The sequence below is a fragment of the Corynebacterium sp. UMB4614 genome (assembly GCF_030217065.1).
Lineage (GTDB): Bacteria > Actinomycetota > Actinomycetes > Mycobacteriales > Mycobacteriaceae > Corynebacterium.
The window spans coordinates 1-57671 of sequence record NZ_JASONC010000012.1; the positions used below are offsets into that span (position 1 = coordinate 1).

Consider the following 57671-nt stretch of genomic DNA (forward strand, 5'->3'; position numbering starts at 1 on the left):
ACTTCGTGCTCTCAATGGAAACTGCTCCCCACTAGTCGGTAACTGATTTCTCAGTCCAACTAATGGGGAGCAGTTCATAAGTACCGAAGGCCGGGGATTCACCGTGTGCCCAGCGCTTTAGGTCAGGCCAGCAGGCCGTGGAATTTCACCGAAAACTCGCGACGGCACTCGCGGCATTGCCAGGAATTATCCGTTTCCGTGGTCGGAAACAGATTCTCCCCCATGCAGTAGGGGCAAAAGTTCACGGTCACACGCCGACCGTTGCTGTGCCCGGACTTCCGAACCCTTCCCCCCAGCGCTAGAGCCAGAGGTCTTCGAGCAGTTGGACAGCAAAGCCATCCTGCCGGGCGCGGAAGCGGCTAAGGATACGGCGGTTCGCCCCGTTATCCCCCAGCCCCAAGGCTCGAGAAATCACAGAGCGCAGGGCTTCATCATCGCCTTCCGGATCCTCACCCACGTGTTCAGCGAGCGCGGCTAACCCCTCGGCTCCCTGCTGTGGCCGGGCGCGCTCCAGGGAGAAGTATTCGCCCTCGTGGAAGTCCAGCCAAACCCGCTCTCCCTCACCGATCCCCTGATGCTCCAGCAAACGTCGAATGGTTCCCAGGGTGTTACTGGTTGGCCCCCAGGTCACTCGCTGCGTACCAATCTCACTGGGCAGTTCGGCCGACTCGTTATATTTCAACCCCAGCATATGGATCACTCCGCCGGGAACCCCACTGCCGGAGCCACGGAGGTGGTCACTGGTTACGGTGATCAGCAACTTCCACCTGCCATCACGCCAATACATGCCGCGAGAGTCCTCCGGCGTGGAGGTCTTTTCCGGTGCCGCCGAACGCCACTTGACGATTCCATCAACCAGCTCGAACTGGCCGGTTGATGCATAGGTCCGCACCGAATTTTCCGCGACGTCAAATTTGGCGGGGAGTTCTGTCAGCAAGGCGGTCAGCGGGACCCCCTCATCTCCCGCGTCAGTCGCGGCGACGAGACGGCGCTCAATAAGTTTCGCCAGCGTGCTGTATTCCTCATACCCCCACTCCGGCAGCGCCCACTTAGTCGCACTGACCCTCACGATCCCCTCGGAAGCGTTCAAGGAATTCGCCAAGGAACGATTCGTCCTCCCCTGTCCAATCGCCTCATACAACGAATCGAGATCTTGCGGCTCGCCACGGATGGAGAGAACCCCCGCCCCAAGAGCAGGGAGCGAACGAGTTTGGGTGAGCACGTGCCCCTCGAACAATCGATACCCACAGTCATCGAGCCAGTCACGCAGGTCAGCGGGGCTTAGTGCCGTGCGCTCCTCCACCCAGTCCAACGGAACCACCCCATAGTCATCGCTGCCCTGCTTGAGTAGATTTTCGGTCCGCTCCCGAGCCCCCTTCAGAGATGGGAAGCACACCCAGTCCTCCTCAATTGCGAAGGAATCATCTACCGCATCGATAATCTCCGCGAGGCGTAGGCCCCAACCGGGAACCTCATCTCGCAGCTCTGGGAGCTGCTCGACGATCCCACCGATGCGCGCCACCGGGAAAGCATGGGCTGCCATCGCCTCCCGAAGCTCAGCCACTGCCCCGCGATTGGCCAGCTCCTCCAGGCGACTCGCGAGCGGGCTCTGTAGCTGACGTACGCGTTCACGGGTCAAGCCCAATTCTTGACCGAGCGTATCCAGGGTGGCCGGCGAGGTAGTGCCCAGCCTCTTCCGGGCGATGAGCTGCTCACGTGTGTCCAAACCGGCATAAAAATCCGCCAGCGCGGAAGACGCTGTCCCCCGCACCAGGAGTTTCACCTGCTGATAGTCCCCCTCCGGGTCGGTTAGCTGAGCCAAAACGTCGGCAGCTCGGCCACTGAGCATCCCGTTGGCCGAGTCGGGTAGCAGAGCCTTATCCAGGCCGCGGTGTTGATTAGCGATCAGCCCCAGGGCATCCTGCGCAACATTCAGTGCTGCCATCAGCGACTCGCGACTGGGCTCCTCGTAAAAGACTTCCGACGCGGAATCAGAGCTTCCCGAGTAGAAATCATCCATATAAGCGCTGTCTTCCTCCGGGGTATAGTCCGGTGTCTCGACCTCGGGCGGAATAGTCACCGTTGCTTCGGGAGTTATCCGCTCCTCCTCATCACTGATGCCCGCCAGCAGCACAGAAAACTCCTGCTCGGCCAGGATTGGAATTTCATAGCGCCGCGCCTTCTTCGCCTTGCTGCTCAAGGAGTCCACGTCGGCGGCAACCAACACCCGAGTGTTCTTCGTCAAGGACCCCGGAATGAGCCCGTGCTCTCGGATCTCTTTCTCCCACTCGGATCGGGGCCTGTTCATCTCCCCGGTCAAGGTCACCCGGTCACCCGGACGCAGTTCCAACGGCTGGGTCTCCTCAGTAGTGGCCTGCTCCTGTTCGTAATGAGCCGCCTCTGCTGCCTCGCGAGTCAACGGCACAGCCGAATTGGCGGTCAACTGGCTCAGCGGGCGGGCGTCGATGGTGATAGACGCAGCCCCGGGGAGCGTCACTCCGTTCCGAAGGAAGTATTGGAAAAGCGCCGCGGTGGCCTCGGCATCCGCCAGGGCGGTGTGAGCGCCCCGGTTGGTGATCCCCACGCGGCTGAGTACGTCCCCCAGTTTGCTGGGCATGCCGGGGAAAAGCCGCTTAGAAAGCTCCATGGTGCAGACATACCCGGGGAGGGTTTCCTCCGGAGCCAGGCCCGCGCGGGCCAATTCCTGCGAGAGCATCCGGGCGTCGAAGCGCGCGTTGTGAGCGACCAGCACTCGGCCGTCTAGGAGGCCGAAGAGCTCCCGCGCAATCTGGGTGAAAGCCGGCGCGTCTTTCACGTGTCGGCCGTAGACCCCATGGATCGAACTATTGGGAATATCGCGGTCCGGGTTGATCAGACTGGACCAGCTGCCCTCCACCTCACCGCTAGCAGAAAGTAGAACGACCCCGATTTCCAGCACGCGGTGGGCGGTACTGAAACCGGTGGTCTCGACGTCGAGAACGGCAAATCCTGGGCTTCCGAGCTCCTGCATGTCGCTTATCCTACTGTGAGCTGCGTCCCGGCTAGCCGTATTCCACACGCCGGCCGAGCAGGGAATACCCGATCAGGCCAGCAGGCCGTGGAATTTCACCGAAAACTCACGACGGCACTCGCGGCATTGCCAGGAATTATCCGTTTCCGTGGTCGGAAACAGGTTCTCCCCCATGCAGTAGGGGCAGAAGTTCACGGTCGCACGCCGGCCATTGCTGTGCCCGGACTTCCCACCGATCGCCTGGTTCACCGGTGGCAACGAATCAGTATCGGGAACGCTCATCGCAGGGCCTCCTCCTCAGCGCGGGCGACCCAGGAGCTGAACTCCTCGCCGTCCTCGCGCTGCTCCTTGAAGTTCTCAACGACACGGACCACGTAGTCGCCGACGTCCTCGGAGAACACGTTGTTGCCGCGCAGCTTGCGGCCGAAGCCCGGCTTCAGACCAACCTTTCCGCCCAGGTGCACCTGGAAGCCCTCGACGCGGTTGCCGTCCTCATCGGTCAGCACCTTGCCGGATAGACCGATATCCGCGACCTGGGAACGGGCGCAGGAGTTCGGGCAGCCGTTCAGGGAGATCTTCAGCGGGACGTCGAGGTCGCCGACCCGCTCCTCCAGCTCGTCGACCAGCTGGATGGCGCGCTGCTTCGTCACGACGTGCGCGAGCTTGCAGAACTCCAGGCCGGTACAGCTGATGATGTCGCGGCGGAAGGCCGAAGGCTTTGCGGACAGCCCCTCCTTCTCCAGCTCGGCAGCAAGCTTGTCCGCATTCTCCGGGGTCAGGTCCAGGAAGAGCAGCTCCTTATCGGGGGTCGTGCGCAGCCGCGTGGAGCCATAGGACTCGGCGAGCTCCGCGAGACGCTGTAGCTGGGCGCCGTCGGTGTGTCCCACCGTGGGCTTGACCCCCAGGTAGACCTTGCCGTCCCGCTGCTCGTGGATACCGATGTGGTCGCGGTAGCCGGGGTACTCGCCCGGGTCCGGACCGTCGACGAGCTTGCGGCCGAGGTAGTCCTCCTCCAGCACCTTGCGGAACTTCTCGATACCCCAGTCGGCGACGAGGAACTTCAGGCGCGCGCGGTTGCGGACCTTGCGGTAGCCATAGTCGCGGAAGATGCGGACCACGCCGGCCCACACCTCCGGGACCTCGTCCAGGGGCACCCAGGCTCCGAGGCGCTGGGAGAGCATCGGGTTGGTGGACAGCCCGCCACCGACCCAGACGTCGAAGCCGGGGCCGTGCTCCGGGTGGTTCGAGCCGATAAACGCCAGGTCCTGGATCTCGTGGGTGACGTCCTGGCGGGAGTTACCGCTAATCGCGGACTTGAACTTGCGTGGCAGGTTGTCGAACTCGCCGCTGGTAAGTAGTTCTTCCTTGATGGTGTGAATGGCCGGGGTGGCATCGATAATCTCGTCGGCAGCGATACCGGCGACCGGGGAGCCCAGGATGACGCGGGGGACGTCACCGCAACCGAAGTTGGTGTCCAGCCCAACGGATTCGAGCTTGTCCCAGATAGTCGGGACGTCCTCGATGCGGATCCAGTGCAGCTGGACGTTTTGGCGGTCGGTGAAGTCCGCGGTATCGCGGGCGTAGTCGCTAGAAATCTCGCCGATGACGCGCAGTTGCTCGCTGCTGACGAGGCCGCCGTCGAGGCGGATGCGCATCATGAAGTAGTTATCCTGCAGCTCCTCGGTGCTGAGCGTGGAGGTAGCCACACCGTCGAGGCCAGGGCGGCGCTGGGTATAAAGACCGACCCACTTGAAGCGGGGCGCGAGGTCCTCCTTCGGGATGGAGTCGAAGCCCTGCTTCGCGTAGGTCCCGCGAATGCGGTCAATGACGCCGAGGCCGGCGTCTTCTTGCTTAATCTTCTCGTCGTCGTTGAGCGGAGTAGTGCCGTCGACGAGCCACTGGCCTTGCGGCCGGGGCTTACGTTTCGGCCTCGGTCGGGTGGTGGTAGTTGCAGTCATGGTGAATTTCTCCAGTTAATCGTGCGTTGTGGCGGTCTTGCCTGGATCCGCAGCGCGGGCTGCAGATCAACCTACACTAGACAGACCGTGCGGTCTATAACTGGACACACTAAACCCCTGAGACAGGAAGTTGCAAGCAATTTCAGCAAAGCCAATTGCGTAAAATAGACAATGCTGTCTACACTCTGTTGTGATCCACCCCCTAGAACCTCGCAATCCCATCGCGGTGGGATTAGCTTGGTGGGTGAAGAATATGCACTTAGAACCAACGATTGGACCCTGAATAAAAGTGTCAGACGCAGCAAAGACCACTCGTCCGCTCCGCATCGCGGTCATCGGCTCCGGCCCGGCCGGCATTTATGCATCCAACGCCCTCGCCAAAGCCACCATCCCGGAGGGCAGCGGCGACACCACCTTCGACGGCGTGAGCGTGGACATCTTCGAGCGCATGCCAGCCCCATTCGGGCTCATTCGTTACGGCGTCGCACCCGACCACCCCCGCATCAAGGGCATTATCCGCTCCCTGCACCGCGTCCTCGACCAGCCTCAGATCCGCCTGTTCGGCAACGTCAACATCGGCGAGGACGTCACCCTCGAGGAACTGAAGCAGCACTACGACTCCGTCATCTACGCCACCGGCGCAACCAAGGACCGCGACCTCAACCTACCGGGCGCAGAAGCCACCCACGGCGGCGCTGAATTCGTCGGCTTCTACGACGCCAACCCGAAGTTCTCCGAGGACTGGAAGCTGGACGCCGAGTCCGTCGCCGTCATCGGCGTGGGCAACGTCGGCCTCGACGTCGCCCGCGTCCTGGCAAAGACCGGTGACGAGCTGCTCACCACCGAAATCCCGGACAACGTCTACGAGTCCCTGAAGAAGAACCAGGCCAAGGAGGTCCACCTCTTCGGCCGCCGCGGCCCCGCACAGGCGAAGTTCACCCCGCTGGAGCTGAAGGAGCTCAGCTACTCCGATAACATCCAGGTCATCGTCGACCCGGAGGACATCCAGTACGACGCCGCTTCCGAGGAGGCCCGCCGCGGCTCCAAGATCACCGACATGGTCTGCTCTTTGCTGGAGCAGTACGCCATCGCCGACCCAGGCGAGGAGCCACACCGCGTCTACATCCACTTCTTTGAATCTCCGAAGGAGATCAAGACGGACGAGCAGGGCAATGTCACCGCTCTGATCACCGAGCGCACGAAGCTCAACGGCGACGGCTCCGTCTCCCCCACCGGCGAGACCCGCGAGTGGCCAGTCGGCGCGGTCTACCGCACCGTCGGCTACAAGTCCGACCAGCAGGCCGACCTGCCGTGGGACGAGAAGGAGAACGTCCTGCCGAACGTCGGCGGCCGCGTCCTCGCCGAAGGCCCAACCGCAGACGGCATCGCGGGCGTGCCGGGCAGCGCTGACCCGGAGGCGGAGAAGCGCGAGACCCTGCCAGGCGTGTACGCCACCGGCTGGATCCGCCGCGGCCCCGTCGGCCTGATCGGTAACACCAAGGGTGACGCCAACGAGGCCGTCGACAACCTGCTGACCGACGTCGCAAAGGGCATCGGCTTCCAGCCAGCAAAGCCGGAGCTGGAGAGCGTTGAGGAGCTGCTGCGCTCCAAGAACATCTCCTGGACCGACTGGGAGGGCTGGTACGCCCTGGATAAGCACGAGCGCGAACTCGGCGAGGCCGAGGGCCGCGAGCGCAAGAAGGTCCGCGAGTGGGACGAGATGCACCACCACTCCAAGTACACCGGGGAGTAAGCATCCCCTGGTCGGAGCGGCAGCAAAGGCCACGCCGACCGCACCCCCACGCACACGGGGAGAGCCCAGGCCCAGTAGTTAGCAAAAACTAACATTCCTACTGCAAAGGCACAGCTCTACCCCCGTATTGCGTGGGGGTTTCTTTTCCCTCTCAGAGCCCTTGTGGCTTAGGTAACATGCGATTCATGACTCTGGAAAACGACGCCGTAGAAGAAGCACCAAAGGTCTACATCACCGGGCGAACCCTACTGTCCATGCCCGCGTACCAGGTCCACGCCCTCTACAAACTGCGGGTGGACGTCTTCGTTAATGAGCAGCGCGCCGCGTTCCCGGAGATCGACGACCAGGACGCACTGCCCGAGACCCACCACCTGCTGGCCTACGTCCACCCCGGCAGCGGCCCGGACTACCCATGGGGCACTGCCGACCCCGGCTCCCCCATGCGGCTCGTGGGCACCGTGCGCGTCTTCGGCCCGCCGGAGGAACAGCACATCGGCCGCCTCTGCGTCCACCCGGACCTGCGCGGCTACGGGATCGCGCACAACCTCTTCGCGCGCTCCCTGGAGGTCGTCCGCGAGCGCGCCGCAGCCCTGGATCCCACGACCCAGAAGTCGATCGTGAAGATCGAGGCGCAGAGCCACTCAGTGCCCTTCTACGAGGGCTACGGTTTCGCTACCGTGGGCGAGCCCTTCGACGTCGAGGGCATCGACCACGTGGAGATGCAGCTCGAGCTCGACTAGCCGGCGGCTAGCACTCCCCGCAGGTCACCGCCGGGTCGGCCGCGCAGTCCTCGCACAGCAGGATCTGTTCGCGGCACTCGGAGTTCTCGCAGTTGTGGAAGGTATTCGTCGCCGCCCCACAGTTCTTGCAGAAGCCGAGCTGCTTCGCATCCTCGGAGAACTCCATGTGCATGCGCTTGTCGAAGACGTACAGTGATCCCTCCCAGAGGCCCTTATCCCCGTACTTCTCGCCGTAGCGGACGATGCCGCCGTCGATCTGGTAGACCTCCTCGAAGCCGCGGTTCTTCATCAGCGCGCTGAGGACCTCGCACCGGATCCCGCCGGTGCAGTAGCTGACGACCGGCTTGTCCTTCATCCAGTCGTACTTGCCGCTCTCCAGTTCCTTGATGAAGTCGTGGGTGGTCTCCACGTCTGGGACGACGGCGTTCTTGAACCGGCCGATTTCGGCCTCCATCGCGTTGCGTCCGTCGAAGAAGACGACGTCGTCGCCGCGCTCCTCGACCAGCTTGTTGACCTCTTCCGGCTTCAGGTGGGTCCCTCCCCCGATGACGCCGTTCTCGTCCACCTTCAGCTCGCCCGGCGCTCCGAAGGCGACGATCTCGTCGCGCACCTTGACCGACAGGCGCGGGAAGTCCTCCGCCCCGCCCTGCGACCACTTGAACTCCATGCCCTTGAAGCCGGGGTATTCGCGGGTGCGGCGCGCGTACTGCTTGCAGGCGTGCAAGGATCCTCCCACGGTGCCGTTGATGCCGTGTTCGGAGATGAGGATGCGCCCGGTCAGGCCGAGGTTTTCGCAGAGCTGCTTCTGCCACAGCATGATCGCCGTGGGGTCCGCGATGGGTGTGAACCAGTAGTACAGCAGGATGCGGGATTCTTTGAGGTCGGTCGCGCTAACAGCCATGCCTCAAAGTGTAGCCCCACCAGCGGGGACGCCCTAAACCGCCGGGAGCTGCACCAACGGTGCCGGGCTAGTCCACCGCAGGCTGCTCGCCCGTCGGCAGGTCGGCCTCGTCCTCGGTCGAGTGACCGGCATCCTCGGCAGTCGTGCGGTCCTCGTGGGTGGCCTCCGCTACCCGCATCTTGATGGCCCCGGCGGCATCGGCGGCGCGGTCGCGGGCGTCCTCGATCGTCTCCGCGGTGGAGACGGCCACGCCCATGCGGCGTCGGCTGTAGCCGACCGGCTTTCCGAAGAGGCGGACCTTCGTCTCCGGGACGGCGAGCGCCTCCGCCAGGCCGTGATACTCCACCGCAGCGCCTTCCGGCAGGTCCTCGCAAAGGATCACGGCGGAGGCGCCCGGGGAGATCAGCGTGGTGTCGATCGGCAGGCCCAGCACCGCGCGGGCGTGCAGCTCGAACTCGCTGCAGCGCTGCGTGCCAATGGTCACCATGCCCGTGTCGTGCGGCCGCGGGGAGACCTCGGAGAAGTACACATCATCACCCTTGATGAACAGCTCCACGCCGAACACTCCCCGGCCGCCCAGGGCGTTGGTCACGCGAGCCGCCACCGAGCGAGCATTATCCAGCGCGGAGTCCCCCATCGTCGCGGGCTGCCAGGACTCCACGTACTTGCCGAGGTCCTGGCGGTGGCCGATGGGCTCGCAGAACCACGTGGCCGGCTGGCCGCTGACCGGGTCGATACTGCGCACTGTGAGCAGAGTGATCTCGTAGTCGAAGGGGACGAACTGCTCGACGATGACCTTCTCGCAGTTCACGCGCACGTCGGAGAGCGCGAAGTCCCAGGCGGCGTCGAGCTCGTCCGCGCTGGCCACGTAGCTCTGGCCCCGCCCCGCGGAGGACACGACCGGCTTGACCACGCACGGGAAACCGATCTCTTCGGCCGCGGCGTGCAGCTCCTCTGGGGTGGCGGCGAAGCGGTGCACGCCCGTGGGAATGCCCAGCTCCTCGCTGACCATCGTGCGGATCTTCTCGCGGTCCATCGTCAGCTGCGCGGCCCGCGCCGTCGGGGCGACGGTGACGGCCCCCTCGGCTTCCAGCTCGGCGAGGACGTCCACCGCCAGCGCCTCGATTTCCGGGACCACGATGTGCGGGCGGACCTCGGTGATGAGTTCGCGCAGCGCCTCGCCGTCCATGAGGTCCATGACGTGCGCGTGATTGGCCACGTTGTGTGCGGGCGCGCCCTGGTAGCGGTCCACGGCGTGCACCTCCACGCCGAACCGCTGGAGGGCGATGGTCAGCTCGCGGCCGAGCTCACCGGCTCCCAGGATCATGACGACTGTCGCGCAGTCACTATTGGGGGTGCCGATCGCTTGTGGGGTGTACATGAAGCGCAATTCTAGCTGGCAACGCGGTCGCGTCTAATCCGCTTTCGCGATCACCAGGCTCCCGGGCAGCGACCCCAGGGCCTGAGAACTGCGCAGATACAACCAGAGACACGGGCACCGTGCACAAGTGGCTTTGGCGTTCTGAGGCGCCCATAATGGAGCCATGAGCTCGCAGTTTTCCAGCCCCCAGCCCGCCCCCGATTCGGCCGCCGGTGCCGGCCAGTTCTCCTGCTCCCGCCGCAGCCTACTGCGCGGTGCGGCGCTGGCCACGGCAGCCACGGCCGCGGGCGCACTGCTCGCCGCCTGCGCGGGCGAGGAGACCGTCGCTAAGGTCGCGACAACCGACATTCCGGTCGGCGGGGCGAAGATCATCGATAACTGGATTATCGCGCAGCCGGAGAAGGGTAAGTTCATGGCCTACTCCACCGAGTGCCCGCACGCCCGCGGCCGCATCGACGAGGTCGCCGAGCAGGACGGCATGACCGTCGCGATCTGCCCGAAGCACGGCTCGGTCTTCGACACCGCCACTGGTGATGTGGTGGAGGGCCCCTCCCGCGACCCGATGGCCCTGGCCCGCGACGTCCAGGTCAACGAGGACGCCGTCGAGGTCATCAACTAACCCCTCCCCTCCCGAGGCCGCGACATGGTCGCTTCACTACGGCGCGATGACGATCGAGCGGTCACTCACCGCGTCCGCTACCCGCTGGTCGTGGCAGGTCCATAGCACCGCGGGCTTCCGGTCCTGCCGCATGAAGGCGTCGATGCCCTCCAGCAGCTTGCGGTGGCCGTCCACGTCCAGGCCGACCGTCGGTTCGTCGAGCAGCAGGACGTCTGGATGCCCCGCCATCGTCGCTGCCACCAGCACCAGTCGGCGGTCGGAGGTGGGAACATCCAGGGGGTGTTCCTCGGCCCACTTCTCCAGGCCGAAAATTTCCAGCGCCTCCCGGTCGCCAGCGACCTCGTCGATCACTCGGCGGTGAAGGAAGGACTGGTCCAGCGCAGTCGGCGCCCAGCCGCACCGGCCGGCCGTGATGGTGCCCTCGTAGTCCACCAGGCCAAGTGCTGCCAGCATCAACGAGGTCTTGCCGCAGCCATTGGGCCCGGCGATGTGGGTGACCTGGCCCGCCGGGGCGGCGACGGTAAACGGCCCCAGGCCACGGACGCGGACGTCCCGGGCAGACAGCGCGACACGCTGCGCGGCGGCGCCATCGGCGCTGGTACGAGGCGGAAAAATCGGCAGGTCGAACTCCGGAATCGGCCGCTCCCGCAACTCGCCGTCGGAGAGCTGGAACTGCTGGGCGGCAGCCTCCGAGACCGCAGACGGGCGGCGATCGTAGACGGTCACCTCGCCGGGGTAAGCGTCCAACACCTCAGCGAGCTGGTTGACCGCGGCCGTGTCCAGCCCGTCCAGCGGGCAGTCGAGAACCAGGGCGCCCGGGCGTGTCAGCAGCGCCTGGGCGATCGCCATGCGGCGGGTCTGACCGGTGGATAGCCGCATCGGGTCCTGGCCCGCAACATGCTGCAAGCCCCAGGTCTGAAGAGCCTGATCCACGCGGGGGCGCATCTGCTCCCGCGGCACGCCCTGCTGCTCCATGCCGAAGGCCAACTCCTCGGCCACCGTGGCGCGCAGCAGCGAGATGTGGGCGGAAGCGTTGTTACCCACCCACGCGGCTCCGGTGGCCTCCGCGGCCTGCCAAGCATGGTCCGAGAGCCCATCGCCCCAAATAAAACGGGTCACTGGCATGGCGCTAGCTCACTCCAATCCACACGATGGCCGCGCACGTGGCGGCAACCAAAACCCAGCGCAGGGCGCGCTGCCCGGCCGGGTTAGCCACGGGGTTGAGCACGGTGCGCGGGCCGGGTTCCCCGATCCCGGTGCGCTGCAGAGGCCGGGCGCGCTGAGCGGCGTCGTCCACCAGCCCCACGATCAGGGGCATCACGAAGTTCAACTTCCCACGCGCCCCTGCGGTATTGACCCCACGGGCGGTGAACATCTGGTTCAGCGTCTCCACCCGGGCCCGGGCGATCGGATACAGCCGGATAGTGGAGCCCACGACGTAGACGATCTTCGCGGGGAACTGCTCCTGCATCGCCCGCATCAACCGATCCCCATCCACGAAGGACCCGAGGGTCAGTCCAACCGCCGCGGCACCGAAGAGGCGCAGGGAAAGCAAGCCTGCAAACTGCATACCGTCGGAGGTCAGCGGACCGAAGATAGGGTGACGTCCGAATGGGGCGTGCATCAGAAACAGGCCCACGGTGGTCGGAATCGCGAGCAGCACCGCCGCGAACAGCGGACCACGAGCGGGCTGGAAAAACACCGCGAGCAGGGCAGCAATCCCCAGCGCGGTGAGCGACACAACCAGCTTGTGGGCCAGCAACACCACGACCACCGCGCAAATGGCGGCGGTCAGCGGCGTATAGGGATGAAGTTTTCTCACTTGCTCTCGGGGCTGAAGGTCACGCGGGTGCGCTTCGGCAGCCAGCGCAGCACCAGCCACACGATGGTGAAGACGATGAGCTTATCGATCGGATCGGACGTCCAGGACTGCAGGAACACGGCAGTCAGCTGGTCGAAACCGAGGCCACGGTAGGCAGTGACCAGCAGACCCGTTCCGGTGCCCGCGGTGCCACCGAAGATGAACGAGGCGACCGGCGCGGAGAGCAAGGCCGTGATGAAGCCGACGACGAGGCCCGCCCCACCCACGCGCCACCACGCGCCGACGAAGAGCTTGCGCAGCAGGCCAGCAGCCACGCCCACGAAGGCATAGGCTGCGGCGAAGGGCACGACGGTCGGGTTGAAGGTTCCCCACACCAGGGAGCTCAGCACACCAGTTACCAGGCCCGCCCAGGGGCCAGCGAGCGCGCCGACCAGGACGGTTCCGATGGAGTCCATGTACAGCGGCAGTGGCAGGCCCATGGTGCCGATGACCTGGCCGATGATGATGTTCAGCGCCAGGGCCACCGGGATGAGCGAGAGGGTGCGCACTGGCAGCTGCGGCACGATCGCGATCAGGGCGAGGATCGCCGGAACAAGGAAGCCCACGAGAGCGATCGTGGAGCTGCGGGAGTCAGCCAGCGACTCCCAATTCGAGTCCGTGGGCTGGGAGATGACGAGGGTCAACCACGTCGCGGCGATGATGAGAATCGCCAGGCCAAGAAGGCTTTTTTGCATGCGTGACATAGCTATTCCAAACAGGGTTGAAGTAATCCCCGAAAAGCCTATGTCACCTCGGCGCGGGAAACGTGGAAAGTCGCCCAACATCGTTGTCGATGAACCTAAGTTTCGTCAAATGATCGCGTAGGGCACCCTAGCCAGCCACACAGAGCTGGTGCTGCTTTCAACCTGACTGGTCGGGCGCTATTTCTTAAACATCAGTTGACAGACCAAGCTGTCTAGTGTTTCATATCACTCAACGCACAACGGTTCGCCGCGAGCACCTCCCGACCCCTGGAGCCCCGGACACGGTCGGTAGGAACCGTTGGTTTTGCCTGAGATATCCACCTAGCCACCACTCTGTGCGCCACCACCGCCGCAGCCGCTAGGGAATATCACCCGGGGTTTCATGCTTTCTTGCGCCTTCGGGTTGGGCACGACCGCTGTGTGAGTCACCAACACCAACCACGAAGAAGGAAAACATGACTTTCCACGCAACCACCGCCGGGGTCCCACGCATCGGACCTGATCGCGAGCTCAAGAAGGCGCTCGAGGCATACTGGCGCGACTCTGCCACCGGCCGCGACCTCGCCGGCACCGCCACCCGCCTGGTCAATGACTACACCGACGGCCTGGTCAACGAGGGCCTCGACTCCGCCCCCTTCCAGGGCCGCTCCTACTACGACGCCATCCTCGACACCTCCGCGATCCTCGGCGCCCTGCCGGAGCGCGTCGCCGATATCAGCGACCACGAGAACGACGGCCTCCCGCAGTTCATCGACCGCCTCTTCGCCGCTGCCCGCGGCACCGCTGAGCTGCCGGCCTCCGCGATGACCAAGTGGTTCGACACCAACTACCACTACATCGTCCCGGAACTGTCCGCTGACCAGGAGTTCCGCCTCGAGGACGGCGCCTGGCTCGACGACATCCGCGACCAGGTCAACCGCCACGGCGACAAGGTCCGCCCGGTTCTGGTCGGACCGTTCACCTACCTGGCACTCGCCCGCTCCACCGACGGCTCGAACCCGCTGGAGCACCTGGAGTCCCTCTTCGAGACCTACGGCCGCCTGCTGCCGCGCATCGCTAACCGCGGGGTCACCTGGCTGCAGCTCGACGAGCCGTCCCTGGTCACCGACGTCGACCCGGCCACCCTGTCCCGCGTCAAGGCTGGCTACAAGAAGCTCACCCAGGTCGCCCACGACGCTGGCCTGAAGCTGCTGGTCCAGACGTACTACGGCGACGCCGACCAGGCCATCAAGACCCTCAGCGGCCTGGGCATCGACGCCTTCGGCGCCGACCTCGTCGCTGGCGGCAAGGAGCTGCCGAGCTGGACCGGCGAGGAGCTGCTGGTCGCCGGTGTGGTTGACGGCCGCAACATCTGGCGCACCGACCTGGACGCGGCCCTGGAGACCCTGAAGGCGCTGGCCGAGCGTGGCCCGGTCGCTGTCTCCACCTCCGCGTCCCTGCTGCACGTGCCATACACCCTGTCCCGCGAGACCACCCTGAGCGACGAGCTGCGCAGCTGGCTGGCATTCGGTGAGGAAAAGATCCGCGAGGTCGCCCTCCTCTCCCGCGTCCTGCGCGGCGAGGGCACCGAGGCCGACAAGAAGGCACTGGCCGAGGCCCGCGAGGCCGTGCAGTCCCGCGCGACCTCCAAGCTGACCCACAACGACGAGGTCCGCGAGCGCACCGCCAAGATCACCGAGGAGGACCGCCACCGCGGTGATATCGAGGAGCGTCGCAAGGCCCAGCAGGAAGAGCTGAACCTCCCGCCGCTGCCGACCACCACGATCGGTTCCTTCCCGCAGACCACCCAGATCCGCCAGGCGCGCGCGAAGCTGCGCAAGGGTGAGATCACCGAGGAGCAGTACACCCAGGCGATGCGCGACGAGATCGCGGACGTCATCGAGCGCCAGGAGAAGCTGGACCTGGACGTCCTCGTCCACGGTGAGCCGGAGCGCAACGACATGGTGCAGTACTTCTCCGAGCAGCTGGAGGGCTACCACTCCACCGAACACGCGTGGGTGCAGTCCTACGGTTCCCGTTGTGTCCGTCCGCCAATCCTGTTCGGTGACGTCCGTCGTCCGGAGCCGATGACCGTCTCCTGGTTCGAGGAGGCCCAGAAGCTCACCGACAAGCCGGTCAAGGGCATGCTCACCGGTCCGGTGACGATGCTCGCGTGGTCCTTCGTCCGCGACGACCAGCCGCTGGGCGAGACCGCTGACCAGGTTGCCCTGGCGCTGCGCGACGAGATCGACGACCTCGTCTCCGCTGGTGCGAAGGTTGTTCAGGTCGACGAGCCGGCCATCCGCGAGCTGCTGCCGCTGCGGGAGGCTGAGCAGCCGGCGTACCTGAAGTGGGCCGTGGGCTCCTTCCGCCTGGCGACCTCCGGCGTGGCTCCGAAGACTCAGATCCACACCCACATGTGCTACTCCGAGTTCAACGAGCTCATCGGCACGGTCGGCGACCTCGACGCGGATGTGACCTCCATCGAGGCCGCCCGCAACGGCATGCAGGTGCTCGCCGCCCTGCACGAGGCGGGCTACGACCTGGGCGTCGGCCCGGGCGTGTGGGACATCCACTCCCCGCGTGTTCCGAAGCAGGAGGAGGTCGACCAGCTGCTGGCCGATGCGCTGGCTAACGTCGCCCCAGAGCTGCTGTGGGTCAACCCGGACTGTGGTCTGAAGACCCGTGGCTGGGAGGAGACCACCGCCAGCCTCGAGGTGCTGGTCGACGCCGCGAAGAAGGCGCGCGCCACCCTCTAAATCCCCGCGATTTAGCCTCTTACGCTGGGATAAGCGTTCGGCCCCGCACTGCAGGAAGTGTCTCCTGCGGCGTGGGGCCGTTGCCATGCTCGAGGAGCGGGTGGCTAGCTGTTGAAGTAGGCGCTGACCTTGCCGGCGACCTTCTCCGGAGCCACGAGCATCACGCCGTGGGCGTGGCCCGGCACCTGCACGGCCTCGCCACCGAGAGCCTTCTGCATCTTCCAGATGGCATCGCCGGTAACCGCCGAATCATTTTTGAATCCCACGTGCAGGGGCTTGGTCTCCAGCTTCTCACCGTTGATTGGCGCACCCGGGTGCGGCAGCGGCCAGCCCGCGCACACCCGGCCCGAGCCGAGGTTGCCCTCGATCGCGGAGACCGAATCGCCGCCGGTGAGCTCGTCGATGAACAGCTGCGGCAGCATCTCGGGCTTGGTCGGCGTGGCGTTGTCGTTGCAGACGATCGAGCGTTCCACGGACCCCAGGGAGGTCATCTGCTCCAGCAGGCCCATGGTTTCTTCCTCGGTCAGCTCCTTGCCGGTCACGGGGTTGACCGGCCGGCCATTCGGCCCCAGCTCCTGGCCTTCCATCTTCGGCTGCTTGCCGGTTCGGATGTACTCGGCGAGCTTCGGCCGCATCTCCGGGTTATACAGCGCTCCGAAGTAGGTGAAGGTGAACAGCGGGGAAGTCAGCGTGGCCTGCTGCTTACCCTTGGCGAGCGTGACCATGGCTGAGCCGAGTCTCCATGCGGGCGGCAACGCCTGGTTCGCGGCGGGCAGCACGACGTTGGCGTGTTCCTTCAGCCCTGCTGGCAGGTCGCCGATCTCGGCCGGCGGCGGTGTCACCTGCGCGGGTGCCCCGCTTTCCTTATCAATGACGGCTGACCAGCGCTGGTAGACCTGCAGCGGCGTGGTACCCAGGTGGTACTCGTCGTCCCGGTCGGCGATCCACTGGAAGACATCGTGAGCCCGTCGCGGCGCCAGGATTCGCGGTCGCGGCCGGTCTTGAACCAGAGGCTCTCGGGGCTCGCGGAGCTGTCGATCAGGGCCTTGCCGGTGTGCTGTGGGAACATCGTGGCGTAGGTGCCCATGAGCACTCCGCCGTAGGACACACCGTAGAGGTTGAGTCGCTCCTCCCCCAACAGCTGGCGGGCCCGGTCGAGGTCTCGGGCGGTGTTTGCGGTGGTGACCTGCTGGGAGTAGCCGGGCTGCTCGAGGTTGCACAGGTCTCGGAAGAGCCCGGCGGCGAGGGTCGGGATGACGCCGCTGGCGAGGTGCCCGTAACTGCAGTTCAGTGTCTCCCCGTGGGCCAGGCCGCGGGGCTGGACCGCGATGAGGTCGTAGTGCTCCTGCACATCGGCGGGGAGCTTGACCCGCTGCCCGGTGAGCTTGTCTGGCGCGGCGTTGTCCGCGAACATCTCCAGCGCACTGCCGCCCGGGCCGCCCGGGTTGCCAGCGATGACGCCGCGCTTGGCACCGGTCGCCGGGATCTTGCTCATCGTGAGCGTGATTTTCTTCCCATCGGGCTTCGAGTAGTCCATCGGCACCTGGAACTCCGCGCATTTCGCCCGCTTCGTGACGAAGACGTCCGCGGGGCAATCACCCCAGGAAAGTTGCTGTGTCTCCGCGGTCGCTGCCGGGGCAACCAGGGCGCTGAGTAGCCCGAGGCCTCCCAGCATTCCTGCAATTTTGTGGCCTACTCGCATTAAGGGGCTGCTCCTCACCGTGTTTTTCTCGTCCGTGTTTCTTCTCAGCCGCGCCTTCTCCGCTGAACACGCGTTCTTGCGTCTCAGCGCGTTGCCATTGGTGGCAAGCAACGTTGATACTTCGCGGTGGAAAGTCTAACAACGGGCCCGGACACGACGCGGGGAAGCCTCAACGCTCGCCGGCCAGCAGCTCGCCGAAGCGTTCCAGCACCCCGGCGGCGTCCAGGCGCTCCAGCACTCGCGCATTCGGGGTGAGTTGCTGCCCGAAGGGCGGTTTTGGGTCGAAGGCCAGGGTCGCACCGCGAGTGAGCTCGGAGTCGGCTTCCACGTCCACGTGGAACTCCCGGGTGGCACAGTCCACGTCCTCAAGCAGCACCATCGCGGCGGCAAGGTCGTGGATCTGCGCCTGGTAGCCGACCCCAACCTGCTCGTGAAATTCGAAGTAGAACTCAAGCGCGGCGGTCAACAGTTGGCCGAGCTGTGACATCGCCTGCGTGCCTGCCCAGTCGCCTTGCCTGTCAGCCTGCCGACCAGTCTCCTGCCGAGCGTCGAGTCCACCGACCCAGTCGCGGAGCCGTTCCGGGGTGAGCAGCACCTGCTCGGTCATGTTCAGCGGGGCGATCACCGGCAGGGGTGCACCCTCGGGCCAGTGCTGCAGGGCATACTTCAGGGCGTGCGGGTCCACCCAGGCGTTCCACTCCGCGACCGGGGTGGTGTTGCCGGGGTAGCCGAAGGCCCCGCCCATGATGACCACCTGGCACCCCCGCAGCACCTCCGGGGCGTGCTCCACCGCCCAGGCCAGGTTCGTCGCAGGCCCACAGACCAGCAGGTGGGTGGGCTGCGCATCCGCCCAGTGAGCCACCGCTGCAGCCGCGGTGCCATCCGGCGTGCTGCCGCCCGGCGCGAGGGATCCCCCTGCCTGTCCTGGCGAGGCGCCAGCCCGACTCGCCCGCCGGGCGTCGCCAGCCTCTCCCAGCCAGTAGCCCAGCCCCCGCGGCCCGTGAGTTTCCGGCGTCGTCACCAACGGCAGCACCCGTGGGTGTGCCGCACCGATCGTGATCTTCGGGATCACAGTATCCGACCCCTCACCGCGTTGGGCGCAGTGACGTCCTAAAGAAGAAGGTCCCCACTGCTGGGCGGCGACCCGGAAGACTTCCGCGGAATTACGGGCGGCGTCATCGGCGGTGCAGTTGCCGGCGCTGGTGGTCACCGAAAGGTCGATACGGCCGGCCAGATGCAACCGGTAAAGGTAGACCAGGGCCAGGGCATCGTCGATGCCGGTGTCCACGTCGGCAACGACCGTCAGGGAAGGTGTGCTCACAGCTTCTCACGCTACCGATCACCCCGACCGCCGGGTAAGGTACTCCAAAGTTAATGGGAATACTTTTCTTTTACCCGGCGCGCACGCGACCGCCCGCGCGCCATTTTTAGCGAGGGATAACCCGTGGCCAAGCACCATAAGAAAACGACGCAGCGGTGGAGCACACCCCAGTGGGTGCTGGCCATCGGACTGGCGGTATTCGCCATCGCCACCCTCGCCGCCCTCGTCGTGCAGTGGCCACACAGCAGCGAAGAACCCAAGATCACCCCGGCCTACCAAAATTCCGGCTACGCGGGAGCGCTGACCAGCGGCGAGGTGCTCTTCACCCGCCCCGCGAAGTGCGGGGCCACCGAGATCGGCGTGACCAGCGAAGCCATCCCGGAGGATAAGAATCCCTTCGCGGAGAAGCACTGCACGCAGGTCATCGTCCGGCTCACCGAGGGTGCCGACGAGGGCACATACACCGCACTAGAGTCCCGGCACATGCCCGGCGAACCGGAGCTACATGAGGGCGATAGCATCAAGCTGATCCACAGCCACGGCACTTATGCCTTCCAGGACTACGACCGCACGGGACCGCTGTGGGCGTGGGTGCTGGCCACGATCGTGTTGATCATCGCGGTCGGCCGCTGGCGCGGGCTGCGGGCACTCGTGGGGCTGGCGATCACGATGGTGATGATCCTCGCCTTCCTGCTGCCCGCGTTGCTGCGGGGTGGCTCCCCACTGTGGTTGGCGGTGACGACGGCGGCGACCGTCATCCTCCTCGTCGTCTTCCTCGTCCACGGGGTGAACTGGAAATCCGCGGCCGCGATGGGCGGTTCCCTTGTGGCGGTAGCCATCGCCACGGCGCTATCGGGACTAGCCATCGACTCCACCTCTCTGCGGGGTTTGGGGGATGAATCGAATCTGCAGATCCTGCTCTACCTGCCGGAGCTCGACATCACCGGGCTGATGCTGGCCGGAATGATCATCGGCGCGCTGGGCGTACTCAACGACGCCACGATCGCGCAGGCCTCTACGATCACTGAACTCAAGCGCGCGGAGCCGGACGCCTCGTCCTGGCAGCTTTTCCGCAACGCCATGCGGGTCGGCGAGGATCACATCGCTTCGATGGTCTACACCCTGGTGTTGGGGTACGCGGGTGTGGCGATCCCCATGATGCTGCTGCTGAGCATCTCCGGTCGGCCGATCGAGCAGGTGCTGACTTCGGACGTGATGGCCACCGAGCTGCTGCGTTCCGTCACGGGCGCGATCGCGTTGCTGCTCGCGATTCCGCTGACTACCGCCATCGCGGCTGTGACCGCGGACCCAAACAGCAGGGATTCGGGGCACGCGCATATCCACAGCCATTAGGATTAAATTCATGACGAATAACCCGGTATCCAATGCTGCAATTTTGAAGCCTCTGCCGCTGCCGGAGCTAGAGGACACCCTGGGTCGGTTGCGGCATGTGGTCAGTGCCGTGGCCAGCAACGATCAGCTGGTCCACACCGACGAGGCCATCGCCTCTTTCAAGCAGCAGGAGGGGCCGCGCCTGCAGGCTCAGCTGCGGGAGTTCGCCGAGGAGAAGGAGGCCGAGAACTCCAGCTGGCTGGCCGAGCAGTGGCTGGATGATTACCTCGACGTCCGCACCTCCCTCCCGGTGACCACGAACGTCGGTTTCCAGGCACGCATCGACGTCGCCGGTGAAGGCCTGGATCGGGTGGCTCGCGTCATCCGCCGCGTTGCGGAGGTGCACCTGATGCAGGCGCGCGGGCAGATGCCGGAGGAGCGCGACTTCCGCGATAACCCGCTGAGCTCGACACAGTGGCGTTGCTTCAACGGCGGCCTGCGCCACCCGAATGTGGATCGCGACGAGATCCTGCGCTGCACGAAGGGGGCGCGCAGCCGCCGGATCGGCGTGCTGCATGAGGGACGCATGTGGAATGTCCCCATTTCCGACGGCAGCGGGCACGCCCCGTCCATCTCCACGATCCGCGCCGCGCTCGGCAAGATCGTCGATGCCCCTGCCCCGGAGGCTGAGGCCGACGGCGAGGCGCTCGTCGCGCGCGCGGGTTTTGCGGACATGAGCTACCTGGGCTCGGGCTTGTTGGCGGAGCCCTTCAACGAGATGATCCGCGACCGGGACAACGCCGAGACCTACGATCAGCTGCGCGACCAGCTCTTCCACGTCTCTCTCGATTCGACCCGCGGCTCCGAGGCGGAGCTGCTGCGGCGTGCTGCGTTTAGCACAGGGCTGGCCTGGGTCTACAAGCCGATCACCTACGTGATCAGCACGGTTCAGAACTTCCAGGCCATGCACGTGGAGCACTCCACGGTGGACGGCGCGACCCTGGTCACGGCGCTGCGACGCATCCAGGAGGTCAAGGTCAAGGACGAGGCCCCGGGTTCGCCGGCGCTGGCCCGCCCCGAGGAGCTGACCTGGGTTCGGGTGCCGGAAGAGCTGGCGAGCGTGGGCACCCCGGGCGGGGCGAGCGTTGGCGCGGAGCCGGAGCTGCGCATCGTGGATGCCCCTCGCCTGCCGCAGGATGAGATTCCCTTCAAGTTCAGCGCCGATGCGATGAGCCAGCTCATCCTCACCCTGGCTCAAGAGCTGACCTTTGGCCGCACCCGCGGGGTTTACGAGGCTGTGGACATGCGGGAGTACAAGGCGGGACGCACGGAGTGCCTGCGCGCTGCGACCCCGGAGGCCGTGGCCTTCGCTAAGGCCTTGATCAAGGCGGAGGACGCGGAGTCCGCTGCGGCGGATGCGGAGCTCCGCGAGAAGCTGGACGCGGTGCTCGCCGCCCACCGGGGGTGGGTGAAGAGCTGCAAGGCGGGTGCGGGCATCGACCGCCACCTGTGGGCACTGAACTTCACCGCTCGGAAGTCCGAGGAGGGTGCGGACGGCATCGCCCTGCTGAAGGACGAGGGGGTAGCGCTCGCGCTCCGGGACTTCCTCTCCACGACGTCGGTGGGTTCGGCGGATCAGATTATTCGCTATGCCTTCGCACCGACCGTCGCCGAGGGCTTCGGCGTGAACTACACGCCGAATCAGGACCACATCGAGTACCTGGTGAGCTACAGCGAGAGTGCAGAGGACCCGCAGTGGTTCCTGGAGAACCTCGTGACTGCTGGTCAGCTGCTCGCCGACTACCTGGCTGCACTGAAGAATTAGGCTCCTCAACTGGGCCGGCGCGGATTATCCGCGTCGGCCTTTATTTATTGCCTGAATCACTTATCTAAGGGCAGGAAATGTATTTGGTGATATCAATCACCATCACGAAAACAATGGCCTTAATCACATTTCCGCACCCCCATTGCGCGAACTGTCTTTCAGGTGTTTGACCATTACTTTGTTGCTTCACATCCGCCCATTACCCCCTCCTTAAAACTGGTAGACTTCGGGGTGTCATGGCTCCTGCCGCATTGATGAATAGCAATAGGCATTAATCGGCAGAGCGGTGAGCCAATAAGGGTTCACTCAACCATTCTTTGACCACAGGAGAGACATGCACCTCACAGCACGAGAGCAGGAGAAGCTTCTCATTGTTGTCGCCGCCGACGTGGCGCGTCGCCGCAAGGAGCGCGGCGTCAAGCTGAACCACCCGGAGGCGGTCGCGTACATCACCGCCGAGCTCATGGAGGGCGCCCGTGACGGCAAGACCGTCGCCGAGCTCATGAGCGAGGGCCAGCAGTACCTGACTCGCGACGACGTCATGGAAGGCGTCCCGGAGATGATTTCCGACGTCCAGGTGGAGACCACCTTCCCGGACGGCACGAAGCTTGTCACTGTCCACAACCCGATTCGCTAAGTAGCGCCCAAACCTTCACGTTTGGCCGCGCAACCGGCACGCTTCGAGAGGATTTTCTCAATGACCATTTCCGGTGAGTACTTCATCGGCGACGAGCCGATCATCCTGAACGAGGGTCGCGAGACCACGACCATCGAGGTCACCAACACTGGCGACCGCCCGATCCAGATCGGATCCCACTTCCACTTCTACGAGGTCAACAAGGCTGTGGAGTTCGACCGCGACGCTGCTTACGGTAAGCGTCTCGACATCCCTGCTGGCACCGCTGTCCGCCTCGAGCCAGGCGATAAGCGCACTGTCGACCTCGTCGACTTCGGAGGCCACCGTCAGGCCTATGGCTTCAACCAGCAGATCAACGGCCCGCTGGACTAACCCGCTTAAAACAGCGAACAACTTCTCACACTTCACTCCTAAGGAGAGCATTCATGGCTTACGAGATTTCTCGTCAGCAGTACGGGGAGCTGTACGGCCCGACCACGGGTGACGGCATTCGTCTTGCTGATACCGACCTGGTTCTGCGCATCGAAAAGGACCTCACCGCTAAGGGCGACGAGGTCGGCTTCGGTGGCGGCAAGGTGATTCGCGAGGGCATGGGCATGAACGCCCGCATGACCCGCGACGAGGGTGTCGTGGACACCGTCATCACCAACGCGATCATCGTCGACCACTCCGGCATCTTTAAGGCCGACATCGGCATCCGCGACGGCCTGATCGTCGGCATCGGCCGCGCAGGAAACCCGGACATCCAGGACGATATCGACATCCCAGTCGGCGTCAACACCGAGGCCTACGCCGGTGAGCACACCATCGTGACCGCGGGCGCAATCGATACCCACATTCACTTCATCTCCCCGGACCAGTTCGACACCGCACTGTCGAACGGCACCACCACCTTCATCGGTGGCGGCACCGGCCCGGCTGATGGCACCAAGGCAACCACGATTACCCCGGGCGAGTGGCACATCCACCGCATGATCGAGGCCACCTCCGACGCACCGGTGAACATCGGCCTCCTCGGCAAGGGGCACGCGGCAGTCCCAGGTCCCCTGAAGGCCCAGATCCGCGCGGGCGCCATCGGCCTGAAGATCCACGAGGACTGGGGTGCGACCCGCTCCGCCATCGACACCTCGTTGCAGGTTGCGGATGAGCTGGACGTCCAGATCGCTATCCACACGGATACGCTGAATGAGTACGGCTACCTCGAGGACACGATTAAGGCGATCGACCACCGCACGATCCACACCTTCCACACCGAGGGTGCCGGCGGTGGTCACGCTCCGGACATCATCGCTATCGCTGGCGAGAAGAACGTGATTCCGGCGTCGACCAACCCAACCCTGCCGTTCACCAAGAACACCGTCGATGAGCACCTCGACATGCTCATGGTCTGCCACCACCTGAACAAGGACATCCCGGAGGATGTCGCGTTCGCAGACTCCCGTATTCGTGGCGAGACGATTGGCGTTGAGGACGTGCTGCACGACCTCGGTGTGTTCTCCATTACCTCCTCCGACTCTCAGGCCATGGGTCGCGTCGGTGAGGTCGTCCTGCGCACCTGGCAGGTCGCACACATCAACAAGCAGCAGCGCGGCCCGCTGGAGGGCGACTCCGAGGGCAACGACAACAACCGCATCAAGCGCTACGTCTCCAAGTACACCATCAACCCGGCCATCGCCCACGGCATCAGCCACCTCGTTGGCTCCGTGGAGGTTGGCAAGATGGCTGACCTGGTGCTCTGGGAGCCGCGCTTCTTCGGCGTGAAGCCGAAGGTGGTCCTGAAGTCCGGCCAGGCTGCTTACTCCGAGATGGGCGACTCCAACGGCTCCATCCCGACCCCACAGCCGGTGACCTACCGTCGCAACTGGGGCGCTACCGGTGCAGCCGCCGAGACCGCAGCAGTAACCTTCGTTCCGGGTGTTGCACTGCAGTCCGGCCTCGAGGACAAGCTGCGCGGTGGCCGTGCCCTGCTCGAGGCACGCGACATGCGCGAGATCACCAAGAAGGATCTGAAGCACAACGACGCCACCCCGAAGATCGAGGTGGATCCGCAGACCTACCAGGTTCGCCTGGACGGCGAGCTCGTCGAGGGCTCCAAGCCGACCGAGACCCTGCCAATGGGCCAGAAGTTCTTCCTCTTCTAAAGCCAAAGGCAGTATTGCTTCTGTGATCTAATGCACCGCGACCGGCGGCTTTTGCCGTCATCGCGGTGCATTCTTTTTCGTTAGACTTGAGGCTGCATAAATAAACACGCAGTCAATTGAACAACGTCATTTATTAGGAGCCGGAAATGATTATCACCGAGATTCTGGGGAACCGCGCGAAGCTCTCCGCCGATGAGATCTCCCAGTACACCGAGGAAAAGGTCAAGCTGCCGAACCTCGACCTGGTCAAGCGCATCCAGCGCGTCACCACCGACGCGGACCGCGAGATCGGCCTCCGCCTGCCGTCGGAGGTCAAGGAGCTCAAGGACGGCGACATCCTGTACCAGAACGACGACCTGCTGATCACCGTCGAGGTGCTGCCCACCGACGTCCTGGTCTACCGCCCGCGCAACACCCTGGAGATGGGCAAGGTCGCTCACTCCCTGGGCAACCGCCACCTCCAGGCCCAGTTCTTCGGTGAGGACTCCGAATACGGCGAGACCGTCATGGTGCTCCAGTACGACCACACGGTCGAGGACCACCTCAAGCACGTCGACGCGCAGTACACGCGCGAAGACCGAGTTATGCCGGAGGCATTCCGCCATGCAGAACACTCCCACTAAGAGCAAGAAGAACGGGAAGAAGACCGAGCAGGCCGAGACCGGCCCACAGCACGTCCCCTCCGCGGTTCGCGCGCAGCTCGCGATGCTGCACTTCACGGACTCCGCGCTGCCCACCGGTGGCTTCAGCCACTCCTACGGCATGGAGACCTACCTGCAGCGCGACGACGTCCACGACCCGGAGACCTTCGCGACCTGGCTGCGGGCCTACCTGCGCCAGGCTGCCTATAACGACGGCCTGATCTGCCGCTTCGCCGCAGAGGTCGGCGCGCAGGTCAAGAGCAAGGAAATCGACGAGGACGCCGCCTACGCGCGCCTGGCTGAACTGGACCAGCTCGCGCACGTCTCCCTCGTGCCGCGCCAGGTCCGCGATGCGAACTCCTCGATGGGCACCCGCATGGCCAAGATCGGCCCCGTCGCGGTGCCCGAGTCCCCGATCCTGCAGCGCTATTGCAAGGACGTCCGCGAGGGCGAGCTGCACGGCAGCCCCGCCATCGTGCACGGGCTTGCGCTCGGTGTGCTGGGTCTGGACATTGTCGAGGCGGTGCGCAGCTACCTGATGCAGCTGACCGTCTCGCTGACCCAGAACGGAATCCGCGGCATCCCGATCGGCCAGGACGCCGGCCAGCGCGTGCTCTCCGCGATGTACCCGGTGATCAACCGCACCGCGGAGAAGATCCAGACCCTGGGGATGATTGACCTGGGCATGTCCTCCCCCGGCCTGGAGATCGCGCAGATTCAGCACGAGACGCACCGTTCCCGCATGTTTATGTCCTAGCCATTGGGGCACGCGCCCGCCGGTCGTCCAAGGATCCTCCGGCGGGGCACAAGGGCACCGCGCCCCCGCTGCTCCCCCGCAACCCGGGGAATACCCAAGACCAGCGGCGCGCTGAAAATATTAGAGAAGAAAAGAAGACAAGAAGGAAGGCCTAGAGAATCATGGCACCTATCAAGATTGGCATCGGTGGCCCGGTCGGCTCCGGCAAGACTGAGCTCATCGAGCGCATCACCCGCGCCCTCGACGGCGAGATCGAGATGGCCGCGATCACGAACGACATCTACACCCTCGAGGATGCAAAGATCCTGGCCCGCAACTCCGTCCTGGACGAGGACCGCATCATCGGTGTCGAGACCGGTGGCTGCCCGCACACCGCGATCCGTGAGGACACGTCCATGAACGACGCGGCCTACGAGGAGATCGTTAAGCGCCACCCAAACCTGGACATCGTCTTCGTCGAGTCCGGTGGCGATAACCTCTCCGCGACCTTCTCTCCGGAGCTCGTCGACTTCTCCATCTACATCATCGACGTCGCGCAGGGCGAGAAGATCCCGCGCAAGGCTGGTCAGGGCATGATCAAATCCGACCTCTTCGTCATCAACAAGACGGACCTGGCACCCTACGTCGGCGCTGACCTGTCCGTCATGGAGGCCGACTCCAAGAACTTCCGCGGCGAGAAGCCTTTCGTCATGACCAACCTGAAGACCGACGAGGGCCTGGACGGCGTCCTGCGCTGGATCCGCGAGGACGTCCTGATGAGCGACCTGGCGGAGAGCTAATCCGTGAAAGCCTCCCCGTTCATCGACACCCCACCGAAGCGGTATCACTCGCTGCGCGACCCCATCGGCAGGCTCGACCTGCACATCGCGCAGCGGGACGGTAAGTCCTATTCGAAGCGGCAGTACTACCACAACGCCCTGCGCGTCATCCGCCCCCACTACCTCGACGATTCCGGCCAGGTCTACTACCAGATCGTCAACCCGGGTGGCGGCTACCTGCGCGGCGATGACTACCACATCACCGTCCGCGTGGACGAGGGCGCGAGCCTGCTGCTGAGCGACCAGTCCGCGACGAAGATCTACAAGACGCCGGATGACCGCTCCCTGCAGGACGTCCACGTCGTGCTGGGCGAGGACGCCGTCTTTGAGTACCTGCCCGACCAGCTGATCGCGTACGAGGACGCCTCCTATGCGCAGTTCATGAACGTGCAGATGGACTCCAGCGCCTCCCTGGTCACCGCGGAGATCGTCACACCGGGCTGGTCCCCGGACGGCACCCGTTTTAAGTTCCAGGACGTGCGCCTGCACACCACCGTCGAGGTGGACGGCAAGCTGGCGGTGCTGGATAACTTGCTGATCCTGCCGGGCTCCAGCGAGTTCACCGAGGACTCGATCCTCTACATGGAGGACAAGACCCACGTGGGCTCCCTGCTGGCCGTGGACCGTCGCATCGGCGCCGCGCTGCTCGACGAGCTGCGGGAGTACCTCGCGGGCCTGGAGTTCAAGGAGACCGTGCGATTCGGGGTCACCCTCATCGACGGGCCGGGGCTCGCGCTGCGCTCCCTCGGCACGCTGACGGAGGATCTGTACCTGCTGAACACGGAGGTCGCTAACTTCCTCCGCGCGAAGTTCCGCGGGCAGCCGCGGCTGCACCTGCGGAAGTACTAGTTAGAGCAGCCGCCGGGCGAGCTGCTTTTAAAACACACGATGCTCTGTGCAATTCAGGTTCCGGCTGATAGCAGGGGACTCACGGAGGACTCCACGACAATGCCGGGGCATTTTGCCCCGGCATTGTGCCATGCTGGACAAGTTCCATCACCCACTCAGTTAAAGAATGAGGTCCGCGTTCAACGTGCACAAATCACTGTTCCCCTTCCTCATCGCTGCCGTAACACTCGGGCTCGCCGGCTGTGCTTCCAATGGCGACCCGTCAACTGATACTGCGACGAGCGCCGTCGAATCCCAGAGCGAGGAAAACGCCCAGATGACCCCTGCGGATATCCTCGCCCCATATTCCTTGGAGAATCGCAACGTCGAGGATGTGGTCGATGCCCTAGATCAGATGCCGGTGGATGAACGGCCGGAGGACCTCATCGCCTCCGTTCGCATCGATCAGCTGGAACTGAGCACCAACGACGGCACCGCCGCCATGGATATGCCCAAAGACAAGACGTACGTGTCCTTCGCACCCTACGTTGATAGCACTCACCCCTGCACGTTCCACAGCCTGACAACGTGCCAGGGGGAAATGCGTAACGCCCCGATCCACATCAAAATTACGGAATCAGGCTCGAACCGAGTACTGGTCGACGAGCGCGTAAAGACCTTCGATAACGGTTTCTACGGCGTATGGCTGCCGCGCGATATCGAAGGCAAGATTGAGGTCACCCACGAGGGCAAAACCGGCAGCGCCGATTTTTCAACCAAGGCAAACGGCGCCACGTGTGTCACTGATCTCAAGCTGAGCTAACTAGAGCAGCCGCCGGGCGAGCTGCGTGGCCTCATCCGGGGTCAGCACCGCACCAGCGGCTTCCCCCATGGCGGGTCGTGTCGATTCATCGGCGCTGACCCGCCATTTTTGCTGCCCGGAATCGGTGCCTGTGGCGGGGTCAGTGGCGGCGTCGGTCGCGACGGGATCCGCGGCATCGGTGGCACCGTCGGTGACGGTCGCGGCGTCCGTGCCGTCCGTGGCGGCATCGGTGCCATCCGCGACGTCAAAAGCCACGTAGACGTGGGTTTCCACCGCGTGCTGCACCTGGATCCACTCCAGGCCGGCAGCCGGGGGCGCCTGAAGCGCGGCCGCCAACAGCTGGTGCAGCTCCTCAGGATCCCCCACCCGGTGGGCGAAGCCGTTGGATGCGGCGAAGACCCAGTCGGTGTCCCGGCTGGGCACCCTGGGAACGCTGTCCGCCTCGCCGCGATCGGCCGAGGGAGCCTCCCCCGGCATGCCCTCCGGCGCGCTCCCCGAACCCATCGCCTGCTCGCTTCCCGAGCCTCCGCCCGCACCGTGGGTCTGACTATCCCCGCTAGTCCTTGAGGATGTCATTGATCACGATGGTCTGATCGCGACCCGGGCCCACGCCGATGTAGGACATGCGGCAGCCGGAGAGCTCCTCCAGGCGCTTGACGTAATCCTGCGCCTTCTCCGGCAGCTCCTCGAAGGTGCGGCAGCCGGTGATGTCCTCGTCCCACGCCGGCATCGTCTCGTAGATCGGGGTGGCGTGGTGGAACTCGGTCTGGGTCATCGGCATCTCGTCGTGGCGGACACCGTCGACGTCGTAGGCCACGCAGATCGGGATCTCACCGATCCCGGTCAGGACGTCCAGCTTCGTCAGGAAGTAGTCCGTGAAGCCGTTGACGCGGGAAGCATAGCGCGCGATGACGGAGTCGTACCAACCGCAACGGCGCGGGCGGCCGGTGTTCACGCCGACCTCGCCACCGGTGGTCTGCAGGTACTCGCCCCACTTGTCGAAGAGCTCCGTCGGGAACGGGCCGGCACCGACGCGGGTGGTGTAGGCCTTGATGATGCCCAGGGAGCTGGTGATGCGGGTCGGGCCCACGCCCGAGCCCACGCAGGCGCCACCGGTGGTCGGGTTGGAGGAGGTGACGAACGGGTAGGTGCCGTGGTCCACGTCCAGCATGGTGGCCTGGCCGCCCTCCATCAGAACGCGCTCACCCCGGTCCAGGGCCTCGTTGAGGACCTTCGAGGAATCGATGAGCATCGGGGCCAGGCGATCCGCGTAGGACAGGAAGTACTGCACAACCTCCTCCGGCTCAATCGCGCGGCGGTTGTACATCTTCACCAGCATCTGGTTCTTCTTATCCAGCGCGGATTCGATCTTCTGGCGGAGGATGGACTCGTCCAGCAGGTCCTGGGCACGGATGCCGACGCGGCCGACCTTGTCCTGGTAAGTCGGGCCGATGCCACGGCCGGTGGTGCCGATGGCGCGCTTGCCGAGGAAGCGCTCGGAGACGCGGTCGATCGCCACGTGGTACGGGGCGACGAGCTGAGCGTTGGCGGAGACACGCAGGTGGGAGGTGTCCGCACCGCGGGCCTCCAGGCCGTCGATCTCCTCGAACAGGGCCTCCAGGTTCACCACGCAGCCATTGCCAATGATGGAGGTGGCGTTGTCGGAGAGGATGCCGGCTGGCAGGAGCTTCAGCTCGTACTTCTCCCCTCCCACGACGACGGTGTGGCCAGCGTTGTTACCGCCGTTGGGCTTGACGACGTAATCGACCTGGCCACCCAGGATGTCCGTCGCCTTACCCTTGCCCTCATCGCCCCACTGGGCACCGACAACGATGATTGCTGCCATTTGACTTCTCTTGTCCTCGCTTATTGGGGGTAGTCCAACTCACACATCATACTACGAGGTCGCAGCGCGGCTCTTCTTCAGCGCGATGATCGGCGGGATCAACATCACCAGCCCGGCGATGAGGGCGACTCCGCCGAAGAGCCACACCAGCCCCGCGATGATCGCGATGGGCGCGAGAATGGCCGCGGCGATCTCGAAGGGCGCGAAGCCCACATAGGCCATACCAAACTCCTCGAGGGTGCCTGAACGCATCTCCGGGTCGACGATCTTCAGCACCGCAATACCCGTGGCCACCGAAGCGGTCGCCCAGCCCCAGCTAAACACGGCGCGCTCGAACCAGCCGTGGTCGAAGGTGCGGGGCGCGACGTAGAAGAAGAGGAACAGGCAGAAGGCCAGCCCCACCAGGAACAGGATGATCAGCGGGACGATGTAGCTCGCCACCACCGCCGGGACGATGGACGCGATACCCACCGCGACCAGGAAGTCCGTCGACGCACCGGAGACCGAGCCCATCAGCTTGTTGTCCAGGTAGTGCGGGGCTTTGAGCAGGTGCAGCGCGCCCACCCCGGCCAGGCCGACAAGGAAGGCCATCGCGAACAGCGGGAAGCTCAAGGCTGGGAAGGTCTCGTTGAGCCAGTTGGTCAGGATATTCGCCAGGAAGATCGTCACGGTCAGCACCGCGATGTGCAGCGCGATCGGCTCGATCGAGGACGGGCTCGTCGTCGCCCGCCCCACGCTCGGGCGCTGGCCAGGCAGGGAAATAATGCCGGTGCGCATCTCCTCCGGCAGCTGGTCCAGGCGGGGCAGCTCGTTGGTGTGGCCCCGCTTCGAGCCCCACCGGGCGAAGATCACACCACCAATGATCGCGGAGAACATGCCCACCGCAGCGGCGGTGAATCCCAGGCTCGTGGCCTCAGTCATGCCCGCGGAGTCCAGCGCACCACCAACCGCGGCCGCGACACCGAAGCCACCGACGAAGCCGACGGGCAGCATGATGCCGAACCAGTCTGGCGTCCCAAACAGTGGGGCGAACAGCAGCACACCCAGCAGCGCGAAGAAGCCCCACTGCCCCAGGTACATGCCCACGGAGTAGGACCACATCGTGCGCGCACCCTGGCGCACCTTGGCGTCGAAGTTCATCGTGAACGGCAGCGCGCCGAAGACGACGGCGATGAGGATCGTTGCATAGTCCCCGAAGTGCTCGCTGAACTGGATCAGCCCCAACCCATTGGGCCCCAGCAGCAGCCCCAGCAGGCCCGCGGTGATTGGAGCGGGAATCAGGAGTTTCTGGAACCAAGGGATGAAGCGCCGCATGAGGTTTCCCACGATGAGCAGCACCGAAATCCAGCCGATATCCATCACGACGTCGAAGGGTGTGAAGCCATCCACGTGAATAAATCACCTTTCTTCTCGTACGGGTTCTCGCGGGCGGCTGTCATCGCGTTTGGCTCACTCTCGCGGTGGTGGCCACCCGGGTTAAGCTAAACGCCATGATAATCGTGTTGCTCACCCCAAAATCCAATTTCACGGAGCAGGACGTCCGCGCTGCCGCCGGCGAGGGCTCGGAGAAGCTGGAGTTTCACGAGGTCTCCACGATTCCCACTCGCCGCGAGCTGAAGGTGCTCAACCCGCTGCCGGAGCTGGTGACCGAGCCCACCCCCACGCTCGACGAGATCGCCGCCCAACCGGATGTGCCGCACCAGGGCGAGCCGCAGCCCGCCCCGCACGTCACCAGCGAACCGGTGCGGGTAGTCGTTATCGGTGAGGACGCCACCGTGGCCGCCGTGGCCTCGAAGCTCATGCGCATCGACGCGCTGTGGGCCCAGCTCGCCTACGTCCCCACCGGTGGGGAGAGTGCCATCGCCCACAGCTGGGGGCTACCCGAGGAACCGGGCGCAGCGCTGGAGTTCGCGCTCACCTCCCCGCCGGTCCCCACGCCCGTCATTCGCGACGACCACTCCATCGTGGTGCTGGGCAGCGCGGAGCTGACCGGACCGGAGGGCGGGGAGCTCTACGGGGAGGTCATCGTGGACTCCGACACGCTCTACCACCATGACCGCGGGACGCGTGGGGACTTCACCCACGGCGTGCGGCTGGTACCGACCCCGTCCGCGCCTGGGATCGCGGCAGTGCAGTTGCCGAGCCCGGAGCAGGTCAACCGGCTGGCGAAGGCCCGTTCGGGTGGCTGGTGGGCGAAGTTTACAGCGGGATTCCGGCCGCCGGCCGAGCCCACGATTCTGAAGGGCCGGGCGCTGCAAGCAGGTGCCCGGGAGATGACGGTCACCCGGGATACGGTCACGCACCCGCGGCCGCTGAAGGCCGTGACCTTCTACCGGCACCTACGCGACGGGCAGTTCATTCGCCGCTAGGAGCGGTGGGGATCAGTCCTCGTCGAAATCCGGGTCCTCGCCCCAGACCTCCGGCGGGTGCCACGGGTTTTTCACCGTAGGCGCCAGGGAGGCCATCGCGGAGGGGCGGGAATAGCCACAGACCATCAGCGCATCCACGATCGCGGAGCGCACCTGCGCCACGATCACCAGACCCGAAAGCCCCTGGTCCGGAATGATGTCCGGCTTGGCTTCCGATGCCAGTTTCTGCAGCGCGCGGATCACCTCTGGGATCTCGACCAGCTCCTGGCGGCTGCCACGGGTGCCACCCATCGTGTACAGCGCGCCCAGGTGGCCGAGGGCGTCAGAGAGATCACGGACGACCTCCACGAGCTCCTGCGGGACCGGCTCGCCGTCCTCGACCATGATCTCCGCCCGGCGGGCAAGCACCCGGATGTTGCGGACCAGGTTATCCACCGGTAGGAGCGCTCGCTGCATGGAGCGGGAGTGGCGCCGGGCGGACCAGTAGAGCGGGGAGATGGTGACGATCTCGTCGCCGCCCTTGGACTCCGCCATCAGGGAGTTCACCGTGGACTGCGTGCCACGCGCAGTCTCTAATGCCTCGGCCAGTGCGTCGCCGTCGCCGAGCTCCATCGCTGCCGCGACCTCGTCGAGCACGAGAGCGGACTTCGAGATCAGGGAGGACAGGTCGCGGCGGGCGGCGCGCAGTGGCGAGCGGGGCACGATAGCTATGACGAGCATGCCGATCACCCCGCCGATCAGCGCATCGACCATGCGGTCGGCAGACCCCCCGGAACCAGGTGGCAGCAAGGTAGCGATCAGCACTCCGGTATTGGCCGCCTGTATCGCGACCATCGGGCTGCGGTCAACGAAGCTGGCGATGACGATGCCGGTGAAGACCACCACGGCGATCTGCCAATAGCCGGCCCCGATCTCTCGGATCACAAGGTCGCCGATACCCACCCCAAGGCTGACGCCCAACACCAGCTCGAAGGCGCGGCGGAGGCGTTTTCCGCCGCTGACACCCAGGGTGATGATGCCCGCCATCGGAGCGAAGAACGGGTTGTGGTGATCGAAGAGCTCGATCGCAATGAAGTACGCCAGTGCGGCGGCGAGCGCACACTGGAAGGCAAAGATGAAGGAAACCTGCACACGCGTCATGCGCTGCTTCGGTGCAAGGTCTCGGATACTGTGCGCGGCGGCCGCGATGCCCGGCCGGCGGCGGATCAGGGCACGCAGCCGGGCCCGGGCTGGGCGGGACTTGGCCTCCTCTTTATCGAGGATTTCACCCAGGTCCTCCCCCAGCGGGATATCTTTCGGCCGATGCGTACTCATGCCCTTCAGTGTGCCACGTCCAGCTGTGGCCTCGAGCACGAAGGGCTGAGAGTGAGAGGGCGTACAAGCCTTTTAAAGCTTGTCGATGTCCTCAAGGTTCATCGCCGGCACGGCTGCCGGGTCGCAGTCGTTGAGCAGATTGAGGCAGCGGATAACCTCGTCGTCCTCATTGATGCGTTTCGCGGCGACGACGAGCGCGCCGATCGCGCGCAGAACACCCTGGTTGGGGACGTGGTCCCACGGCACTGGGCCGGTGCCCCGCCAGCCGTTGCCACGCAGCGCATCCAGCCCCCGGTGGTAGCCGGTGCGGGCGCAGGCGTAGGCGGTGACCGGCTCGTCGGCCTCGATCAAGCGGAAGGCCAGCGCAGCCCACGCACCGGAGTCCTTCGGGTTGGCCTTCGCGATCTTAGCCAGCGACTCCAGGTCCGCGCCCGCGTCATCGGCGGTGACGGCACTGGTCAGTTCCTCCGGCAGGCGAACCTCGGGGTGCTCGGCACCAAAGAGGTCTCGGCCGGTACGCAGTTGTTCAGCCATTGGTCCTTCCTCCTGATCAGTTTTTGCTTCGGCACGGAGGCCATTGTTTCCCCGCGCCGATATGGAAGCGGGTGTTACTTGCCCAGCGTGTTGCCTGCAGAGCGCAGGTCCTGGCAGGCCTCGACGATGCGCTCGGACATCGCCTGCTCAGCCTTGCGCAGGTAGGAGCGCGGATCGAAGACCTTCTTGTTACCGACCTCGCCGTCGATCTTGAACACGCCGTCGTAGTTCTCGAACATGTGGCGAGCGACCGGGTTGGTGAAGGAGTACTGCGTATCGGTGTCGATGTTCATCTTGATGACGCCGTAGCGCAGGGACTCCTCGATCTTCTCCTTCTCGGAGCCGGAGCCGCCGTGGAAGACGAAGTCGAATGGGTTGGTGCCCTCAGCCAGGCCCAGCTTCTTCTCCGCGACCTTCTGGCCCATGTCGAGGACCTCTGGGCGCAGCTTCACGTTGCCCGGCTTGTAGATGCCGTGGACGTTGCCGAAGGTTGCTGCCAGCAGGTAGCGGCCCTTCTCCCCTAGGCCGAGGACGTCGATGGTCTTCTCGAAGTCCTCTTCGGTGGTGTAGAGGTTTGCGTTCGGGTCGGCGGAGACGCCGTCCTCCTCGCCACCGACGACGCCGATCTCGACCTCGAGGACGATGTTTGCGGCGACGGACTTGTCGAGCAGGTCCTTGGCGATCTGCAGGTTCTCATCGATCGGGGTGGCGGAGCCGTCCCACATGTGGGACTGGAACAGCGGGTTCTCGCCGGCCTCGACGCGCTTGCGGGAGATCTCCAGCAGCGGCAGGACGAAGGTATCCAGCTTCTCCTTCTGGCAGTGGTCGGTGTGCAGCGCGACGTTCACGCCATAGTGCTTCGCAGCCTCGTGGGTGAATGCCGCGAGTGCTTCGGCGCCCGCCACCATGTTCTTCACATTCAGGCCGGAACCGAACTCTGCGCCACCGATGGAGAACTGGATGATGCCGTCGGACTCGGCGTCCGCAAAGCCCTTCAGGGCGGCGTTGATGGTCTCGGAGGAGGTGCAGTTAATCGCTGGGTAAGCGAAGCCACCCTCCTTCGCCTTGTCCAGCATGTCGCGGTAGACGTCCGGGGTTGCAATTGCCATTTTTGCCTCCTATGTGCCGCTTCGGGGCGGCGTGGGCCACCCGCTCAGCATGGTTTACTCACCTGAATTATGCCTGCACTTCATTCTACGCGTCGGCAGCCCCGCCGGTCCCCGCCCGTTTGAGGGGGCAAGCAGCACAGGCATGTGGCGAAGAACCCCCTACGACCAGGGATTCTCTAAAAGCTGGGGCGCTAGTTAGCCTGCTCGCGCTGGGCGGCCTCCAGCTCCGTGATGCGCGCGGCAGCCTCCATCAGCTTCCACCCGGAAAGCTGCACAGACAGATCCCGCTCCGCGATGTCGGAACTAGCCACCGCCCCGGCGATCGTCGCACCAACCAGGCCACCGGAATGCGGCAACGTCGCGTCCCGATCCCACCGGGAAGGGAAGACGGGCAGCCCGTCCACTTCCAGACGGTAGCGCCAGGCGGACTCGGCTGAGTGCAAAACGATTCTGCGCGCCTGCGAGCGGGCCTTGCGTGTCCGTGGCCCCAGCTCCGGCAACTTCTCCACCGCGAGCGCGAGGTAGCGGACCAAAATGCCATTGAACAGGCCGCCATCGCCGCCGGCGGTGGGGGCGTTGATGACGTCATTGGAGCTGGTCAGGTGCTCGGAGATCGCGTCGATGAGGCCGCATGCGCGGTAGATATAGTCCATCCCAACCTCCGAGACCTCGTCCTCCCCGACGCGGGCCTGCTCGCGCTCGGCGACGGCCAGCTCGACGCAGGCCCCGAGGGCAACGCCCTGGCAGTAGCTGTGAATCGTTGGTTCGGGGACGGGGCCGTTCATGCGCATCCACAGCCCGTCCATGACCAGGCCGTCCTCGTTGAGCATGTTCTCCCAGATCCAGTCGACCAGCTGACGGGCTAGATCAAGGCGCCCGGTGCGGGCGGCCATGATCGCGACCGGCCCGTTGGTGGGAACGTTGTAGAAGGTCTCGTTGCTGCGCCACGGCAGCACCCCCGTGAGCGAATCCACGCCCTCCAGGATGTTCTCCTCCAGGTCCTTGCGGGCAGAGACCCGCTTGACCTTGGTGTACTGCTCCGCCCGCCACATGGCCAGCGCGAGCCAGGCCTTGTCGTCGTAGTAGTTATTCCGCGTCAGGGGGGCGAGGTTGCGCAGCCGCATGCCACGGAGCGTGGCTCGCAGTTCACGCTGGCGGGTCTTGGAAGGTCGACGGCGCGTGGCGTCCACCTGGCAGTCCACATAGTGGGCCTGCCACCAGTAATGCCAGCGGTAAAAGGCCTTGTCCCGCGCCAGGGGCGGCCAGGCGATCACAGCAAGATTAGTCCGCGGCACGCCCCATACTTTCGAGGCGTGGCGGTCCATGATTGCTTGCTGGGCCAGATCGGCCCGGTAATCCCAACGTTCGTGCACGCCTTAAGTCTGCCCAATCCCGGCGATTTTCGCGAAGTTTTGCTGCTTTTACCAGGCCTGGGAGAGGTCCGCGTGCTGCCGGATCCAGGCGTGCATCGCGATCCCCGCTGCCACGCCCGCATTGATCGAGCGGGTGGATCCGAACTGCGCGATGGAGACGGTCATCCGCGCCCCGCGCTGCGCCTCCTCGGTCACTCCGGGCCCCTCCTGGCCGAAGAGCAGGAGGCAGCGGCGCGGCAGCTCAGCGGTCTCCAGCGGCACGGAGCCGGGGGTGTTGTCCACGGCGACGACCGCCAGGTCCTGCTCCGCCGCATAGTCGAGTACTTCGGCGACGGTCTTGTGGTGTTCGAGGTGCTGGTAGCGGTCGGTGACCATCGCGCCCCGCCGGTTCCAGCGCTTGCGCCCGACGATGTGGACCGTATCCACTGCGAAGGCGTTGGCGGTGCGGACGACGGTGCCGATGTTGGCGTCGTTCTCGAAGTTCTCGATGGCGATGTGCAGCTCGTGTCGGCGGGAGTCGATGTCCGCGACGATGGCGTCCATCTTCCAGTAGCGGTAGGCGTCGACGACGTTGCGGCGGTCACCGTTGTCGAGCAGTTCCGGGTCGAAATGGGCCTCCGTAGGCAGCGGCACCCCGGGGTACTCCTGCTCCCAGGGGCCGACGCCGACGCGGGATTCGAACCACTCGGTCGGGCCCTTGCCGGAGCCTTCGGTGGGTTCCGGCTGCTGGGGCGACTGGTGGCCCGGCTGCGTGCTCTCCTGCCTGTCTTCGTGGCTCACTACGCGGCCTTTTCTGTTTTCTGGTGCAGCGCGCCGTTGATTCCGTCGACGAGCAGTAGCTGCGCGATGACATAGGTCGCCATGACCGCGCCGTCGGTGAGCGCGTCGATGATCTTCAGCGCCCTTGGCGCGGTGGGGCGCTGCGCGTGCTTCAACAGGGTGAGGCGGTTGAGGATCAGGGCGTCGGAGAGCAGGAAGAGCGTTCCGCCGAGGGCGTGGCCGTAGTCCTCCGGGGTTTCCTCTGGTGTGCTGCGAAGGAGGGCCGGGTCTTGCGCCAGCATGTTGGTGGCTCCCAGCAGGGAGCCGTAGCCGCCCGCGGCGGGTAGGGCCTTGGGTAGCTTCCATCTGGCTAACCCCAGCCCCGTCACCAGGGCCGGCAGGTGGGCCGCGGCGACCGCCGGCGATGGCCGGGCGCCCCGCTTGGCGAGCAGCCAGATATAGGCCAGCTGGTTGGCGCTGAACCACGCCGCACCACGGTTGAGGCTTTTAGCCCGCTCGACTGGCTCCGCGCTGCGGGACTGGGTGTTCATCAGGGTGATGTCCCCCAGCCAGCCGCCTACCAGACCTGCGAGTAGAAGCGCCTGCCCCGCGCTGGGGGTGTGGATCTTGCCCCAGGAGCGCGGGTTATCTGCGGTGGCACCGGGGGCGAACACGGTGCTCGCGAGCAGGGGCATGAGCGTTGGCTTCACGGCGCGCGTGATGCGATCCGAGCGCGTGGCTGCGGCAGCGACAGAGACGGTGCCGGCCGCCAGGTAGGCGATGCGGCCCGGGTGTGGGTGGCGTGCGGCGGTGCGCAGGGCGCGGGTGCCTTCGGCGGCTCGCTCCAGCACGTGGCTCAGGATTCGGTTCTGCGTCAGGGTGCTGCGCATCGGTGTCTCCTTGTGGGTTCACGGCGCGGCTATCTCACCACCGCGGCGGCGGGCAGGCCTAGTTCAGGCCGAGGTCGGTCAGGCCGAGCAGCGGGCGGTACTCCAGGCCCTCAGCTTCGATGACGTCGCGGGCACCGGTGTCGCGGTCCACGACCGTCGCCACGCCAACGACGTTCGCCCCGGCTTCGCGGGCAGCAGCTACGGCGGTGAGTGGGGAGTTGCCGGTGGTCGTGGTGTCTTCGACGATGAGCACGTTCTTGCCGGCGATATCCGGACCTTCGATGCGGCGCTGCATGCCGTGCTTTTTGGCTTCCTTGCGCACGACGAAAGAGTCGACCCCTTCGCCGGCGTGCATGATCGCCGTGGCGACCGGGTCGGCGCCGAGGGTCAGCCCGCCGACGTTGGTGTATTCCCAGTCGCTGGTCAGTTGGCGCAGGAGCTGGCCGATGAGTGCGGAGGCTTCCGCGTGCAGGGTGGCGCGGCGCAGGTCGACGTAGTAGTCAGCTTCCTTGCCGGAGGAGAGGGTGACTTTGCCGTGGACGACGGCGAGCTCCTTGACAAGCTCTGCGAGTCGCGCAGCGGCGGCGCGGTCGACGGAGGGGATTTCCTGTGCCATGGGACGCGTTCCTTCCGAAGGAGGGGTGAAAGCTTTTCTGTTCTTTAAGTTACCGCAGGAAAAACAAAACCCACCCAGTGGGCCTCGCGTTCAGCGAGGGCTCATTGGGTGGGTTGCCGCGTGGAAGGGTCAGACCACGCTAGCTTTTCGTGGTCACACTTCCGATTGAAGCGGATTCACAGTCTTCTTTTAGTCCCGCAGGGGCTTGTTTTAGTCCCGCAGGGGCTTGTTTTAGTCCCGCAGGGGCTTGGCCTCATCTGGTGAGTGTCCCGGAGCGAGGCCTTCTCGGACGAGTTCGTCTTCGATCGTGTCCTCCGCGTTACCGACATCGCCTGTCTTTTGTTTCTTTCCTAGCCACTTATCGAAGAGGCCGTTTTGGTACATCACCGTTCCGAGAATCATGAGGATACCCAGGAACTGCAGCAGGGATGGAACCTCACCGAACAGTGGCCAGGCGATGACCACAGAGGAGACCGGGGAGAGCAGCAGGATACCGGCGGAGAGCGTCGGATCCAGCCAGACAGTGCCCCACTGGACGAAGGTCCAGGCGACGGCCTGGCCGAGGGTGGCCAGCATGATCAGCCAGATCCAGTTCATGGTGGTCAGTTCGTCGCCCAGAGCGGTCTCCGGATTAACGGCAGGAAGGTGACCATCGACGAGGACGCCGTGCGTGAAGTCGAAGCCGCCACGCGGGGAGCCCGTGTGCGCCCAGATAGCCGGTGCGACCAGCTGAGCCATAGCGGTGTACATCATCGGCTGGATGTACAGGTCCTTACGCGGAGCGGTGGTACCAGCCTTGCGGGAGAAGTACAGGTAGAAGGAGTAGCAGATACCAGAGGTCAGGCCGAGCAGGGTGCCCAGGGTTGCGGTGTTGATGCCTGCGATCTGCTCCGGGCCAGTGGACTCTCCACTGCCCTCGAAGACACCACCGGTGAGCATGACACCGACGATCATGATCGGCACGAGCACCAGGAAGACCGGCGGGATCTTGTACTTATCGAAGATCGCCGTCAGCATTGGCACGACGATCACCTGCAGGTTCAGCAGGATGGCCGCGATGCCGGCGCCGACGTAGAAGATCGAGTAGTTCCAGGCGGTGAAGTCGACACCCAGGAACAGGCCTGCAACGAGGGACATGATGATGCCCGCCTTCGGCAGGGAGCCCTTGCGCTTGATCTCCCAGAAGCCGAACGGCAGCAGGACGATCAGGCCGATCAGAATACGGAGGAATGCCTGCGTCGCAGGATCCATGTTGGAGGCCTTCACCCAGATAGGAGTGAAAGCGAGGAATGCGGTACCCAGTCCGAGAATGAGCACGGCCTTGCCGTGGGACACAGGCTTGACTGGAAGCATGCGTCCGGACGCCGTAGCGCCTTGACCCTTAACAGTGTTCATGGTTTCCATTTTTACATTTCGCTTTCAGGAAAAAGCAATACTTTATGCCTAATATCACAAATAATCCAATATGCCCGTATTGTTTCCACAATTAATCAATCGGTCTTTTTAGTTGGCATGACGGGAGTTATGTTTCTAAAGGAAGTGAATTTCTATGTGGAGATATATCCTTCAACAATTAAGGCGCGAATAATTCCGCCATTGCTCGCGCCCGCTGGAAGTAACCATGAGGCTACCTCGAGTTGAAGAATTTAACGCTCTTGCGAACCCGTGCCTTCATCATCATCCGGCTCGACGATTTCCGCCTCCACCAGCTCAATCTCCGCCTCGACCGGCTCAATCGGGGACGGCAGTGCATGGCGCGCATCCGGAGCACGGTGACGGCCACTTCGACGGCGCTGCCCCCGCCGTTCCGCAGCAGTGGCGGACAGCTCGTCACTAAAGATTGTGGGCGCCCTCTCAATATCGGCGCGAATAACCTGGAGGCGCTGACCGACCGATGCAGAAATATGGTCCGGATCCTCCCCAATGAGAGGGATATTCTCCGAATCCATTTCAAGCGCCGGGCCATTGAAATCATCAGTCAGGTTCGCCTCACGCTCCCGATCGAAACGGCGAGGGAATTCCACGGGATTAGCCGGCCGCTCGATATGCGGACGATCCGAGAAAGTTGATTCGTCACTTTCTTGCCCGGCGTAGACTTCTTCAGCTGTCGGATCCGAACTCGGCGACGCGGCAGCCTCCGCTGGCTCCCCTTCCGCCACGGGTGCGGACGGGGTCTGCCCCACGGGGCGCAGGTAACCCGGCCGCGGCTTCTTCTCCCCCACGGGCGCCTCGTCGCCCTCGTTGCGCTCCCGACCGGCCTTGTCCTGCGACGCACCCTCGCCCTGCTGGCGATCAGAAGATTCCGCCCCGGCAGGAGTCAGCGAGACCGAAGTGCCTGGCAGCGCCCGTGTCTGGTCCGCGTTCTCCAGCTCCAGGACCACGCTCATCGTGCGCGGCGGAAGAACCATCGCCGCGTGCGCGAGGGAGAGCAGCTCCGGCAGGATCCGCAGCCAGATGCTGAAGTCCAGCTTCCGGCTAATGCTCAAGATAACCCAGTCGCCACCCCAGATTACGTCGGAGGCGACCTGGCTCAGCGCCGCGAGGCTGTCCTCCACCCGGACATCCAGCATGCGGTCGAGAGCCCGCACGTCGGAGGTATAAGCGGCATAAGGTGGCTGATCCAGCAGCTCGGAACGTCGCAGCCCCTCTGTCACCCCCTGCTCGCGGGAATAGTGCACCGTCACCGGGGACGCGGCCGCCCGGCGCATCGCCATGAGCGTGCCCTCCCCCAGGTCTGCCACGTGGTACTCGTGCCCCTCCCAAAAGCCACTGACCACATCCTTGGCCAGGGCCCGAATGGGAGAAACGCTCACCGCGTGCAGTGCGGCAATCGGCCACTCCTGCGGCAAATCGAGATCCTCACGGGTGAACTCCGCCCCGTTGACGGCAGCCCACTGGCGGCGCCGGCGGCGGATCGAGGCAAACAGCCCACCCTGGGCAGTCTCGGCGGCCACCATATCCGGCCCCTCCTCCGGGGCCTGTGCGTCCTCCGGGGGCAGCTCCGGCGCGTCCTCTGGCTGGGCTTGCTCCCCAACCGGGCTTGCGACAGCACCCTCGCCCGCACGGTCGGCCCGCTCGTCGGCCGACCCGCCGCCATCGGCAGCGCCAGGAACCGCCCCAGCGGTCGACGCCGCGCCGTTCGCGTCGCCGTCGTCGTCGGTGGAGTCGGGGTCCGGGAGGGAAGAAGCGGGAGGAACCGACTGCCTAGCTGCCGCAGCACCGCCAGACTCCCCCTGGGAGCTCGCGTGCTTCAGCAACCACACCGCCACAACGAGCAAAATCAGCCCGATGAGCAGGGCAACAATCGATCCACTCATGTCGTTCAGCCTAGTCCGCCTCCCCGTGCAGCAACAGAAAGCGGGGAGCGAGCCTGGCAGCCAGCCTCACTCCCCGCCCGAACGGCGCGTCAGCGCCTCTTATTCGTTGGCAGCAGCGTAGTCGGCGCTGTCCATCAGCTCGCCCGCCTCGGAAACGCGGACGTCGTAAAGCCAGCCCTCGCCGTAGGGATCCTCGTTGATGACGCCGGCGTTGTCCTCGAGCTCCTCGTTCACGGCGACGATCTCGCCAGAAACCGGCGCGTAAATGTCGGACACGGACTTGGTGGACTCGACCTCGCCGAATGGCTCGCCGGCCTCAATCTCGTCGCCGACCTCTGGGAGCTCGACGAACACGATCTCGCCGAGAGCCTCTGCCGCGATGTGGGTGATGCCAACGCGAACGACCTCACCCTCCGTGATGTCGGTGGTGTTAACCCACTCGTGCTCTTCGGAGTACAGGAAGTCAGTAGGCAAAGCAGTCATGGTCGCTCCTCACGATCATCTTCAAAAACTGTGGGCGTGTCATGGGCATTGGGCGTAATCCCCACCACATCGAACACGGCAAACTGTACTACACAGCCGGCCCGCTGCGGCGGATATCACGGGGATACCTGGGCCCGGGGCCGGCTGGGCCACCCCCATTTCATGTTTTGCAGAGTTTGATGCCGCTTTTCTGGGGTTTTCCGACGTCAAACTCTGCAAAACGTGAAATAAACCTGAAATAGGGGTAGGGCGGGGCGGTGAGGCCCCGGCTGCCCTACTTTTCGCGCTGGTAGAAGGGCATCTCCACGACCTGGTACGGGTACTGCTTGCCGCGGATATCGACCTGCACGGTCTGCCCCACGGCCGCTGCCCCGCCTTCCTCGGTCGCGGCCTTATCCACGTAGGCCATCGCGACCGGGTAACCCAGGGTCGGCGAGAGCGCGCCCGAGGTGACCTCTCCGATCGGCTGGGCATCCTCGCCCTCGCCGGCCAGGACCGCGTAGCCACTGCGGGCTGCGCGGCGACCCTCACCCTGCAGGCCGATGAGCACCCGCGCCGCGCCCTTCTCCTTCGCCGTCACGATCGCATCGCGCCCCACGAAGGAATCCTTGGACTTCGTCGCGGCCAGGATCCCCAGGCCCGCGTCGACCGGGGTGAGCTCGTCGTTGAGCTCGTTGCCATAGAGCGGCATGCCAGCCTCCAGGCGGAGGGTGTCGCGGGCAGCCAGACCACAGGGCAGGCCGTCCAGCTCCGTGGCCTTGCCCAGCGCGACGTTCCACACCTGCTCGGCGGCGTCGTTGTCCACGATGATCTCGAAGCCGTCCTCGCCGGTGTAGCCCGTGCGGGCGATCAGTGCCGGCTGACCGGCGACGATGCCCTTGAAGGCGGCGTAGTAGCCCAGGCCGTCGACCGCGCCCTTGACATCCTCGGTCGCGCCGGAAGCCTCCGGCGCATCGGTGACGTTCTCGACGATCGCGTGCATGACCTCGGCGGCCTTCGGTCCCTGGATCGCGACGAGGGACTTGTTCGCGGTCTGGTCCACGACGGTGACGTCGAAACCTTCGGCGCGCTGCGCCAGGGCCTCGGCGACGCGCGGGGCATTGCCGGCGTTCGGGACGACGAGAAAGTCGTCATCCGCGAGGCGGTAGGTGATCAGGTCGTCCACGATGCCGCCGTCCTCGGTGCAGAGCATGGAGTACTTCGCCTTGCCAACCTTGACGGCGGAAAGGCGGGAGATCAGGGCGTAGTCGAGGAACTCCGCGGCCTGCGGGCCGGAGACCTCCACCTCGCCCATGTGGGAGAGGTCGAAGACGCCGACGGTCTCGCGGACGGCGCGGTGCTCGTCGAGCTCCTTGCCGTACTTCAGGGGCATGTCCCAGCCACCGAAGTCGGTGAAGCGGGCGCCGAGCTGCTCGTGCACGTGGTGCAGGGCGGTGTGCTTCGGGGTGCTTGCAGAATCAGTCATTGCAAAACCTTCCTTCAAACGTGCTGGGTCTTAGTCCTCGATAGCGAAAGCCTCGAGCGGCGGGCAGGAGCACACGAGGTTGCGGTCGCCGTAGGCGTTATCGATGCGGCGCACCGGCGGGAAGTACTTCGTGTGGCGCAGGCCATCCACCGGGAAGGCAGCCTGCTGGCGGGAGAACTTGCCGCCGGAGACGGCCTCCTCGAAGTCGTCGCGGGTCACGCTGAACGCGGTGAACGGCGCGTGGCGCAGCACGGATTCCTCGACGGTGACCTTGCCGTCGATGATCTCCTGGATCTCACCGCGGATGGTGATCATCGCTTCGATGAAGCGGTCCAGCTCCCCCTTGTCCTCGGACTCGGTCGGCTCGACCATCAGGGTGCCTGGCACCGGGAAGGCCAGGGTCGGGGCGTGGAAACCGAAGTCCATCAGGCGCTTGGAGACGTCCTCGGCGGTCACGCCGGAGGCCTTGGTCAGGGCATTGAGGTCCAGGATGCACTCGTGGGCGACCAGGTCGTTCTTGCCCGTGTAGAGCGTCGGGAAGTGATCGGCGAGCTTGCGGGAGATGTAGTTCGCGTTGACGAGGGCCATGCGGGAGGCCTCGGTCAGCCCCTCGTCACCCATCATCGCGATGTAGGACCAGGTGATCGGCAGGACACCGGCGGAGCCGTATGCTGCCCCGGAGACCGGCAGGCCGGTGTTCGGGTCCTCAGACTGCTCGACGGTCGCATCGGTCGGCAGGAACGGGATGAGGTGCTCGGCCACGCAGACCGGGCCCACACCCGGGCCACCGCCGCCGTGCGGGATAGTGAAGGTCTTGTGCAGGTTCAGGTGGGAGACGTCGCCACCGAACTGCCCCGGCTGGCCCAGGCCGACCAGCGCATTGAGATTCGCCCCGTCGATGTACACCTGGCCGCCCGCAGCATGGACCTTGTCGCAGACCTCGCGGACGTGCTCCTCGAACACGCCGTGGGTGGACGGGTAGGTGATCATGATGCCGGCGACCTCTGGGCCGTACTTCTCCAGCTTGGCGTCCAGGTCATCCAGGAGGATGGAGCCGTCTTCGGCGGACTTCACGGCCACGACCTTCAGGCCAGCCAGCGCGGCGGAAGCGGCGTTGGTGCCGTGCGCGGAGGTGGGGATCAGCACCTTATCGCGCTGATCGTCACCGCGGGAGAGGTGGTAGCGGTGGATCGCCAGAAGGCCTGCGAACTCGCCCTGGGAACCAGCGTTCGGCTGGACGGAGACCTTCGCGTAGCCGGTAATCTTGGCCAGACGCTCCTCCAGGTCATCGATGAGCTCGAGCCAGCCCGCGGCCTGATCGGCCGGGACGTGCGGGTGGATGCCCGCGAACTCCGGCCAGGTGATCGGCTCCATGGAGACGGCGGCGTTGAGCTTCATGGTGCAGGAGCCCAGCGGGATCATCGTGCGGTCCAGCGCCAGGTCACGGTCCGCCAGCTTGCGCATGTAGCGCATCATCTGGGTCTCAGAGGTGATGGCGGTGAAGATCGGGTGGGTGAGGATCTCGTCCTCGCGCAGCACATCAAGATCAGCCAGCGGGCCAGCAGAAAGGTCGAAACCGGAGGTATCCGCGCTTGCGCCCTCCTTCTTCGCGACGACGGCCAGCAGCTCAGCGACGTCCTCGTCAGTGGTGGACTCGCCGACGGAAATTCCGACGTGGTCCTCGTCGACCTTCCGCAGGTTGAAGCCCGCGTCCACCGCACGCTGCAGGACGGCGTCCGCGCCACCGACGCTGGACACATCCACGGTCACGGTATCGAAGAAGGAGTCGTGAGCCAGGCTCAGACCAGCCTCAGACAGACCCACACCCAGAGCGACGGCGCGGCCGTGCACCTGGGTTGCGATCTGGCGCAGGCCAGCCGGGCCGTGCCAGACGGCGTAGAAGCCCGCCACCACGGCCAGCAGAGCCTGGGCGGTACAGATGTTCGAGGTCGCCTTGTCGCGACGAATATGCTGCTCGCGGGTCTGCAGCGCCAGACGGTATGCCGGGGTACCCTCCGCGTCCTTGGACACACCCACGAGGCGGCCCGGCATCTTGCGCTGCAGGGAATCGACGCAGGCCATGAAGCCGGCGTGCGGGCCGCCGAAGAACAGCGGCACACCGAAACGCTGGGCGGAGCCCACCGCGATGTCCGCACCCAGGGAGCCCGGGGAGGTCACCAGGACCTGGGCCAGCAGGTCGGCGGCGACGGTGACCAGCGCGCCGGCCTCCTTCGCAGCGGAGATCAGACCGCTCAGGTCACGGATCCGGCCGGTGGACCCCGGGTTGGAGACCACAACACCGACCAGCGGGGTGTCTCCCGCGGCGGCGGCGAAATCGGCGGCGGTAGCGTCCTTAAAATCGACGACCTTGACCGGGATGTCTGCAGCCTCGGCGCGAGCCTCGGTAACGGTGATGGACTGCTGGTGGAGGGAGGAGTCCAGCAGCACCACACCACCCTGCTTGGCGGCCTTGGTGTTGCCACGAGCCATGAGCTGCACGGCCTCGGCGACGGCGGTGGCTTCGTCCAGCAGGGATGCGCCCGCAATCGGCAGGCCGGTGAGGTCCTGCACCATGGTCTGGAAATTCAGCAGCGCCTCCAAGCGACCCTGGGAAATCTCCGGCTGGTACGGGGTGTAGGCGGTGTACCAGCCCGGGTTCTCCACCACGTTGCGGCGGATCACCGCGGGGGTGATCGTGTCGTAGTAACCGTTACCGATGAGCTGCTTCATCGGCTTATTCTTCGACGCCATCGCCTTAAGCGCGGCGAGAGTATCGGTTTCGGTCAGCGCGTCAGGCAGGCCGATCGGCCCCTCCTGAACGATGGAGGAAGGAAGGGCGGCCTCCGCGAGCGCAGCGGAGGAATCATAGCCCAGGAAGTCGAGAATCTCCTGGGTATCGCTGCCGTTGGGCCCGATGTGGCGGTGGACAAAAGCTGCGTGATCAGTAGCCATCAAGCTCAAACTTTCCGGTTTGTGGTGTGCTTATTCCGCCTAAATCCTATCGGAGGCTCCAGACAATAGTGGCCGGGGTCACGTTTTCAGGGGTAAGGTTCCTTTTGTGCCTAAAAAGACTTCTGTGAATTCCCTCAGCTCGTGGCTCCTGCCCCCAGCCCTGCCCCAGGTCCCGGACGGCCGCCTCGCCGTCGTGACCGGGGCGAGCAGCGGGATCGGCAAGGCGGTCGCAGCCCGCTTCGTGGCTTCCGGATTCCGGGTGGTCGGAACCACACGTAACCCGGCCACGCTCACCGACCCGGTACCGAATGTGGAGTACCTAGCCTTAGACCTCGCAGATCCGGCCTCTATTGAGACCTTCGCCGAGGACGTCCTGGCACTTGGCGCGCCGGGTGTGCTCGTTAACAATGCAGGCGAGAGCCAGAACGGCCCACTGGAGGAGCTACCCCGGGAGGCGCTGGAGCGGCTGTTCCAGGTCAACGTCATCGGGCACGTGGAGCTCACCCAGAAGTTCCTGCCGGCGATGCGCGAGCAGGGTTTCGGCCGCATCGTCATGATCGGCTCCATGCTGGGCAGTTTCCCGCTGAGCTACCGGGGTAGCTACGTGGCCTCGAAGGCAGCGATCCGCAGCTTCGCCGACTCTGCCCGCAGCGAGCTTTCGCCGTTCGGGGTCGGCATTTCCACCGTGGAGCCCGGCGCGATCGCCACGGGGCTCAGTTCGCGGCGCACCATCTACGTCGACGACGCCGGCCCGTACTCGCGGGACTTCCACCGGATGCTCGACACCCTCAACGACAACGAAGCCAAGGGCATCAGCGCTGAGGACGTCGCGGAGCTGGTGGGCACCGTGGTGGCAGAAGCGCGCCCGCGTGCGGTGTACGCCCGGGGCTCCCTGGCGCCGGTGCCGTATATCCTGCAGCGACTCGTGCCGCGGGAGACGATGTTGCGCATCATGCGCGCCAAACACGGCCTCTAAAAGCGGCAGACTAATCTCGGGCCGGCAGGTTAGTCCTCCTCGCCGGGTGTCCTGCCGCCCTCGCCCCCAGAGGCCTTCTCCCCAAAAGCCCTCTCCCCAAAGGCCCTCTCCCCAAAGGCAGAGTGCAGCTCGGAGCGTGCCTCCGCGCGCACGTCTAAGCGGTGATTCATCCGCTCCAGATATTCGCTCTCACGCTGCTTAAAGGCCCAGTCGCGCCACGGCTGGGCAAAGAGTGCGAGCACCGTCGCGCCCACAACCCCCATGAACAGCAGCGCGCCCGCGAGAATGGTGACCCCCGGGCCACCGTGCACCCCGAACACGATCGCCAGCATCACGCTGCCGACCAGCCCGAGTGAGGCCAGCGCCATATAGGCCACGTTGATCGGGTGGAGCCGGTGACCGAAGCTGCCGTTGTAGGTCATGACCAACGGGATGATCTGCAGCGCAAACAGCCCCAGGAAGTAATAGGTCGCCACCCGGCGCAGCACGTCGGTGTCCAGCAACTGCGGAAAGCCCGTCAACGCGGTAAGCATCCACAGCATCGCGACGAGATTCAATAGGCGCCGTGCCATGCGTCTAGACCCTAAACAGCTCGTCTTGCGCCGCGCACGGGCCGCTCAGTGCGACGGGAAACTCGATCTCTTCCGCCCCGTGGGACAGCGCCAACACCAGCACGATCGGGTCGTAGCCGAGGCGGCCGACCTCCTTCGGCGCGTAGGTGACCACCGGGGTTCCCGCCTGCACGGTTGAGCCCTCGACCCAGCGGGTCGCGAAGCCTTGCCCGTTGAGCTGATCAGTATCGATGCCCATCTGCACCAACACGCGGGCGCTACCGTCTTCCAGCTCCACGACGAACATGTGGGGCTGCACCCGCACGAGGGTTCCCGCGACCGGGGACTGTACCTCCACGATCTCCTTGTCGGGGTCCGGAATCACGGCAACGCCCGCACCTGCGGAGCCGGAGGCGAACACGGGGTGCGGCACCGCATTCAGCGGCGCGGTCGTTCCGGCGAGTGGCGCGCCCACCGGAGTGCGCTCGGCCCCCGGAGCTCCCCCGCGGCCTGTAGCGACGGCATCCACGTCGGCAGCGCCGAAGCCTGCGGCGCCGACATCCCCCTCGCTGCCGAGGTCTTCAAAATCGTGCCCGTCTGTCATGCTTCCCCAGCTTAACCGCGCGCGATCTTGCGGGAGGAGGAGGCGGACCATTGTGACCAACCACCCACGAAGTGCCGCCCGACGGGAAGGCCCGCCTCCTCCATCGCGGCCAGGAACAGGGCGGAGTCCAGCCCGGACCCGGAGTGCACGGTCAGCTCGGTGTTCTCATCGATGCCGTGGCTGGCGAAGATCTCACGCAGCTGGGCGCCACCCAGGACCTTGCCCTCCTCGTCCAGCAAGGAGGCCACGGGGATGTTCACCGCGCTCGGGATATGACCTGCCTGGTGGTCGAAGGGCTCCCGAACACCACGGAAGCGCTCCGGGTCGCGGCAATCCACCAGCATTCGGTCGCGGCACCAGACGTCGATCTCGTCGATATACAGCTCCGGCATGGAGCGGGGTCGGATCTTGAAGTCCCCGCGTCCGCGGAGAGCACCGATTCCGCCAGCGACGTCGCCGCCCGCCTCCTCCCACTGGGAAGTTCCGCCGTTCAGGATCTTCACGTTCTCGACGCCAGCCCAGCGCAGGATCCACCAGGCGCGAGCAGCATAAATATTGCGCCCGGCGTCATAGATGACGACGGGGCGGCCCTCCGTGATGCCCCAGTTGTAGAAACTGCGTTGCAGGGCGGCCAGGCCCGGCATGGGGTTGCGGCCCCGCGCCCGGGAGGGGGTGCCGGCCAGGTGTTGGAGGGGGTTACAGAACATCGCCCCTGGCAGGTGCTGGCCCACGTAGGCTTCCCACGCGCTGTTCTCGGTCTTGGCCCAGTGGGAGTCGATGATGGTCATGCGCTCGCCGAGGCGGTAGGCCTCATAAAGCTGCTCACCGCTGATGAATGGGCCCGGAATTTTGGAGAAGGTATCGTGCACGCGCCGGGAAGTTGCTTGGCTCATGGTCACCATCCTAGAGATTGTGCGCGACGGAGGTTTCCATTGCTCAGCCTCGCCCACACAGGACCCCGTGGAAGCATCTCCTATCGGGGTCTACGCCCCGCTCAGGCGCGCTTTCTTATATGCTTTTTAGGTTAGCTTTCTACCCCTCAAAGACTGGAGCAGTGGATGTCTGAAAACCCGTGGGAGAAGAAGCCGTCTGGTTCCGGCGATGGCCAGCCGGAGAACCCATGGAATCAGCCCTCGGATAATCCGTGGGCGCAGAGCCAACCAGGCACCAACCAGCCGAGCGGCAACCAACCGAGTGCTGGTCAGCCCACGCCGACGTCCCCCAACGCGCCGCGGGACTCGGGCAAGGAGAGCACCGACCCGGACCTGCGTTCGTCGCACCCGGCGGAGGACTGGGCTGGGCTGGCGAACTCGCCGCAGCCACCGAACTACCAGCGGGGCGCGACCTCGGCAGGGGCGGCGGCTGGCGCGGCGGGCTACGGTCAGGGCTTCCAGCAGGGTCCGTATCAGCAGGGCCCCTATCAGCAAGGTTTCCAGCAGGGGCCGCCGAATGGTCAGGGCTATCAGCAAGCCCCTTACCAGCAAGGCCCTTATCAGCAGGGTGGCTACCAGCAGAGTTACGCCCAGGGGCCACAACAGCAGGCCCCTTATCAGCAAGCCCCAGAAAAGAAATCGGGCAAGGGCTGGCTGATCGCGCTCATCCTCCTCCTGATCCTCGCGCTGATCGGTGGCGGCTTGTGGTGGTTCCTCGCGGGCTCCAAGGAGGGTGGCTCCAACGATGAGCCTGTCACCGTCTACGAGACGGAGTACGAGGACGAACCCTCCTCCGAGAAGACGACCGCAAAGGAGGACGACGAGGACGACGACGAGGACACCGAGACCTCCGAGCCGGATGATTCCAACGGCCCGAAGGCGGTCTCGTCTCCGTCCGACTACCCCTACGGGCTCCGCTCCGACGGCTGGGAGGTCAGCAGTAACGCCCGCTGCAACTCCACCGACGAGTGGGTATACGCGGCGACCAACGGCTCCACCTACGTCTCGATCTGCGAGAACCCGGATAACGGCCGCTACTACTACCGTGGCTACAGCGACGGCATGGGCTACGAGGAGGACGTCGACATGGCCTCCGCGGACGTGGCCCGCGGCAAGTTCCGCGTCCCCGCCGCACCGAACACCATCGTGATCGACGGCAAGACCCTGCGCGTGATCGGGGCTGACGGCGGCGAGCTGGATTCCCAGCGCCTGCCGAAGGCGGTCTATAACCCGAACTACTAAGCCGCTGCGCCCTGCATTAACGCAGCGAGCAGAGGAAAAAGGCCCGGCGGCACTCAGTAGATGCTGAGCGCCGCCGGGCCTTGGGCTTTGCCGGGGCGAGGATCCCCGCCCACCCCAGGCGAGAGCGATTACTCGCCGCGGTGAATCCAGAGGCTGTCCACGCCGTCGACCTCGTGCGGGTCCACGTCCACGCGAACGGTATCACCGTCCCGGATCGCGCCGGAGAGCAGCTCCTTGGCCAGGGCATCGCCGATGGCCTTCTGGATCAGCCTGCGCAGCGGGCGGGCGCCGTAGGCCGGGTCGTAGCCTCGCTTGGCGAGCCAGGCCTTCGCCTCCGGGGAGACATCCAGGGTGAGGCGGCGGGAGGCCAGGCGATCCGCCAGCCCGCCGATCTGGATATCAACGATGTGCTCCAGCTGCTCCTCGGACAGCGGGTCGAAGATCAGCACGTCATCCAGGCGGTTGATGAACTCCGGCTTGAAGTGGGCCTTCACCGCGTCCATGATCTGCTCGTGGTTACCGCCGGCGCCCAGGTTGGACGTCAGGATCAGCATCGTGTTGCGGAAGTCCACCGTCCGTCCCTGGCCATCAGTCAGGCGGCCCTCGTCGAGAACCTGCAGCAGGATGTCGAAGACGTCCGGGTGGGCCTTCTCCACCTCGTCGAAGAGCACGACCGTGTACGGGCGACGGCGCACCGCCTCGGTCAGCTGACCGCCCTGGTCGTAACCGACGTATCCCGGAGGGGCACCGACCAGGCGGGCGACGGAGTGCTTCTCGCCGAACTCGGACATGTCGATTCGGACCATCGCGTGCTCGTCGTCGAAGAGGAACTCCGCCAGCGCCTTGGCCAGCTCCGTCTTACCCACGCCCGTGGGGCCGAGGAAGAGGAAGGAGCCGGTCGGACGGTTCGGGTCGGCCACGCCGGCACGCGCGCGGCGCACGGCGTCGGAGACCGCGTTGACTGCATCCTTCTGGCCGACGACGCGGCCTGCCAGGACGCTCTCCATCTCCAGCAGCTTCTCGGTTTCTCCCTGCAGCATCTTGCCGGCCGGGATGCCGGTCCACGCGGAGACGACCTCGGCGATGGTGTCCGGGGTGACTTCCTCGGTGAGCATCATCTCCTGGTTGTCGGCCTGCGCCTTGGCCTGGGCCTGCTCGGCCTCCTCCAGGCGCCGTTCGACGTCCGGGATGCGGCCGTAGCGCAGCTCAGCGACCTTGGCGTAGTCGCCGTCGCGCTCCGCGATCTCGGAGTCCCGGCGCAGGGCGTCGAGCTCCTCCTTGATTCCGCGCAGCGAGTCGATGCTGGACTTCTCGTTCTCCCAGCGGGCGGTCAGGCCGGCGAGCTTTTCCTTCTCATCGGCCAGCTCCGAGCGCAGGCGCTCAAGGCGGTCCTTGGAGGCGGCGTCAGTCTCCTTGGCCAGGGCCATCTCCTCGATCTCGAGGCGACGCACGATGCGCTCGGCGTTGTCGATCTCCTCCGGTCGAGAGTCGATCTCCATGCGCAAGCGGGAGGCGGCCTCGTCGACCAGGTCAATGGCCTTATCCGGCAGGAAGCGGCTGGTGATGTAGCGATCCGAGAGGCTGGCGGCAGCGACCAGGGCGGAGTCCTGGATACGCACGCCGTGGTGCACCTCGTAGCGCTCCTTGAGCCCGCGGAGGATACCGATGGTGTCCTCCGGGGTCGGCTCGCCGACGTAGACCTGCTGGAAGCGGCGCTCCAGGGCCGGGTCCTTCTCGATGTGCTGGCGGTACTCGTCCAGGGTGGTCGCACCGACCAGGCGCAGCTCACCGCGGGCGAGCAGCGGCTTGATCATGTTGCCGGCATCCATCGCGGAGTCGCCACCGGCGCCAGCACCGACGATGGTGTGCAGCTCGTCGATGAAGGTGACGATCTCGCCGTCGGCTTCCTTGATCTCATCGAGGACGGCCTTGAGGCGCTCCTCGAATTCGCCGCGGTACTTCGCACCCGCGAGCATCGCGCCCAGGTCCAGGGAGACCAGCTTCTTACCCTTCAGGGACTCGGGAACGTCACCCGCGACGATGCGGCGGGCCAGCCCCTCGACGATCGCGGTCTTACCCACGCCCGGTTCACCGATGAGCACGGGGTTGTTTTTCGTGCGCCTCGATAGCACTTGGACCACGCGGCGAATCTCTTGGTCGCGGCCGATGACCGGGTCGATCTTCCCGGCGCGGGCGGCGGCGGTGAGGTCGGTGGAGTACTTCTCCAGGGCCTGGAACTGGCCCTCCGGCTCTTCGGTGGTGACCTTGCGGTTGCCACGCACGCTCTCGAAAGCACCACGCAGGGCGTCAAAAGTGCCACCCAGGTTGTGCAGAATCGTGGCGGCGTCCGAGCTGCCCTTGGCGATGCCGGCGAGCAGCACCTCGGTGGAGACGTAACTATCGCCGAGTTCCCCGGCGAGTTCCTGGGCGGCCGTCATGGCGTTCAGGGCGTCGCGGTTGAACTGCGGGTTGGCCATGCCGGAGCCCTGTGCGGTGGGGTAGCCCTCCACGAGGGACTTCGCCTGGGTCCGCACGGCGTCGGCGTTGACGCCGGCGGCGGTGAGGATCGGCTGGGTAATGGAGTCCTGCTGCTCGAGCAGGGCCACCAGCAGGTGGCCGGGACGGATGTCCGGGTTCCCGCGGTTCGAGGCGTCCTGAAGGGCGGTCTGCATTGCTTCGCGGGTCATGGTGGTTGGAGTGAAGGAGCTCATGATGTCGTGACCTTTCTGTGGTGAGGTTTGTTGCTACCTATCCTAATTGAGTTCACTAGACTCAACCACGCCAGCCTTGAGTCTATTCCACTCAACCTAAAATATTTTTTGATCCCCGGCCCACTCTTACCCTTCCCTGCCCCGGCCACGCCGCGCAGCCCCCGATGATGGCCTTGGGCTAAAGAATTATGGGACAATGAGCCCGCATCACAGCTGGCCGCTGCCTCCGCGGCAGCTGCCCAGGAAGGGAGCCCACACAATGTCACATCACGCAGCGCCCAGCGACCGCGGCTCCATTGACCTGCTCTCCCCCATCCTCGACCACCTCGAGCCCCTGAGCGCACGCGTCCGGGACATCCTCGATACCCAGGGCCCCGCGCTCGCGCCCACCGCCCAACCAGTGCGCACCGGGGGTTTCCCAAACGCTTCCTCGAGCACGTGGTCGGATCTGAAACCAGACCAGTCCCTCCTGGCACGGAGCATCCGGGCACTACTCACCAGCCTCGGTCTAGCTCAGGACCCGGGGGATTACACCGGCGAATACCCCCACCAGGAAGCCGATTTCCTTCTTGCCCTCGGCCATGACCTGCGCAAGCACGGGCTGGAGGCCGAGCACTACGGTGCGCTCGCCCGGGCACTCGGCCACGCGGGGGCCGACGTCCTGACCCTGGATGAGCAAGCACAGGCCACGCTGGAGGATGCCGCGGACCTGACCTGCCACCTGCTCGCCATCGGCGCCCAGCGCAGCACCGCGACCGCGACGCGCACCGCCGAGGTCCTCGACGTGGCGGAAGCCTACCCCGGCGACGACGCCGCCGGACGGCCCGCGATCGGCGTCATTCGCGTGCAGGAAAGCTCACCGCAACCCTGGTGGACCGGGCAGTACCTGGACATCCGTACCCCCTACGGCGACACCCAGTGGCAATACCTGCACCCCGCCACGCCCGCGAACCCGGACGGGCTGATCGAGTTCCACGTGCGCGGGGACACCGAGGCCCGGCGCGCAATCCTCGCGCAGGCCCAGGTCGGTGATCAATGGGTGCTCGGGGCGAGCTATGGCTTCCTCAGTGTGGATGCGGAGGACGAGCGCCCGGTGTGCATGATTGCGCAGGACACAGGCCTGGCTCCACTGCGGGCCCTGCTGTTGGAGCTCGCGCAGCAGCCCGAGCCACCGGAGACCGCGCTGTATGTCGGAGCGGGTAGCGTCGCCGAATTCTACGAGCTTCCCAGTCTGCTGGGCTTTGCGCGCGCCTGGGACTGGCTGCGGGTGGTGCCCGTGGCGGCGGAGGCGGCCGGGGTGGAGGAGCTGACGGGGGCGTCGGCGGAGCTCGATGGACTGCTGCGGGTCGGCCATGCCGTGAACGCCGCCATCCGGGACGGTGCGTGGCAGGGCGCCCGGGTGCTCGTCGCCGGGAGTCACGCGCAGGTCACCGCGAGCGTGGATGCGCTGCTGGCAGCGGGCGCGGATTCCGAGCAGCTCAGCGTGGATGGGGCTTAGGCTAGTCCTCTGGCTCGATGTGGATCGTCTCGGTGATCTCGCGGTCGAGGTTGTGGCCGCCGAGGATCGGCAGGCCCTTGCGGACGTGATCCACGGAATTCGGGTCGATATCCACCGTCAGCACCTGGGCGGCGTAGCCGGTCTCCGCGAGCTTGGCCCCCTGCGGGCTCACCACCACGGAGTGCCCGATGCCGGTGGGGCCTTCTGGCTTGCCGTAATCCTCGGGGCTGCCGGGGCGGGCCATGCCAGCGGCCACGAGGTAGGAGCTGGAGTCCAGGGCACGTGCTGAGGTCAGCGCACGCCACTGATCGAGCTTGCCTGGCCCATCGGCCCAGCTGGTGGGCACGACGATGACCTTCGCACCGGACTGCGCCAGGGCGATGAAGTGGCCGGGGAAGCGGATGTCGTAGCAGGTGGCCAGGCCGATTTTCACGCCGTTGAGCTCAAAAGTCACGCGACGGTTGCCAGGACGCACGGTGGCGGACTCCTGGTGGCCGAAGGCGTCGAAGCAGTGGATCTTGTCGTAGCCCGCGAAGATCCCCGGGCCCGCGACCAGCAGGGTGTTGGTCACGCGGCGGAACTCCTGGATGCCACCGCTATCGTCCGGGCGCTCGGTGGACAGCTCCCCATTGGGCAGCCGGAAAACCGTATCCGCCGGGGTGAACATGCCCACGACGGCGACGATCCCGTGCTCCTCGGCAGTGGCCTTGATGGCCCGACCGAAGGGACCGTCGAGGGGTTGAGCGACCGTGTCGAGGCGCCCGGAATCGAAGGGAAACATCGCAGCCTCGGGGAAAACCACGAGGTCAGCACCGTTCTGCGCGGAGCCAGCGATGTACTTCCGGATGAGGGCGAGGTTCGCCTCAACATCCGGCTGGGCGCTCATCTGGATCACGGAGATTCGCATGCCACCAGGGTAACGAGAAACCAGCCCCCGCGCTGCCGCTCGGAGGGAATAGGTCTGGGGTACTTCCGCGGCCACTGTGGATATCCCCGACGTGGCTATCCACAGAAGTCTCTCTTGGGGCCGCAACCCCTATGACTTCCCCGCCGGCGGTGTTTTCCTAAACGCACCGGCCACAGGCGGCAAAGCAGACCCGCCACCAGGCCACCGAACACGAAGGGGGAACAATGCCAGAGACCACCACGCTCGCACCGGGGATCGAGCAGATACTCGGCCACGTCGGAGACACAGTATCCAGCACGGCAAACCAGACTGCCGAAGATGTTGTGCAGGCGGGGGCCGAACGCGCCCGGTTGGGGCTCACCAAGCACACAGAACTCACGGACCAGGTGGAGGGCAGCCTGCGCGGGCTTTCCGCCCCCGACCCCGAGGGCCAGTCCGGCGAGCCACGCGAAGCAGGAAACAACAAAACAGAGCTGAACTACGGCGACGTCCTCAACCTCGACCCCATCGCCCTGGAGCACGTCCTCATGGCCAGCGAGAAGCTCCACGCGCAGACCTCCGACCAGGCCGGAAGGCTCAGCCCAGGGCTGATTCCCGGTCCCGGGCCACGCATGGGCACGGCAGTGGAACTCGCCAACACCGCCGTCCCCGTCGCCCTGCGTTCCCAACTGGATCAGTGGCAGCGGATGTGCGCCGATATCTCGTCTTTTAAGGACGCCAACACCGCGGCCGA

Annotated in this window: 50 protein-coding genes (1 of these 50 running past the window's edge); 19 read left to right on the forward strand and 31 right to left on the reverse strand. The window is 65.3% G+C overall.

From position 1 onward, the window contains the following. Positions 1-298 precede the first annotated feature (298 nt). The 3 genes from QP413_RS06370 to QP413_RS06380 all read right to left on the reverse strand — a co-directional run bounded on the left by QP413_RS06370 (position 299) and on the right by QP413_RS06380 (position 4968). A complete protein-coding gene (locus QP413_RS06370; protein ID WP_284781177.1) occupies positions 299-3010 on the reverse strand; it encodes an exonuclease domain-containing protein in 2712 nt (903 codons plus the stop codon). 72 nt (positions 3011-3082) lie between these two features. Next, positions 3083-3292: a hypothetical protein gene (locus tag QP413_RS06375; RefSeq protein ID WP_015381947.1), complete on the reverse strand. Its 210-nt coding sequence runs from the start codon at positions 3290-3292 to the stop codon at positions 3083-3085. Continuing rightward, positions 3289-4968, reverse strand: a complete 1680-nt coding sequence (locus tag QP413_RS06380; protein WP_284781178.1) for a nitrite/sulfite reductase — start codon at positions 4966-4968, stop codon at positions 3289-3291. Before QP413_RS06380 ends, QP413_RS06375 begins: the two co-directional genes overlap by 4 nt. A 289-nt stretch (positions 4969-5257) precedes the next feature. On the opposite strand from QP413_RS06380, the gene QP413_RS06385 reads away from it, so the two are divergent. Continuing rightward, complete coding sequence (locus QP413_RS06385) at positions 5258-6721, forward strand: FAD-dependent oxidoreductase (RefSeq protein ID WP_284781180.1); 1464 nt, start codon at positions 5258-5260, stop codon at positions 6719-6721. 176 nt (positions 6722-6897) lie between these two features. Continuing rightward, on the forward strand, positions 6898-7461 hold the full coding sequence (locus tag QP413_RS06390; RefSeq protein ID WP_070760307.1) for a GNAT family N-acetyltransferase: 564 nt from the start codon (positions 6898-6900) through the stop codon (positions 7459-7461). Positions 7462-7468: 7 nt separating this feature from the next. Here the strand turns inward: QP413_RS06390 and QP413_RS06395 are convergent, their stop codons facing one another. Next, positions 7469-8362: a rhodanese-related sulfurtransferase gene (locus tag QP413_RS06395; RefSeq protein ID WP_070760309.1), complete on the reverse strand. Its 894-nt coding sequence runs from the start codon at positions 8360-8362 to the stop codon at positions 7469-7471. Between the two features lie 67 nt (positions 8363-8429). Beyond that, positions 8430-9743 carry a formate-dependent phosphoribosylglycinamide formyltransferase gene (gene purT / locus QP413_RS06400; protein WP_284781183.1) on the reverse strand — a complete coding sequence of 438 codons (1314 nt, stop codon included), beginning with the start codon at positions 9741-9743 and terminating at the stop codon, positions 8430-8432. A gap of 163 nt (positions 9744-9906) precedes the next feature. On the opposite strand from purT, the gene QP413_RS06405 reads away from it, so the two are divergent. Next, the gene (locus QP413_RS06405) at positions 9907-10362 is read left to right on the forward strand and encodes a Rieske (2Fe-2S) protein (RefSeq protein WP_284781185.1); all 456 of its coding nucleotides are present in this window, start codon (positions 9907-9909) and stop codon (positions 10360-10362) included. A gap of 36 nt (positions 10363-10398) precedes the next feature. Here QP413_RS06405 and QP413_RS06410 read toward each other — a convergent pair whose 3' ends face one another. The 3 genes from QP413_RS06410 to QP413_RS06420 are packed head-to-tail and all read right to left on the reverse strand — an operon-like array spanning position 10399 to position 12927. Continuing rightward, the gene (locus tag QP413_RS06410) at positions 10399-11487 is read right to left on the reverse strand and encodes an ATP-binding cassette domain-containing protein (RefSeq protein ID WP_284781187.1); all 1089 of its coding nucleotides are present in this window, start codon (positions 11485-11487) and stop codon (positions 10399-10401) included. Positions 11488-11491: 4 nt separating this feature from the next. Next, positions 11492-12184, reverse strand: a complete 693-nt coding sequence (locus tag QP413_RS06415) for an energy-coupling factor transporter transmembrane component T (RefSeq protein ID WP_284781189.1) — start codon at positions 12182-12184, stop codon at positions 11492-11494. After that, positions 12181-12927, reverse strand: a complete 747-nt coding sequence (locus QP413_RS06420) for an ECF transporter S component (RefSeq protein ID WP_284781191.1) — start codon at positions 12925-12927, stop codon at positions 12181-12183. Before QP413_RS06420 ends, QP413_RS06415 begins: the two co-directional genes overlap by 4 nt. Before the next feature lie 455 nt (positions 12928-13382). On the opposite strand from QP413_RS06420, the gene metE reads away from it, so the two are divergent. Then, entirely contained in the window at positions 13383-15665 is a 2283-nt protein-coding gene (gene metE, locus QP413_RS06425; RefSeq protein WP_284781192.1) for a 5-methyltetrahydropteroyltriglutamate--homocysteine S-methyltransferase, read from the forward strand. Positions 15666-15769: 104 nt separating this feature from the next. Here metE and QP413_RS06430 read toward each other — a convergent pair whose 3' ends face one another. The 3 genes from QP413_RS06430 to QP413_RS06440 form a co-directional block, all read right to left on the reverse strand. Then, positions 15770-16507: an alpha/beta hydrolase gene (locus QP413_RS06430; RefSeq protein WP_284781194.1), complete on the reverse strand. Its 738-nt coding sequence runs from the start codon at positions 16505-16507 to the stop codon at positions 15770-15772. Further along, positions 16504-17340 carry an alpha/beta fold hydrolase gene (locus tag QP413_RS06435; RefSeq protein WP_284781195.1) on the reverse strand — a complete coding sequence of 279 codons (837 nt, stop codon included), beginning with the start codon at positions 17338-17340 and terminating at the stop codon, positions 16504-16506. The genes QP413_RS06430 and QP413_RS06435 overlap by 4 nt, the downstream gene beginning before the upstream one ends. Positions 17341-17536: 196 nt before the next feature. Continuing rightward, positions 17537-18688 (reverse strand): nucleoside hydrolase, encoded by a 1152-nt coding sequence (locus QP413_RS06440; RefSeq protein WP_284781197.1) that lies wholly within the window; start codon positions 18686-18688, stop codon positions 17537-17539. A 123-nt stretch (positions 18689-18811) separates the two neighbouring features. Here QP413_RS06440 and QP413_RS06445 point away from each other — a divergent pair, with 123 nt between their 5' ends. The 10 genes from QP413_RS06445 (at position 18812) to QP413_RS06490 (ending at position 28490) form a co-directional block, all read left to right on the forward strand. Further along, positions 18812-20041 carry a YibE/F family protein gene (locus QP413_RS06445; RefSeq protein ID WP_284781200.1) on the forward strand — a complete coding sequence of 410 codons (1230 nt, stop codon included), beginning with the start codon at positions 18812-18814 and terminating at the stop codon, positions 20039-20041. A gap of 10 nt (positions 20042-20051) precedes the next feature. Then, the gene (locus QP413_RS06450) at positions 20052-21845 is read left to right on the forward strand and encodes a choline/carnitine O-acyltransferase (RefSeq protein ID WP_284781201.1); all 1794 of its coding nucleotides are present in this window, start codon (positions 20052-20054) and stop codon (positions 21843-21845) included. Between the two features lie 334 nt (positions 21846-22179). Then, positions 22180-22482 carry an urease subunit gamma gene (locus QP413_RS06455; RefSeq protein WP_015381961.1) on the forward strand — a complete coding sequence of 101 codons (303 nt, stop codon included), beginning with the start codon at positions 22180-22182 and terminating at the stop codon, positions 22480-22482. A gap of 60 nt (positions 22483-22542) precedes the next feature. Further along, positions 22543-22854: an urease subunit beta gene (locus QP413_RS06460; RefSeq protein WP_015381962.1), complete on the forward strand. Its 312-nt coding sequence runs from the start codon at positions 22543-22545 to the stop codon at positions 22852-22854. A 53-nt stretch (positions 22855-22907) separates the two neighbouring features. Continuing rightward, a complete protein-coding gene (gene ureC / locus QP413_RS06465) occupies positions 22908-24623 on the forward strand; it encodes an urease subunit alpha (RefSeq protein ID WP_284781203.1) in 1716 nt (571 codons plus the stop codon). Between the two features lie 146 nt (positions 24624-24769). Then, positions 24770-25246 (forward strand): urease accessory protein UreE, encoded by a 477-nt coding sequence (gene ureE, locus QP413_RS06470; protein WP_015381964.1) that lies wholly within the window; start codon positions 24770-24772, stop codon positions 25244-25246. After that, positions 25227-26021 carry an urease accessory protein UreF gene (locus tag QP413_RS06475; protein WP_148820293.1) on the forward strand — a complete coding sequence of 265 codons (795 nt, stop codon included), beginning with the start codon at positions 25227-25229 and terminating at the stop codon, positions 26019-26021. The genes ureE and QP413_RS06475 overlap by 20 nt, the downstream gene beginning before the upstream one ends. 161 nt (positions 26022-26182) lie before the next feature. Beyond that, positions 26183-26800: an urease accessory protein UreG gene (gene ureG / locus QP413_RS06480; RefSeq protein ID WP_012361011.1), complete on the forward strand. Its 618-nt coding sequence runs from the start codon at positions 26183-26185 to the stop codon at positions 26798-26800. 3 nt (positions 26801-26803) lie between these two features. Continuing rightward, positions 26804-27688, forward strand: coding sequence for an urease accessory protein UreD (locus tag QP413_RS06485; RefSeq protein ID WP_148820294.1), 885 nt, complete (start codon positions 26804-26806; stop codon positions 27686-27688). 166 nt (positions 27689-27854) lie between these two features. Further along, entirely contained in the window at positions 27855-28490 is a 636-nt protein-coding gene (locus QP413_RS06490; protein ID WP_284781204.1) for a CueP family metal-binding protein, read from the forward strand. On the opposite strand, the gene QP413_RS06495 is transcribed toward QP413_RS06490, so the two are convergent. Genes QP413_RS06495 through QP413_RS06505 form a run of 3 tightly spaced genes read right to left on the reverse strand, consistent with a single transcriptional unit; the run spans position 28491 to position 31695 of the window. Beyond that, the gene (locus QP413_RS06495; protein ID WP_284781205.1) at positions 28491-28994 is read right to left on the reverse strand and encodes a hypothetical protein; all 504 of its coding nucleotides are present in this window, start codon (positions 28992-28994) and stop codon (positions 28491-28493) included. It lies immediately after the preceding gene. Positions 28995-29046: 52 nt separating this feature from the next. Further along, positions 29047-30336 (reverse strand): adenylosuccinate synthase, encoded by a 1290-nt coding sequence (locus tag QP413_RS06500; protein WP_284781206.1) that lies wholly within the window; start codon positions 30334-30336, stop codon positions 29047-29049. 51 nt (positions 30337-30387) lie between these two features. Next, a complete protein-coding gene (locus QP413_RS06505; RefSeq protein ID WP_336620847.1) occupies positions 30388-31695 on the reverse strand; it encodes a sodium:glutamate symporter in 1308 nt (435 codons plus the stop codon). 131 nt (positions 31696-31826) lie between these two features. Between QP413_RS06505 and QP413_RS06510 the strand changes: the two genes are divergently transcribed. Further along, the gene (locus QP413_RS06510; protein WP_284781208.1) at positions 31827-32705 is read left to right on the forward strand and encodes a hypothetical protein; all 879 of its coding nucleotides are present in this window, start codon (positions 31827-31829) and stop codon (positions 32703-32705) included. Between the two features lie 12 nt (positions 32706-32717). Here QP413_RS06510 and QP413_RS06515 read toward each other — a convergent pair whose 3' ends face one another. From QP413_RS06515 to gcvP, 12 genes are all read right to left on the reverse strand, one after another. Then, positions 32718-34019 carry an aromatic acid exporter family protein gene (locus QP413_RS06515; RefSeq protein WP_284781209.1) on the reverse strand — a complete coding sequence of 434 codons (1302 nt, stop codon included), beginning with the start codon at positions 34017-34019 and terminating at the stop codon, positions 32718-32720. 72 nt (positions 34020-34091) lie between these two features. Next, positions 34092-34553, reverse strand: a complete 462-nt coding sequence (locus QP413_RS06520) for a DUF3151 domain-containing protein (RefSeq protein ID WP_012361019.1) — start codon at positions 34551-34553, stop codon at positions 34092-34094. A 74-nt stretch (positions 34554-34627) separates the two neighbouring features. Then, on the reverse strand, positions 34628-35662 hold the full coding sequence (gene fbaA / locus QP413_RS06525; RefSeq protein WP_012361020.1) for a class II fructose-bisphosphate aldolase: 1035 nt from the start codon (positions 35660-35662) through the stop codon (positions 34628-34630). Between the two features lie 191 nt (positions 35663-35853). Then, on the reverse strand, positions 35854-36987 hold the full coding sequence (locus tag QP413_RS06530) for a glycoside hydrolase family 76 protein (RefSeq protein ID WP_148792795.1): 1134 nt from the start codon (positions 36985-36987) through the stop codon (positions 35854-35856). Between the two features lie 96 nt (positions 36988-37083). Continuing rightward, on the reverse strand, positions 37084-37815 hold the full coding sequence (locus QP413_RS06535) for an RNA methyltransferase (protein ID WP_012361022.1): 732 nt from the start codon (positions 37813-37815) through the stop codon (positions 37084-37086). Then, positions 37815-38684: a lysoplasmalogenase gene (locus QP413_RS06540; RefSeq protein ID WP_284781210.1), complete on the reverse strand. Its 870-nt coding sequence runs from the start codon at positions 38682-38684 to the stop codon at positions 37815-37817. Before QP413_RS06540 ends, QP413_RS06535 begins: the two co-directional genes overlap by 1 nt. Before the next feature lie 58 nt (positions 38685-38742). Beyond that, positions 38743-39300: an orotate phosphoribosyltransferase gene (gene pyrE, locus QP413_RS06545; protein ID WP_012361024.1), complete on the reverse strand. Its 558-nt coding sequence runs from the start codon at positions 39298-39300 to the stop codon at positions 38743-38745. Between the two features lie 231 nt (positions 39301-39531). Continuing rightward, positions 39532-40704: a DMT family transporter gene (locus QP413_RS06550; protein WP_284781211.1), complete on the reverse strand. Its 1173-nt coding sequence runs from the start codon at positions 40702-40704 to the stop codon at positions 39532-39534. Positions 40705-40946: 242 nt separating this feature from the next. Continuing rightward, on the reverse strand, positions 40947-42617 hold the full coding sequence (locus QP413_RS06555; RefSeq protein ID WP_284781212.1) for a hypothetical protein: 1671 nt from the start codon (positions 42615-42617) through the stop codon (positions 40947-40949). Between the two features lie 99 nt (positions 42618-42716). Next, the gene (gene gcvH / locus QP413_RS06560) at positions 42717-43100 is read right to left on the reverse strand and encodes a glycine cleavage system protein GcvH (protein WP_284758212.1); all 384 of its coding nucleotides are present in this window, start codon (positions 43098-43100) and stop codon (positions 42717-42719) included. Positions 43101-43374: 274 nt separating this feature from the next. After that, positions 43375-44565: a glycine cleavage system aminomethyltransferase GcvT gene (gene gcvT / locus QP413_RS06565; RefSeq protein ID WP_284781213.1), complete on the reverse strand. Its 1191-nt coding sequence runs from the start codon at positions 44563-44565 to the stop codon at positions 43375-43377. A 30-nt stretch (positions 44566-44595) separates the two neighbouring features. Continuing rightward, positions 44596-47517, reverse strand: a complete 2922-nt coding sequence (gcvP, locus tag QP413_RS06570) for an aminomethyl-transferring glycine dehydrogenase (protein WP_284781214.1) — start codon at positions 47515-47517, stop codon at positions 44596-44598. Positions 47518-47641: 124 nt separating this feature from the next. Between gcvP and QP413_RS06575 the strand changes: the two genes are divergently transcribed. Further along, complete coding sequence (locus tag QP413_RS06575; protein ID WP_246821170.1) at positions 47642-48493, forward strand: SDR family oxidoreductase; 852 nt, start codon at positions 47642-47644, stop codon at positions 48491-48493. Between the two features lie 29 nt (positions 48494-48522). Here QP413_RS06575 and QP413_RS06580 read toward each other — a convergent pair whose 3' ends face one another. The 3 genes from QP413_RS06580 to QP413_RS06590 are packed head-to-tail and all read right to left on the reverse strand — an operon-like array spanning position 48523 to position 50541. Then, entirely contained in the window at positions 48523-49065 is a 543-nt protein-coding gene (locus QP413_RS06580) for a hypothetical protein (RefSeq protein ID WP_284781215.1), read from the reverse strand. Between the two features lie 4 nt (positions 49066-49069). Continuing rightward, positions 49070-49648: a PTS glucose transporter subunit IIA gene (locus tag QP413_RS06585; protein ID WP_262368107.1), complete on the reverse strand. Its 579-nt coding sequence runs from the start codon at positions 49646-49648 to the stop codon at positions 49070-49072. 11 nt (positions 49649-49659) lie between these two features. Beyond that, a complete protein-coding gene (locus QP413_RS06590) occupies positions 49660-50541 on the reverse strand; it encodes a rhodanese-like domain-containing protein (protein ID WP_284781216.1) in 882 nt (293 codons plus the stop codon). 165 nt (positions 50542-50706) lie between these two features. On the opposite strand from QP413_RS06590, the gene QP413_RS06595 reads away from it, so the two are divergent. Beyond that, positions 50707-51822: a hypothetical protein gene (locus tag QP413_RS06595; RefSeq protein ID WP_284781217.1), complete on the forward strand. Its 1116-nt coding sequence runs from the start codon at positions 50707-50709 to the stop codon at positions 51820-51822. Between the two features lie 128 nt (positions 51823-51950). Here QP413_RS06595 and clpB read toward each other — a convergent pair whose 3' ends face one another. Next, positions 51951-54533 carry an ATP-dependent chaperone ClpB gene (gene clpB / locus QP413_RS06600; RefSeq protein ID WP_284781218.1) on the reverse strand — a complete coding sequence of 861 codons (2583 nt, stop codon included), beginning with the start codon at positions 54531-54533 and terminating at the stop codon, positions 51951-51953. A 259-nt stretch (positions 54534-54792) separates the two neighbouring features. Here clpB and QP413_RS06605 point away from each other — a divergent pair, with 259 nt between their 5' ends. Next, positions 54793-56031 (forward strand): flavohemoprotein, encoded by a 1239-nt coding sequence (locus QP413_RS06605; RefSeq protein WP_284781219.1) that lies wholly within the window; start codon positions 54793-54795, stop codon positions 56029-56031. Position 56032: 1 nt separating this feature from the next. On the opposite strand, the gene QP413_RS06610 is transcribed toward QP413_RS06605, so the two are convergent. Continuing rightward, complete coding sequence (locus tag QP413_RS06610) at positions 56033-56938, reverse strand: carbon-nitrogen hydrolase family protein (RefSeq protein ID WP_070759400.1); 906 nt, start codon at positions 56936-56938, stop codon at positions 56033-56035. 224 nt (positions 56939-57162) lie between these two features. Between QP413_RS06610 and QP413_RS06615 the strand changes: the two genes are divergently transcribed. Further along, a protein-coding gene (locus tag QP413_RS06615; RefSeq protein WP_284781220.1) for a hypothetical protein crosses the window boundary here: on the forward strand, positions 57163-57671 show its 5' portion. 52 nt of this gene lie beyond the right edge of the window; the window shows 509 of its 561 coding nt (coding positions 1-509); the start codon lies at positions 57163-57165; its stop codon lies off the right edge, out of view.

Bases quoted from the DNA above. Each gene is read 5' to 3' on its own strand.
- QP413_RS06550 (WP_284781211.1), bottom strand. From the start codon at position 40,704: ATGGAAACCATGAACACTGTTAAGGGTCAAGGCGCTACGGCGTCCGGA.
- QP413_RS06555 (WP_284781212.1), bottom strand. From the start codon at position 42,617: ATGAGTGGATCGATTGTTGCCCTGCTCATCGGGCTGATTTTGCTCGTT.
- ureE (WP_015381964.1), top strand. From the start codon at position 24,770: ATGATTATCACCGAGATTCTGGGGAACCGCGCGAAGCTCTCCGCCGAT.
- clpB (WP_284781218.1), bottom strand. From the start codon at position 54,533: ATGAGCTCCTTCACTCCAACCACCATGACCCGCGAAGCAATGCAGACC.
- QP413_RS06500 (WP_284781206.1), bottom strand. From the start codon at position 30,336: ATGGCAGCAATCATCGTTGTCGGTGCCCAGTGGGGCGATGAGGGCAAG.
- QP413_RS06520 (WP_012361019.1), bottom strand. From the start codon at position 34,553: ATGGCTGAACAACTGCGTACCGGCCGAGACCTCTTTGGTGCCGAGCAC.
- QP413_RS06375 (WP_015381947.1), bottom strand. From the start codon at position 3,292: ATGAGCGTTCCCGATACTGATTCGTTGCCACCGGTGAACCAGGCGATC.
- gcvT (WP_284781213.1), bottom strand. From the start codon at position 44,565: ATGACTGATTCTGCAAGCACCCCGAAGCACACCGCCCTGCACCACGTG.
- QP413_RS06605 (WP_284781219.1), top strand. From the start codon at position 54,793: ATGTCACATCACGCAGCGCCCAGCGACCGCGGCTCCATTGACCTGCTC.
- QP413_RS06420 (WP_284781191.1), bottom strand. From the start codon at position 12,927: ATGTCACGCATGCAAAAAAGCCTTCTTGGCCTGGCGATTCTCATCATC.
- QP413_RS06450 (WP_284781201.1), top strand. From the start codon at position 20,052: ATGACGAATAACCCGGTATCCAATGCTGCAATTTTGAAGCCTCTGCCG.
- QP413_RS06490 (WP_284781204.1), top strand. From the start codon at position 27,855: ATGAGGTCCGCGTTCAACGTGCACAAATCACTGTTCCCCTTCCTCATC.
- QP413_RS06585 (WP_262368107.1), bottom strand. From the start codon at position 49,648: ATGACAGACGGGCACGATTTTGAAGACCTCGGCAGCGAGGGGGATGTC.
- fbaA (WP_012361020.1), bottom strand. From the start codon at position 35,662: ATGGCAATTGCAACCCCGGACGTCTACCGCGACATGCTGGACAAGGCG.
- metE (WP_284781192.1), top strand. From the start codon at position 13,383: ATGACTTTCCACGCAACCACCGCCGGGGTCCCACGCATCGGACCTGAT.
- QP413_RS06515 (WP_284781209.1), bottom strand. From the start codon at position 34,019: ATGAGTACGCATCGGCCGAAAGATATCCCGCTGGGGGAGGACCTGGGT.
- ureG (WP_012361011.1), top strand. From the start codon at position 26,183: ATGGCACCTATCAAGATTGGCATCGGTGGCCCGGTCGGCTCCGGCAAG.
- QP413_RS06505 (WP_336620847.1), bottom strand. From the start codon at position 31,695: ATGGATATCGGCTGGATTTCGGTGCTGCTCATCGTGGGAAACCTCATG.
- QP413_RS06590 (WP_284781216.1), bottom strand. From the start codon at position 50,541: ATGAGCCAAGCAACTTCCCGGCGCGTGCACGATACCTTCTCCAAAATT.
- QP413_RS06610 (WP_070759400.1), bottom strand. From the start codon at position 56,938: ATGCGAATCTCCGTGATCCAGATGAGCGCCCAGCCGGATGTTGAGGCG.
- QP413_RS06455 (WP_015381961.1), top strand. From the start codon at position 22,180: ATGCACCTCACAGCACGAGAGCAGGAGAAGCTTCTCATTGTTGTCGCC.
- QP413_RS06405 (WP_284781185.1), top strand. From the start codon at position 9,907: ATGAGCTCGCAGTTTTCCAGCCCCCAGCCCGCCCCCGATTCGGCCGCC.
- QP413_RS06370 (WP_284781177.1), bottom strand. From the start codon at position 3,010: ATGCAGGAGCTCGGAAGCCCAGGATTTGCCGTTCTCGACGTCGAGACC.
- QP413_RS06595 (WP_284781217.1), top strand. From the start codon at position 50,707: ATGTCTGAAAACCCGTGGGAGAAGAAGCCGTCTGGTTCCGGCGATGGC.
- QP413_RS06580 (WP_284781215.1), bottom strand. From the start codon at position 49,065: ATGGCACGGCGCCTATTGAATCTCGTCGCGATGCTGTGGATGCTTACC.
- ureC (WP_284781203.1), top strand. From the start codon at position 22,908: ATGGCTTACGAGATTTCTCGTCAGCAGTACGGGGAGCTGTACGGCCCG.
- QP413_RS06460 (WP_015381962.1), top strand. From the start codon at position 22,543: ATGACCATTTCCGGTGAGTACTTCATCGGCGACGAGCCGATCATCCTG.
- QP413_RS06495 (WP_284781205.1), bottom strand. From the start codon at position 28,994: ATGGGTTCGGGGAGCGCGCCGGAGGGCATGCCGGGGGAGGCTCCCTCG.
- QP413_RS06475 (WP_148820293.1), top strand. From the start codon at position 25,227: ATGCAGAACACTCCCACTAAGAGCAAGAAGAACGGGAAGAAGACCGAG.
- QP413_RS06435 (WP_284781195.1), bottom strand. From the start codon at position 17,340: ATGCTGGGAGGCCTCGGGCTACTCAGCGCCCTGGTTGCCCCGGCAGCG.
- QP413_RS06380 (WP_284781178.1), bottom strand. From the start codon at position 4,968: ATGACTGCAACTACCACCACCCGACCGAGGCCGAAACGTAAGCCCCGG.
- gcvP (WP_284781214.1), bottom strand. From the start codon at position 47,517: ATGGCTACTGATCACGCAGCTTTTGTCCACCGCCACATCGGGCCCAAC.
- purT (WP_284781183.1), bottom strand. From the start codon at position 9,743: ATGTACACCCCACAAGCGATCGGCACCCCCAATAGTGACTGCGCGACA.
- QP413_RS06510 (WP_284781208.1), top strand. From the start codon at position 31,827: ATGATAATCGTGTTGCTCACCCCAAAATCCAATTTCACGGAGCAGGAC.
- QP413_RS06530 (WP_148792795.1), bottom strand. From the start codon at position 36,987: ATGGACCGCCACGCCTCGAAAGTATGGGGCGTGCCGCGGACTAATCTT.
- QP413_RS06410 (WP_284781187.1), bottom strand. From the start codon at position 11,487: ATGCCAGTGACCCGTTTTATTTGGGGCGATGGGCTCTCGGACCATGCT.
- QP413_RS06540 (WP_284781210.1), bottom strand. From the start codon at position 38,684: ATGCGCAGCACCCTGACGCAGAACCGAATCCTGAGCCACGTGCTGGAG.
- QP413_RS06395 (WP_070760309.1), bottom strand. From the start codon at position 8,362: ATGGCTGTTAGCGCGACCGACCTCAAAGAATCCCGCATCCTGCTGTAC.
- pyrE (WP_012361024.1), bottom strand. From the start codon at position 39,300: ATGGCACAGGAAATCCCCTCCGTCGACCGCGCCGCCGCTGCGCGACTC.
- gcvH (WP_284758212.1), bottom strand. From the start codon at position 43,100: ATGACTGCTTTGCCTACTGACTTCCTGTACTCCGAAGAGCACGAGTGG.
- QP413_RS06390 (WP_070760307.1), top strand. From the start codon at position 6,898: ATGCGATTCATGACTCTGGAAAACGACGCCGTAGAAGAAGCACCAAAG.